64 protein-coding genes and 1 riboswitch (2 of these 65 running past the window's edge) are annotated in these 56,588 nt (G+C 46.7%); of the genes, 50 read left to right on the top strand and 14 right to left on the bottom strand.

The window, feature by feature from the left end; genetic code table 11:
- The 9 genes from NSQ39_RS16405 to NSQ39_RS16365 form a co-directional block, all read left to right on the top strand.
- Window positions 1-504: the 3' portion of a cob(I)yrinic acid a,c-diamide adenosyltransferase gene (locus NSQ39_RS16405; RefSeq protein ID WP_046129246.1), read on the top strand. 75 nt of this gene lie to the left of the window's left edge; the window shows 504 of its 579 coding nt (coding positions 76-579); the start codon falls outside the window, past its left edge; the stop codon is at window positions 502-504.
- A 204-nt stretch (window positions 505-708) separates the two neighbouring features.
- Entirely contained in the window at window positions 709-1,173 is a 465-nt protein-coding gene (locus NSQ39_RS16400; protein WP_175075463.1) for a hypothetical protein, read from the top strand.
- A 289-nt stretch (window positions 1,174-1,462) separates the two neighbouring features.
- Window positions 1,463-2,380, top strand: coding sequence for a pectinesterase family protein (locus tag NSQ39_RS16395; protein ID WP_236809539.1), 918 nt, complete (start codon window positions 1,463-1,465; stop codon window positions 2,378-2,380).
- A gap of 192 nt (window positions 2,381-2,572) precedes the next feature.
- Window positions 2,573-2,962, top strand: a complete 390-nt coding sequence (locus NSQ39_RS16390) for a protein liaI (RefSeq protein ID WP_175075462.1) — start codon at window positions 2,573-2,575, stop codon at window positions 2,960-2,962.
- Window positions 2,963-2,982: 20 nt separating this feature from the next.
- Window positions 2,983-3,666, top strand: a complete 684-nt coding sequence (gene liaH / locus NSQ39_RS16385; RefSeq protein ID WP_046129248.1) for a stress responsive protein LiaH — start codon at window positions 2,983-2,985, stop codon at window positions 3,664-3,666.
- A 144-nt stretch (window positions 3,667-3,810) separates the two neighbouring features.
- The gene (liaG, locus tag NSQ39_RS16380; RefSeq protein WP_046129249.1) at window positions 3,811-4,668 is read left to right on the top strand and encodes a LiaG family protein; all 858 of its coding nucleotides are present in this window, start codon (window positions 3,811-3,813) and stop codon (window positions 4,666-4,668) included.
- A 27-nt stretch (window positions 4,669-4,695) separates the two neighbouring features.
- A complete protein-coding gene (gene liaF / locus NSQ39_RS16375) occupies window positions 4,696-5,427 on the top strand; it encodes a cell wall-active antibiotics response protein LiaF (protein ID WP_046129250.1) in 732 nt (243 codons plus the stop codon).
- The gene (gene liaS, locus NSQ39_RS16370) at window positions 5,424-6,512 is read left to right on the top strand and encodes a two-component system sensor histidine kinase LiaS (protein ID WP_046129251.1); all 1,089 of its coding nucleotides are present in this window, start codon (window positions 5,424-5,426) and stop codon (window positions 6,510-6,512) included. Before liaF ends, liaS begins: the two co-directional genes overlap by 4 nt.
- Window positions 6,490-7,125 carry a response regulator gene (locus tag NSQ39_RS16365; protein WP_046129252.1) on the top strand — a complete coding sequence of 212 codons (636 nt, stop codon included), beginning with the start codon at window positions 6,490-6,492 and terminating at the stop codon, window positions 7,123-7,125. Before liaS ends, NSQ39_RS16365 begins: the two co-directional genes overlap by 23 nt.
- Before the next feature lie 38 nt (window positions 7,126-7,163).
- Here the strand turns inward: NSQ39_RS16365 and NSQ39_RS16360 are convergent, their stop codons facing one another.
- From NSQ39_RS16360 to NSQ39_RS16345, 4 genes are read right to left on the bottom strand one after another with little or no spacing between them, the layout of a single operon-like run.
- Window positions 7,164-7,562 (bottom strand): hypothetical protein, encoded by a 399-nt coding sequence (locus NSQ39_RS16360; protein ID WP_231947391.1) that lies wholly within the window; start codon window positions 7,560-7,562, stop codon window positions 7,164-7,166.
- 37 nt (window positions 7,563-7,599) lie between these two features.
- Complete coding sequence (locus NSQ39_RS16355) at window positions 7,600-8,721, bottom strand: Ger(x)C family spore germination protein (RefSeq protein WP_175075461.1); 1,122 nt, start codon at window positions 8,719-8,721, stop codon at window positions 7,600-7,602.
- Entirely contained in the window at window positions 8,718-9,818 is a 1,101-nt protein-coding gene (locus NSQ39_RS16350; RefSeq protein WP_046129255.1) for an endospore germination permease, read from the bottom strand. The genes NSQ39_RS16355 and NSQ39_RS16350 overlap by 4 nt, the downstream gene beginning before the upstream one ends.
- On the bottom strand, window positions 9,778-11,229 hold the full coding sequence (locus NSQ39_RS16345; protein ID WP_046129256.1) for a spore germination protein: 1,452 nt from the start codon (window positions 11,227-11,229) through the stop codon (window positions 9,778-9,780). The genes NSQ39_RS16350 and NSQ39_RS16345 overlap by 41 nt, the downstream gene beginning before the upstream one ends.
- A gap of 127 nt (window positions 11,230-11,356) precedes the next feature.
- Between NSQ39_RS16345 and NSQ39_RS16340 the strand changes: the two genes are divergently transcribed.
- Window positions 11,357-11,524, top strand: a complete 168-nt coding sequence (locus tag NSQ39_RS16340; protein ID WP_082094023.1) for a YvzF family protein — start codon at window positions 11,357-11,359, stop codon at window positions 11,522-11,524.
- 77 nt (window positions 11,525-11,601) lie between these two features.
- A complete protein-coding gene (gene fumC, locus NSQ39_RS16335) occupies window positions 11,602-12,990 on the top strand; it encodes a class II fumarate hydratase (RefSeq protein ID WP_046129257.1) in 1,389 nt (462 codons plus the stop codon).
- A gap of 57 nt (window positions 12,991-13,047) precedes the next feature.
- Here fumC and NSQ39_RS16330 read toward each other — a convergent pair whose 3' ends face one another.
- On the bottom strand, window positions 13,048-13,917 hold the full coding sequence (locus tag NSQ39_RS16330; protein WP_046129270.1) for a TetR/AcrR family transcriptional regulator: 870 nt from the start codon (window positions 13,915-13,917) through the stop codon (window positions 13,048-13,050).
- A gap of 187 nt (window positions 13,918-14,104) precedes the next feature.
- Between NSQ39_RS16330 and spxO the strand changes: the two genes are divergently transcribed.
- Window positions 14,105-14,269, top strand: coding sequence for an anti-adapter protein SpxO (spxO, locus tag NSQ39_RS16325; protein ID WP_099047121.1), 165 nt, complete (start codon window positions 14,105-14,107; stop codon window positions 14,267-14,269).
- Between the two features lie 27 nt (window positions 14,270-14,296).
- Here the strand turns inward: spxO and NSQ39_RS16320 are convergent, their stop codons facing one another.
- Together NSQ39_RS16320 and NSQ39_RS16315 are read right to left on the bottom strand one after the other, a co-directional pair.
- Window positions 14,297-15,637: a sensor histidine kinase gene (locus NSQ39_RS16320; RefSeq protein ID WP_046129258.1), complete on the bottom strand. Its 1,341-nt coding sequence runs from the start codon at window positions 15,635-15,637 to the stop codon at window positions 14,297-14,299.
- Complete coding sequence (locus tag NSQ39_RS16315) at window positions 15,634-16,308, bottom strand: response regulator transcription factor (protein WP_046129259.1); 675 nt, start codon at window positions 16,306-16,308, stop codon at window positions 15,634-15,636. Before NSQ39_RS16315 ends, NSQ39_RS16320 begins: the two co-directional genes overlap by 4 nt.
- Before the next feature lie 239 nt (window positions 16,309-16,547).
- On the opposite strand from NSQ39_RS16315, the gene NSQ39_RS16310 reads away from it, so the two are divergent.
- Window positions 16,548-17,918: a S1C family serine protease gene (locus NSQ39_RS16310; RefSeq protein ID WP_175075460.1), complete on the top strand. Its 1,371-nt coding sequence runs from the start codon at window positions 16,548-16,550 to the stop codon at window positions 17,916-17,918.
- A 39-nt stretch (window positions 17,919-17,957) separates the two neighbouring features.
- Here NSQ39_RS16310 and NSQ39_RS16305 read toward each other — a convergent pair whose 3' ends face one another.
- Window positions 17,958-18,422 carry a Dps family protein gene (locus NSQ39_RS16305; protein ID WP_046130222.1) on the bottom strand — a complete coding sequence of 155 codons (465 nt, stop codon included), beginning with the start codon at window positions 18,420-18,422 and terminating at the stop codon, window positions 17,958-17,960.
- 77 nt (window positions 18,423-18,499) lie between these two features.
- The gene (locus NSQ39_RS16300) at window positions 18,500-19,357 is read right to left on the bottom strand and encodes an SDR family oxidoreductase (RefSeq protein WP_175075459.1); all 858 of its coding nucleotides are present in this window, start codon (window positions 19,355-19,357) and stop codon (window positions 18,500-18,502) included.
- A 111-nt stretch (window positions 19,358-19,468) separates the two neighbouring features.
- On the opposite strand from NSQ39_RS16300, the gene NSQ39_RS16295 reads away from it, so the two are divergent.
- The 3 genes from NSQ39_RS16295 to NSQ39_RS16285 all read left to right on the top strand — a co-directional run bounded on the left by NSQ39_RS16295 (window position 19,469) and on the right by NSQ39_RS16285 (window position 23,006).
- Window positions 19,469-20,617, top strand: coding sequence for a D-alanyl-D-alanine carboxypeptidase family protein (locus NSQ39_RS16295; RefSeq protein WP_175075458.1), 1,149 nt, complete (start codon window positions 19,469-19,471; stop codon window positions 20,615-20,617).
- A gap of 79 nt (window positions 20,618-20,696) precedes the next feature.
- Window positions 20,697-22,475: a M3 family oligoendopeptidase gene (locus NSQ39_RS16290; RefSeq protein ID WP_175075457.1), complete on the top strand. Its 1,779-nt coding sequence runs from the start codon at window positions 20,697-20,699 to the stop codon at window positions 22,473-22,475.
- An 81-nt stretch (window positions 22,476-22,556) separates the two neighbouring features.
- Window positions 22,557-23,006, top strand: a complete 450-nt coding sequence (locus tag NSQ39_RS16285) for a YusW family protein (RefSeq protein WP_046130218.1) — start codon at window positions 22,557-22,559, stop codon at window positions 23,004-23,006.
- Window positions 23,007-23,072: 66 nt separating this feature from the next.
- On the opposite strand, the gene NSQ39_RS16280 is transcribed toward NSQ39_RS16285, so the two are convergent.
- A complete protein-coding gene (locus NSQ39_RS16280) occupies window positions 23,073-24,050 on the bottom strand; it encodes an ABC transporter substrate-binding protein (protein ID WP_175075456.1) in 978 nt (325 codons plus the stop codon).
- Window positions 24,051-24,201: 151 nt separating this feature from the next.
- On the opposite strand from NSQ39_RS16280, the gene NSQ39_RS16275 reads away from it, so the two are divergent.
- The 5 genes from NSQ39_RS16275 to NSQ39_RS16255 are packed head-to-tail and all read left to right on the top strand — an operon-like array spanning window position 24,202 to window position 28,081.
- Window positions 24,202-25,203 (top strand): FecCD family ABC transporter permease, encoded by a 1,002-nt coding sequence (locus NSQ39_RS16275; protein ID WP_046130216.1) that lies wholly within the window; start codon window positions 24,202-24,204, stop codon window positions 25,201-25,203.
- A complete protein-coding gene (locus NSQ39_RS16270) occupies window positions 25,200-26,255 on the top strand; it encodes a FecCD family ABC transporter permease (RefSeq protein WP_175075455.1) in 1,056 nt (351 codons plus the stop codon). The genes NSQ39_RS16275 and NSQ39_RS16270 overlap by 4 nt, the downstream gene beginning before the upstream one ends.
- 17 nt (window positions 26,256-26,272) lie before the next feature.
- Window positions 26,273-27,091 (top strand): ABC transporter ATP-binding protein, encoded by an 819-nt coding sequence (locus NSQ39_RS16265; RefSeq protein WP_046130214.1) that lies wholly within the window; start codon window positions 26,273-26,275, stop codon window positions 27,089-27,091.
- Entirely contained in the window at window positions 27,084-27,830 is a 747-nt protein-coding gene (locus NSQ39_RS16260; protein WP_175075454.1) for an IucA/IucC family C-terminal-domain containing protein, read from the top strand. The genes NSQ39_RS16265 and NSQ39_RS16260 overlap by 8 nt, the downstream gene beginning before the upstream one ends.
- Window positions 27,830-28,081, top strand: coding sequence for a YusU family protein (locus NSQ39_RS16255; protein ID WP_175075453.1), 252 nt, complete (start codon window positions 27,830-27,832; stop codon window positions 28,079-28,081). Before NSQ39_RS16260 ends, NSQ39_RS16255 begins: the two co-directional genes overlap by 1 nt.
- Window positions 28,082-28,109: 28 nt before the next feature.
- Here the strand turns inward: NSQ39_RS16255 and NSQ39_RS16250 are convergent, their stop codons facing one another.
- The 3 genes from NSQ39_RS16250 to NSQ39_RS16240 are packed head-to-tail and all read right to left on the bottom strand — an operon-like array spanning window position 28,110 to window position 28,906.
- The gene (locus NSQ39_RS16250; protein WP_046130211.1) at window positions 28,110-28,451 is read right to left on the bottom strand and encodes a spore coat protein; all 342 of its coding nucleotides are present in this window, start codon (window positions 28,449-28,451) and stop codon (window positions 28,110-28,112) included.
- Between the two features lie 13 nt (window positions 28,452-28,464).
- Window positions 28,465-28,716 (bottom strand): hypothetical protein, encoded by a 252-nt coding sequence (locus NSQ39_RS16245; RefSeq protein ID WP_175075452.1) that lies wholly within the window; start codon window positions 28,714-28,716, stop codon window positions 28,465-28,467.
- Window positions 28,717-28,744: 28 nt separating this feature from the next.
- The gene (locus NSQ39_RS16240; RefSeq protein ID WP_082094071.1) at window positions 28,745-28,906 is read right to left on the bottom strand and encodes a YuzL family protein; all 162 of its coding nucleotides are present in this window, start codon (window positions 28,904-28,906) and stop codon (window positions 28,745-28,747) included.
- A gap of 212 nt (window positions 28,907-29,118) precedes the next feature.
- Here NSQ39_RS16240 and NSQ39_RS16235 point away from each other — a divergent pair, with 212 nt between their 5' ends.
- From NSQ39_RS16235 to NSQ39_RS16125, 23 genes are all read left to right on the top strand, one after another.
- A complete protein-coding gene (locus tag NSQ39_RS16235; protein ID WP_341015962.1) occupies window positions 29,119-31,509 on the top strand; it encodes a 3-hydroxyacyl-CoA dehydrogenase/enoyl-CoA hydratase family protein in 2,391 nt (796 codons plus the stop codon).
- Between the two features lie 12 nt (window positions 31,510-31,521).
- Window positions 31,522-32,697: an acetyl-CoA C-acetyltransferase gene (locus NSQ39_RS16230; RefSeq protein ID WP_175075450.1), complete on the top strand. Its 1,176-nt coding sequence runs from the start codon at window positions 31,522-31,524 to the stop codon at window positions 32,695-32,697.
- Between the two features lie 16 nt (window positions 32,698-32,713).
- Window positions 32,714-34,498 (top strand): acyl-CoA dehydrogenase family protein, encoded by a 1,785-nt coding sequence (locus NSQ39_RS16225; RefSeq protein WP_175075449.1) that lies wholly within the window; start codon window positions 32,714-32,716, stop codon window positions 34,496-34,498.
- 115 nt (window positions 34,499-34,613) lie between these two features.
- A complete protein-coding gene (locus NSQ39_RS16220) occupies window positions 34,614-34,970 on the top strand; it encodes an arsenate reductase family protein (RefSeq protein WP_046130206.1) in 357 nt (118 codons plus the stop codon).
- A 60-nt stretch (window positions 34,971-35,030) separates the two neighbouring features.
- Window positions 35,031-35,414, top strand: coding sequence for a glycine cleavage system protein GcvH (gcvH, locus tag NSQ39_RS16215; RefSeq protein ID WP_046130205.1), 384 nt, complete (start codon window positions 35,031-35,033; stop codon window positions 35,412-35,414).
- Between the two features lie 54 nt (window positions 35,415-35,468).
- Window positions 35,469-35,705, top strand: coding sequence for a YusG family protein (locus tag NSQ39_RS16210; protein ID WP_175075448.1), 237 nt, complete (start codon window positions 35,469-35,471; stop codon window positions 35,703-35,705).
- Between the two features lie 71 nt (window positions 35,706-35,776).
- Window positions 35,777-36,118, top strand: a complete 342-nt coding sequence (locus NSQ39_RS16205; protein WP_175075447.1) for a toprim domain-containing protein — start codon at window positions 35,777-35,779, stop codon at window positions 36,116-36,118.
- A 30-nt stretch (window positions 36,119-36,148) separates the two neighbouring features.
- On the top strand, window positions 36,149-36,457 hold the full coding sequence (locus tag NSQ39_RS16200; RefSeq protein ID WP_046130202.1) for a thioredoxin family protein: 309 nt from the start codon (window positions 36,149-36,151) through the stop codon (window positions 36,455-36,457).
- Window positions 36,458-36,577: 120 nt separating this feature from the next.
- Window positions 36,578-36,925 (top strand): SCP2 sterol-binding domain-containing protein, encoded by a 348-nt coding sequence (locus NSQ39_RS16195; RefSeq protein ID WP_046130201.1) that lies wholly within the window; start codon window positions 36,578-36,580, stop codon window positions 36,923-36,925.
- A gap of 194 nt (window positions 36,926-37,119) precedes the next feature.
- Window positions 37,120-37,227, top strand: a riboswitch (SAM riboswitch).
- 105 nt (window positions 37,228-37,332) lie between these two features.
- Window positions 37,333-38,358 carry a methionine ABC transporter ATP-binding protein MetN gene (metN, locus tag NSQ39_RS16190; RefSeq protein ID WP_175075446.1) on the top strand — a complete coding sequence of 342 codons (1,026 nt, stop codon included), beginning with the start codon at window positions 37,333-37,335 and terminating at the stop codon, window positions 38,356-38,358.
- Entirely contained in the window at window positions 38,351-39,019 is a 669-nt protein-coding gene (locus NSQ39_RS16185; RefSeq protein WP_046130199.1) for a methionine ABC transporter permease, read from the top strand. Before metN ends, NSQ39_RS16185 begins: the two co-directional genes overlap by 8 nt.
- 13 nt (window positions 39,020-39,032) lie before the next feature.
- Window positions 39,033-39,866, top strand: coding sequence for a methionine ABC transporter substrate-binding lipoprotein MetQ (gene metQ / locus NSQ39_RS16180; RefSeq protein WP_175075445.1), 834 nt, complete (start codon window positions 39,033-39,035; stop codon window positions 39,864-39,866).
- Window positions 39,867-39,952: 86 nt separating this feature from the next.
- Window positions 39,953-40,336, top strand: coding sequence for a carboxymuconolactone decarboxylase family protein (locus NSQ39_RS16175; RefSeq protein WP_175075444.1), 384 nt, complete (start codon window positions 39,953-39,955; stop codon window positions 40,334-40,336).
- Window positions 40,337-40,477: 141 nt separating this feature from the next.
- A complete protein-coding gene (locus NSQ39_RS16170; RefSeq protein ID WP_164918177.1) occupies window positions 40,478-40,624 on the top strand; it encodes a hypothetical protein in 147 nt (48 codons plus the stop codon).
- Window positions 40,625-40,751: 127 nt separating this feature from the next.
- Window positions 40,752-41,663 (top strand): cation diffusion facilitator family transporter, encoded by a 912-nt coding sequence (locus NSQ39_RS16165; protein WP_175075443.1) that lies wholly within the window; start codon window positions 40,752-40,754, stop codon window positions 41,661-41,663.
- Between the two features lie 266 nt (window positions 41,664-41,929).
- Entirely contained in the window at window positions 41,930-42,715 is a 786-nt protein-coding gene (gene sufC / locus NSQ39_RS16160; RefSeq protein WP_175075442.1) for a Fe-S cluster assembly ATPase SufC, read from the top strand.
- A gap of 17 nt (window positions 42,716-42,732) precedes the next feature.
- Window positions 42,733-44,046, top strand: coding sequence for a Fe-S cluster assembly protein SufD (gene sufD / locus NSQ39_RS16155; protein WP_175075441.1), 1,314 nt, complete (start codon window positions 42,733-42,735; stop codon window positions 44,044-44,046).
- Window positions 44,046-45,266 carry a cysteine desulfurase SufS gene (gene sufS / locus NSQ39_RS16150; RefSeq protein WP_175075440.1) on the top strand — a complete coding sequence of 407 codons (1,221 nt, stop codon included), beginning with the start codon at window positions 44,046-44,048 and terminating at the stop codon, window positions 45,264-45,266. The genes sufD and sufS overlap by 1 nt, the downstream gene beginning before the upstream one ends.
- On the top strand, window positions 45,256-45,702 hold the full coding sequence (gene sufU / locus NSQ39_RS16145) for a Fe-S cluster assembly sulfur transfer protein SufU (RefSeq protein WP_175075439.1): 447 nt from the start codon (window positions 45,256-45,258) through the stop codon (window positions 45,700-45,702). Before sufS ends, sufU begins: the two co-directional genes overlap by 11 nt.
- Window positions 45,703-45,719: 17 nt before the next feature.
- Window positions 45,720-47,117, top strand: a complete 1,398-nt coding sequence (sufB, locus tag NSQ39_RS16140) for a Fe-S cluster assembly protein SufB (RefSeq protein ID WP_046130191.1) — start codon at window positions 45,720-45,722, stop codon at window positions 47,115-47,117.
- Window positions 47,118-47,309: 192 nt separating this feature from the next.
- Window positions 47,310-47,606, top strand: coding sequence for an AAA family ATPase (locus NSQ39_RS16135; protein WP_341015935.1), 297 nt, complete (start codon window positions 47,310-47,312; stop codon window positions 47,604-47,606).
- The gene (locus tag NSQ39_RS16130) at window positions 47,578-48,873 is read left to right on the top strand and encodes an ATP-dependent nuclease (RefSeq protein ID WP_341015932.1); all 1,296 of its coding nucleotides are present in this window, start codon (window positions 47,578-47,580) and stop codon (window positions 48,871-48,873) included. Before NSQ39_RS16135 ends, NSQ39_RS16130 begins: the two co-directional genes overlap by 29 nt.
- The gene (locus NSQ39_RS16125; protein WP_175075405.1) at window positions 48,858-49,856 is read left to right on the top strand and encodes an RNA helicase; all 999 of its coding nucleotides are present in this window, start codon (window positions 48,858-48,860) and stop codon (window positions 49,854-49,856) included. Before NSQ39_RS16130 ends, NSQ39_RS16125 begins: the two co-directional genes overlap by 16 nt.
- 267 nt (window positions 49,857-50,123) lie before the next feature.
- On the opposite strand, the gene NSQ39_RS16120 is transcribed toward NSQ39_RS16125, so the two are convergent.
- A complete protein-coding gene (locus tag NSQ39_RS16120; RefSeq protein WP_175075404.1) occupies window positions 50,124-50,579 on the bottom strand; it encodes a GNAT family N-acetyltransferase in 456 nt (151 codons plus the stop codon).
- A gap of 117 nt (window positions 50,580-50,696) precedes the next feature.
- Between NSQ39_RS16120 and NSQ39_RS16115 the strand changes: the two genes are divergently transcribed.
- From NSQ39_RS16115 to NSQ39_RS16090, 6 genes are all read left to right on the top strand, one after another.
- Window positions 50,697-51,197 carry a GNAT family N-acetyltransferase gene (locus NSQ39_RS16115; protein ID WP_175075403.1) on the top strand — a complete coding sequence of 167 codons (501 nt, stop codon included), beginning with the start codon at window positions 50,697-50,699 and terminating at the stop codon, window positions 51,195-51,197.
- A 23-nt stretch (window positions 51,198-51,220) separates the two neighbouring features.
- On the top strand, window positions 51,221-52,081 hold the full coding sequence (locus NSQ39_RS16110; RefSeq protein WP_175075402.1) for a DMT family transporter: 861 nt from the start codon (window positions 51,221-51,223) through the stop codon (window positions 52,079-52,081).
- Window positions 52,082-52,155: 74 nt separating this feature from the next.
- Window positions 52,156-53,274, top strand: coding sequence for an NAD(P)/FAD-dependent oxidoreductase (locus NSQ39_RS16105; protein WP_175075401.1), 1,119 nt, complete (start codon window positions 52,156-52,158; stop codon window positions 53,272-53,274).
- A gap of 128 nt (window positions 53,275-53,402) precedes the next feature.
- The gene (locus NSQ39_RS16100) at window positions 53,403-54,401 is read left to right on the top strand and encodes an XdhC family protein (RefSeq protein WP_175075400.1); all 999 of its coding nucleotides are present in this window, start codon (window positions 53,403-53,405) and stop codon (window positions 54,399-54,401) included.
- Entirely contained in the window at window positions 54,398-55,048 is a 651-nt protein-coding gene (locus NSQ39_RS16095; protein WP_175075399.1) for an NTP transferase domain-containing protein, read from the top strand. The genes NSQ39_RS16100 and NSQ39_RS16095 overlap by 4 nt, the downstream gene beginning before the upstream one ends.
- Window positions 55,048-56,588 carry the 5' portion of a xanthine dehydrogenase family protein molybdopterin-binding subunit gene (locus tag NSQ39_RS16090; RefSeq protein WP_175075398.1) on the top strand. The gene runs 787 nt beyond the window's last position, so 1,541 of the gene's 2,328 nt are visible here — the first part of the coding sequence; its start codon is at window positions 55,048-55,050; its stop codon lies off the right edge, out of view. Before NSQ39_RS16095 ends, NSQ39_RS16090 begins: the two co-directional genes overlap by 1 nt.

Below are 56,588 nucleotides of genomic sequence, written 5' to 3'. Positions count from 1 at the left end.
CGTGTGCAATGCTACGGGACTGTTGATGAACTGAACAGCTTTATCGGCCTCGCGCTTGCTGAGCTAGGCGATGAACGCTTCAGCGATATCAAAAGCGAGCTTTTAAAGATTCAGCATGAACTGTTTGACTGCGGCGGCGATTTGGCTTACGTTTCGCCGAATGGGGAAAAGAAGCTAAAGGAAGAAGCGATTGCGTTTTTAGAGGAACGGATTGATGCCTACTGCGATGAAGCGCCTGAGCTGGAAAAGTTCATCCTTCCCGGCGGCTCAAAAGCGGCGGCATATTTGCATGTCGCGAGAACCGTTGCACGACGGGCCGAGCGGCTGGCTGTCACGCTGATGAAAACGGCTGACATGCGCGAAACGCCGCTCCGCTATTTAAACAGATTATCGGATTATTTGTTTGCCGCAGCAAGAGTCGTCAATTTCAGGCTGGACATCAAAGATGTCGAATATGAAAGAAGCGCGACCGTTTTCAAAGGGTCCGGGAAACGAAAGCAATAAAGAGCCGGTGTTCCAGCTTTTTAGCGGAATCACCGGCTTTCTCTTTTTTTCATGGCTCTGCCAAAGGTAAATGTTAATATTTATAATAGGGTGGGAGTAAACATTCAGCATGTCACTATATGTATTTGAGAGTTTTAATAGTTTGCGTTTTATCAAGATTCAGTATTTAATGGTTCTTTAGGTAGCTTTGTCAGGAGGTATATATTGAAAAAACTTCGTGGAAAGAAAAGATACTTCCGCAATCTGTGGGAAGAAGTTAATAGTTATGACTTAAAACTCGATCATGAATCGTGGTTCGATTTTTGGCATATCCACCTTGATTTTTTTGGATTTGGAAATAATAGTAAGAAAATAAGAAGAGAGCATATTAAAGCTCATGTAGCTTTATACAATAGGTTACTACAGCAACTTGAAGCATTTGATATGCCTTATCAAACATGGATTTGTATTCACGAAAAAGACTCTTTTTCAGACGCCGTATATGTCCACACACCAAATCCAAACGATGACTACTTTCCTCATCAGATTGAAGAATTAGAGTGGAATTGTAAACTGCCAAATGCTTTTAAGGATTTAATTGACCTTGATCAATTTGATGTTGCTTATTATAAGTCAAAGTATGAAGAAGTCTATTTTATCCAGTCAAAAGAACAAGGTATTAAATTGTAAAGTTCAACTAATGAAAGTGATACAGGGAACCCTTTAAAATGACGGGCTCCTCATAATTTTCCATGTCAATGGCTGAAAAATCAGCTGATTGAAATCGGTGTATCACCTTCAATGACCCGCCTCAATTGATTCGGCATTGGAATCTGCCCATTTCTTCGTCAGAAGATAGATTGGGAAAATACTGCTGAATGGTATGAAACAAGGATGATCAGCCGTTTTCGGCAGGGGAAAACGGCTTTTTGTCGTAAACCTTTAAGTAAGCGTTTACATTAAAGGGGGAATGCAAAAAATGGACAACGGGGAAACAGCCGCCGTCCGTCTGACGGTTTCCAAAGATGGCGACGGGGCGTTCAAAACCGTGCAGGAAGCGGTTGATGCTTTACCGGAGTACAGCCGTGACCGAAAAGAAATCTTTATTAAAAAAGGCATTTATAAAGAGGTGGTCCACATTCCGGCGACAAAGCCGTTTGTCACTCTGATAGGCGAAAGCAAAACCGAAACCGTAATCACATATGACAATTACGCCGGAAAGGAGAAGGAGGGAGGCGGAAGGTACGGAACGAGCGGAAGCGCCACAGTCTTTATCTATGCTGATTGCGTCCAAGCCGAAAATATCACATTTGAAAACTCGTTCGATCGAACGAAAGTCGACACGGACGGTACGCAGGCGGTGGCCGTTTATGCCAAAGGCAACCGAATCGTTTTCAAGGATGCGAGATTTTTAGGGAGGCAGGATACGTTATTCGCAAATGACGGGACACAGTATTTTGACCGATGCTATATTGAAGGCGATGTCGATTTTATTTTCGGCGGAGCAAGAGCGGTCTTCGAGCATTGTCATATTCATAGCGCCGACCGCGGATCTTCCTCCAATAACGGCTATATCACCGCTGCAAGCACACACATCACAAAACCGTTCGGCTTTTTGTTCGCTGGCTGCACGCTCACAAGCGATGCGGCGGACGGAACGGTTTATCTCGGCCGCCCGTGGCACCCCGGAGGAGACCCTGACGCCATTGCGAGCGTTTTATATCAAAACTGCTCTTTAGGTGCTCATATTAAGCCGGAGGGCTGGACAGATATGTCCGGATTTTCGGCTGCTGATGCAAGGCTTTATGAATATCGGAACACAGGTCCCGGAGCCGTGCCTCATCAGGAGAGAAGCAGCTGTCCGATGAGGAGGCGTGGCGGAAAGCTGGACGATTGAAAACGTATTAGATGGCTGGAATCCGAAAATAGAATCATAGCCTGCCAAAGAGGAGCGGAGTTTTCGCTCCTCTTTGTTCGGTCTTACAGGAAATACGACTCTGGTCTGACGATAAAATCAATCTGTGACTCGTTTTGTCGAAGCCGGAATTTGACTATAGTGAATATATGATCTCGGAAAGGAGGAGCAGACATGAATGTAACAGGGAAATCAGTCATCGGCTTTTTATTGATCCTGTTTGGCATCTCGCTGTTTTTCGGAGGCGGCCAAATCGGAGGATTAATTGCAGGGGCAATCGGAGCTGTGCTTTTATTCTACGGAATCAAAAAATGGAATGACGACAGCCGGTTTGCCAGCATCATTTTGCTTATCATCGGCTTCATGTTTCTCGGAGGGGCGCTGCCGTTTTTGATAGGCGTCGCAGTCTCTGCTGCGCTGATTTATTTTGGCTGGAGCATGATGAAGCAGGGAGGCAAAAAAGAAGAGAGCGGATTTTATTCAGAAAACAGCAAGCCTTCCGCAGCTTCATACGACACCGGCTTTGATGCGGAATGGGAAGACTTTTTAAAAAAGAAACAATAACGATAAGGAGGAATCATGTAATGGCATTTAAAAGAATCAGAGACATGTTTGTCGCATCGATCAATGAAGGATTGGATAAAATCGAAAACCCGCGGGTGATGCTCAATCAATACGTTCGCGACATGGAAAACGACATTTCAAAGGCAAAACATACGATTGTCAAACAGCAAACGATCGCACAAAGCTTTAAAGGAAAATATGAAGAAGCCGACAAACTGGCAGCCAAGCGGAAAAATCAGGCGCAGCTTGCATTTGATGCAGGGGAAGAAGAACTTAGCAAAAAAGCTCTTTCAGAAATGAAGTATTTCGAACAAAAAGCGAAGGAATACAAAGAAGCATACGAGCATGCGCACAAGCAGCTCGCTGAATTGAAAGAACAGCTGCAGACGCTTGAGGTCAAGCTCCGCGATGTAAAGGACCGCAAACATGCTTTAATCGCGCGGGCAAACGCGGTGAAAGCAAAAGAGCATATGAACGCTTCCTTCAATAAAATCGACAGCGAAAGCGCGTACCGCGAATTTATGAGAATGGAAAACCGCATAGAAGAAATGGAGGCAAGGGTGAACAGCTATGCTGAGCTGTCTGCGTCTTCAGGCAGTCCGTACAGCCGCGTTGAATATGCAAAAGAGGTTGAAGAAGAGTTTGAAAAAATGCGCGCAAAAAAGGCCGGCCTCGAAAAACAGCCCGCAGCCGGAAATGAATAACCCGGGGCTTTAACAGCACCCTTTTAGCTTGGTGGAAGAGCGGTGCCCCCTGCCGTCTTCCCTTTTCACAATTTTTGATTTCTTTCAAGGACAACTTTCCTTATAATAAGGAGCATACACTTACTGCCGAAAGGATTTATACGAATGAAAAAAACGGTTGGCAAACTGATGATCATAGCCGGCATCCTGATTCTCGCCGCCTTGGCGTTTAACGGCGGCCGCGGCCTTTTCTTCAGCCCGGAGAAAACGCTTGATTCAGCCAGCGCTTCGCCAAAGAAAATCAAAAGCATCGACATCCGTTCGAACAGCGTCACGGTGACGGTTAAAGCGGAAAACCGCGCTGACATTGACGCTGAACTGTCGGGGGCAAACGCGCGGCTGAAATCGTCCGAGCGGGGAGATACGCTTGAGCTTTCCGTTCAGCAGGAGGGTTTCCGCTTCTTTTTCTTCCAAAAAAACGAACTGATTGTTAAAATCCCCAATGAATATCAGGATAATCTGTCCATTACATCCGGAAGCGGAAACGTAAAAATAAGCGGTGACGGTTTATCATTGCAAAAGGTATCCCTGAGCTCGGGAAGCGGCAGCCAGAGGATCGGCGATTTAGCAGCGAAGGAGCTTTCGGTAAGAGGAACATCGGGAAACATTCAGCTCGAAAACGTTGAAACGGAGAAAGCCGATGTTCGCTCAACATCCGGGAATACAACGCTTGATCGTGTCAAAGGAGAGTTCGCCGTCAAGCAGACGTCGGGCAGTTTGGAGGCTGATTTCTCAGCGGTTGATGCCCCTTTACGCATCAATCAGACCTCCGGAAATGTCAAGCTTGAGCTTCCTGATGACGCAGACATCAGACTGAAAGCAACACTGACGAGCGGTAACATCAAACATTCGTATCCGTTTGATCATACAGAAGGCGACAAACGGACGCTGATTGGAACAAAAGGAAATGGCAAGAATAACATTGAGATTTCGTCCACAAGCGGGAATGTATCGATTGATTAATTGGAAAGAGAGGGGGCCGGAGTCAGCATGCGTCTTACAAAAAAACAACTGATCGGATTGTTCATCGTTCTGTTCGGGATCAGCGTATTTTTACAAAACAGCGGGCTCGGCGACGCGTTGTTCTGGCCGCTCGCTTTTCTTCTTGCCGGATATTTTTTTCATAAAAGTTCACGCCGTTGGCTCGGCTCTGTCATGTATATTTTTGCGGGCTTTTTGCTTCTGAAAGAAATTTTCAGCATCACATTCAGCCTGTTCGGCTTCTTTTTTGCCGCCTTTTTAATTTATGCGGGCTACAGGCTTGTCACAAACCAGCCCGTTTTTGACCGCGATAAGCCTAAAGCGCATGAGAAAGAAAAGCTGGACGCCGAACCGCTGCGGCAAAAAAAGAGCGCCGGCCAGCGCAGCTTTTTCTTCGGTGATGTCAAATACATGAAAAAGCCTTTTGATTTAAACGATTTGAATATTTCCGGCTTTATCGGGGACGTCAAAATCGATTTGTCCAAAGCGATCATTTCAGAGGGCGAAAATACGATCGCCATCACGGGGCTGATCGGCGATGTCGACATCTACATCCCGTCGGATCTTGACGTCTCTATCAGTTCTTCGGCGTTTATCGGTGACATCGATATCATCGGGGAGAAAAAAAGCGGCTTCGGCAACCAAATTTACACCGAGTCTAAATATTACGAGCAGTCGGCAAGACGGGTAAAGATCTCGATTTCCCTGTTTATCGGCGATGTGGATGTGCGGTTCATATGAAAACGAACAGGCTTGCAAATATTCAATGGCGTTCCGTCCGTTTGTCCATGGGTGTCAGCTTCACGATCTTTCTTGCGGTATTGGGATTCATGCTCTTTTATTATCAGCTCGACCCGCGGGTGCTCATCGCTTCGAGATGGTTCGGCATCCCGTTTATCATTTTGCTTTTGTTGATCAGCGCCGCCGTCGGGTTTGGCGCAGGGTATGTGTTTGGCAACAGGCTGAAAAAGCGCCTCGAAAAGTTGATCGAATCGATTTTAAAGTATGAAAACGGCAATTTCGCATACCGCATTCCATCAATGGGCGAGGATGAAATCGGGCTCGCCGCCGATCAGCTCAATGAAATGGCCGAACGAATCGAACGGCAGGTCGCTTCACTGCAAAAGCTGTCAAACGAAAGGGCCGAATGGCAGGACCAGATGAAAAAATCCGTTGTGTCAGAAGAGCGGCAGCGTCTTGCGCGGGAACTGCACGATGCCGTGAGCCAGCAGCTTTTTGCGATTTCGATGATGACCTCCGCCATACTGGAAGGAATCGCCGCTTCGGCTGATGAAAAACTCGCGCAAAGGCTGAAAATGGTCGAAAAAATGGCGGCCGACGCTCAGAGCGAAATGAGAGCCCTGCTTCTGCACCTCAGGCCCGTTACGCTTGAAGGTAAAGGCTTGAGGGAGGGGCTCAGCGACCTTTTGAACGAATTCAAAGCAAAGCAGTCGATGGATATCGACTGGGAAATCGAGGATACAGGAAAGCTTCCAAAAGGTGTAGAAGATCATTTGTTCAGAATCGTTCAAGAAGCGCTGTCAAACGTTTTCAGGCATTCGAAGGCGACGAAAGTCTCCGTCAGGCTGCTCCTGAGAAACCGGCAGCTTCAGCTGAAGGTCATTGATAATGGGGAAGGGTTTCAAATGGACTCCATTAAAACGTCTTCGTACGGATTAAATTCGATAAAAGAGAGGGCCAGCGAGGTCGGCGGGGTGGCGGAAATTATATCTTTTGCGGGAAAAGGGACGCAAGTTGATGTGAAAGTTCCGATTTTTGATCAAGGAAAAGGAGAGAATCAAGGTGATTCGAGTACTGCTGATTGACGATCATGAAATGGTAAGAATGGGGCTTGCAGCTTTTTTGGAATCCCAGCCGGATATCGAGGTGATCGGAGAAGCTTCGGACGGCAGGCGCGGTGTTGAGCTGGCGGTTGAGATGAAGCCCGACGTCATTTTGATGGATCTTGTGATGGAGGGAATGGACGGGATTGAAGCGACAAAGGAAATCTGCAGACAGCTTTCCGCCCCGAAAATCATCGTGCTGACAAGCTTTATCGATGATGATAAAGTTTATCCGGTCATCGAAGCCGGTGCCTTCAGCTATTTGCTGAAAACGTCGAAAGCCGGCGAAATCGCAGATGCGATCAGGGCGGCCAACAATGGAGAACCGATGCTTGAAGCCAAGGTGGCGGGAAAAGTGTTATCAAAGCTGAGGCATTCTTCGAACGAGACACCGCCGCATGAATCATTGACGGCAAGAGAAATGGAAATCCTCAAACTTGTGGCAGAGGGGAAAACAAACAAGGATATTGCAGACGAATTGTTTATCACCATTAAAACGGTGAAAACCCATGTGACAAACATCCTGTCCAAGCTTGAGGTCGATGACCGGACGCAGGCCGCCGTTTACGCCCACCGAAACAAGCTTGTTCAGTAGCAAAAACGAGAAAAACAGCTTTCGTGTGAAAGCCGTTTTCAGCCGTTCCAATATTTGCGGTCATCAGTCTTGTGAAGTGCGAAAGAATCCGATCCGAAATGTTCGCCGGTTTGTTTCGCCGGCCGGCTCAATTCAGCTTGATTCTCTTCCTCCGGCGCGGTGCCGCCTTTTTGGAAAATGGAATCGAGTTTTTCGGCCAGGACCGCATTGTTCTTTTCCTGCAATTCGATCAGCTTGCTGATGCCGAGCAAAATAAATCCGCCGATGACGCAAAAAGCCGGAGTTGAGAGGTACGAGCCGACCGTAAAGAACAGCATCGACCGGGAATCCTCCATAAATGGATCATATGCGATATCATTGATTATCAAGCCGGACAGAATGATTGCCGCCGCAATCAGGACAATGCCTGTCACCTGCAATATCCGCTTCAAGCTCATCACCCTTTCAAAAACATTTTAACAGAAAAGCGAGCGCCTATCTTTTTTTCGTCGCTCCTTTCGTGCCAAAGTCCTGGATGATTGCTTTAATATGATAGTCGATGTCGGCTTCCGAGAATTTCTCGTCCCAGCGGTATTTATCTTTTTGCCATTCCTTCGGATAGTTGATGCGGGCGTATTCGGCAAGCTTGGTGACATCCGTTTTTAAATCATCCTGCAAACGATGGAGCAGCCTGCTGACCCGCTGGTGGATGTCTTTTTCAATCGCTTTTTCAATGGCATTGATATAGGATTCATTGAAAGAATCCTCGCTTCTGTACCAATCTTCTGACAGCCTTCCTTTGATCTCCGAGTGAATGTCAAATTTGTATTTTCCGTTTTTCCTCGTTGTATGAATCCGGTGATTCATCGAAAATATTTCATACGAAAAAAGATGCCCTTTGTGCCTGGAGTCGATGACTCCGCCGTTTACTCTGCCGATCAGCAAATTCAGCGCTTCAATATCAGAGGATGATATATCGGCGTAATACCGGTTTTTTTTAATGACCGATCCGCCGTCAACCTGGATCTGACCGCCTTTTTCGACGACTCTAGGCATGATGAAAGACAGGCCCATCTGCATTCTGATTGAAATATCCCCCAATGTAACCGGCTCGAGCAGCTTGATGGTCGACGCCCTGTTTTCTGAGACATTATGGATGATTTCAGAAGCGGGGTCTCCCGAATCATCAATGTTCAAAAGCTTGCTCGGCGATCCTGGCGTAATATAGACCTCGCTGCTTCTCCGTAGGCTGTTGTCCCTGATGAACTGATTGATTAAGGCGTCAAGGGCAATATCCGACACGAGTTTTTCCGAAAAAATGATGACCTGGAGGTGCTGCGAGAAAACAGGGAAAACTTTTAAGGCTGTTGACCGGATCGTTTGATGAATCGTAGTCCCGGAAGTTGACACGACTTTGGTCGGGTCCTCGCTGCCCGCATTTTGGCCGATCTTTTTCGGAACGAGGATCTGGTACGATAACTTTACCTTTTTATCTCCCTCGCCTTTATCAACGCCAAGGCCGATGGCGATGCTAAACTTTTCGATCTGCCGGCTGTCCCAGCAGCCCGTCAGCAAGAGCAGCAGGGACAGCACCGCCAATATCCCCTTTTTTTTCACGATGCTTTAAACCTCCTTTTAGCGGCGACGAGCAAAAAGATCAGGATCGGAAGCACGCAAAACACGATGAGAAAGATGTATCCCAAATAATCGCTGAACACGATAACGTAATTGCCGTCTTTCAGCAAAATCGATATAAGGAACGTAATCGCCCCGACGAATAAAACGTTTTTCTTAATGGACCATCCGAATATATTTTTAAAGCCTGACGCCGCAAAATAGGTATAGACGACATATGTTGTGTAAAATTGAATCGTCCATATGACGAGCAAAAAGGATTCGAACCTTTCGATGAAAATGCCCTGGATTTCAAACGACTGGAACAAGGAGATCGTCGGCCAGATCATCGTCATGACCTCAGACGCGGTCATCGCTCCTACGACCACACAGAACGTTAAAATATACAATATAACCGGAATGCTGAATCCGATGACAGAAGCTTTGAACAGTTTTTTCTTATTTCTGAGGTATTTGGGCAAAAACATCATTAATTCGACACCCAAAAAGGAAACAGAGACAACCGTCAAACCGTTTTTGACCGGACCGAGCCCAAGTCCGAGGACAGGTCTTAAATTATTGATTTGAAACATCTTTAAACTCAAGCCATAAACGGTAAGAAGAATGACGAGGGTGATAATGAGAAAAAACGGGAAAATTTTCGCCATGTCGCTGATCCCGCCGATGATCAAATAGATCGCGCAAATGATAAAAGCAAAAATCGTCACGCCCATCGGGGTTAACTCGAGAAGAAAAAATTTCACCATCTCGGCCATCGCTCTTGCTTCAAAGCTGGCCACCCCTATGAAATAGAACACGATCAGGAGGTTGAGAATATTTCCGATCAGCGCGCCGCAGCCCTCTTTTGTGTAATCAAAAAAAGAATCGACATTGTGCGTTTTGACGATTTTGGCGTTGATGTAGATGATAAGAAGAAAAACAAGGCCTTCAAAAATGATGACAATCCAGCCGTCGGGGGAGAGCATTTCCCGCGTCAGCGCTCTCGGGAGCGTCAGCAGGCCGGCGCCCAGCATCGTATTTGTAATAATGGCAGCGCCTTCATACCCGCTTATCCGTTGCTGTTGATTTTTTTGAGCCATGATTGTCATTCACCTCGCGATTCTTTATTGGTAGCCGGATGATGGCTTCATCCGAACGCTTTAAGCTGAAAAAGTTATTCGGGTTAAAATACGGCATGCCGAAGCTTCTCTGCCTGACCAAATGGGTGAAAATGACGAGCATGACCAGGATGATCCCGAAGAGTCCAAGTACTGCTGCGACCAGCATGGACAAAAAGCGCAATACCCGAAACGACAGACCCATGCCGTATTGCGGAACCGTAAACGATGCAAGGGCGATGATGCTGACGATGATGACCATGACAGAGCTGACGATGTTGGCTTCGACCGCAGCCTGGCCGATGACCACACCTCCCACCAAACCGATCGTCTGCCCCAGCGGACTTGGAAGACGCAAGCCTGCTTCACGCAAAAGTTCAATCGTTACTTCCATGATCAGCGCTTCAAGGAGCGGCGGAAATGGCACGTTTTCCCGGGTGCTGGCGATGGTAACAGCCAAAGCCGTCGGCAGCATGCCCTGGTGAAACGAGACAAGAGAAATGTAAAACGCCGACAAAAACAGCGTGATAAAAATCGAACTGAAGCGCAAAAGTCTGATCAGGGACGTGGCGATCCATCTCTCATAATAATCGTCCGGAGACTGCATCACCATGCCGAAGGATGCCGGAACGATCAAGGCATATGGCGAATGGTCGATAAAGACGGCGATCCTTCCGTTTAACAGGGCGGACGACACTTTGTCCGGCCGTTCGGTGTTTTGGATCTGAGGAAAAGGCGAATATTTGTTATCTTCGATCAATTCCTCAAGGGCTCCTGAGTCTTGAATGTCATCAGGCCTCACTTTTTTCAGACGCTTTTTCAGCTCCGATAAAATCGACTCATCCGCTTTGTTGTTGAGGTATAAAATCGTTGCTTTTTTATACTTGCTTTTTCCGATCGGAAGCTTTTCAACGGTCAGATCGTGATCGGGGACGCGCTGTCTGATCAGCGCCACATTTGTATCTGTATCCTCGATAAAACCGACTTTCGGACCTCTTACGACATTTTCGGTTTTCGCCTCTGATAAGCTTCGTTTCTTTTTTTCTGCGGTCGGGAGCATAAAAACGGTATTGATCCCGTTCACGAGGAGGATGCATTGGCCGTGAAAAAGCTTATTAAGCGCAGACTCAACCTTGTAGACCGGTTCGGCATTCAGCTTGTTCAGCTCTGCGGTAACGTCTTCCAATGATAGGGATTTTTCATCTTTGCAAAGCATCTTGGCGGCTTTTTGCAATTTCGCTTCGTCGCTCAATTCCTTGAAATATAAAAAATAAAAAATGACTCCGTTTTTCAGCATTTTTTTATTTTGAACGAGGTCGTCGTTATGTTCGACGTGTGGAAGAAGCAATGCGAGATTTTCATGGATGTGATCCTTGAATTCCGACTGGTTCACGCTGACCACCTGCCCTGTAAGTTTCTGAATTTGGATATAGGTTATCTTTTCCTGTAAAAAAAACAATATACTGTGTTACAGTAGTGTTTGGCGAAATTTTCATTACAACAGAGACGGAGTGAGGCAGTTGGCGCAAATCAGATTAACGGGGAAGCAGGATGAAATCGAAAGCATCATCCGCTCTTTTTCCAAACATTATGACGTGTCATATGTATCAAAGGAGTACGGAAAGACAAACCCTAAATATAAATACAAAAAAGATTCGCGTGTTTATATTGAGCTAAAATTAAAATAAAGCTAAAATTTAAATAAGAGGGTTTTTTTAAGTTTTATCGAAAGTAAGAGGTAGACTAGAGAAGGAAGGGATACATAGTGGATTACAGAATTGAAAAAGATACGATGGGTGAAGTCAAGGTACCTGCCGACAAGTTTTGGGGAGCCCAAACGCAGAGAAGCAAGGAGAACTTCAAAATCGGATCTGAGAAAATGCCGCAGGAAATTGTGTATGCGTTTGCAATTTTGAAAAGGAGCGCTGCTCTTGCGAATGAAAAGCTAGGAAATCTCGAAAAGGAAAAGGCAGAAGCGATCGTTTCCGTCTGCGATGATATTTTAGAAGGAAAATACGACAGCCACTTTCCTCTTGTCGTGTGGCAGACGGGAAGCGGAACGCAGAGCAACATGAACATGAACGAAGTGGTGGCGAACAGGGGAACTGCATATTTGCAGGAAAAAGGCTCAAGCTTGAAAATTCATCCGAACGATGATGTCAACCGCAGCCAAAGCTCCAACGATACGTTCCCGACGGCGATGCACGTCGCAGCCGTTTTAGCTGTTTACGACAAGCTGGTACCGGCGATCGACCGCCTGAGAAACACGCTGAATGAAAAAGCGGAAGCGTTTCAGGATATCGTGAAAATCGGCCGCACCCACTTGCAGGATGCGACACCGCTCACGCTCGGACAGGAGATCAGCGGCTGGGTCTACATGCTTGACCGCTCAAAAGAAATGATTCTAGAAGCCACGGAAAAAATCCGCGAACTCGCTATCGGAGGAACCGCAGTCGGAACAGGAATCAACGCCCATCCAAAATTCGGGGCCGCTGTGGCCGAAGAAATCAGCAGCCTGACAGGTCAGACGTTCAGAAGCTCGCCTAATAAATTTCATGCGCTGACAAGCCATGATGAACTGACACACGTTCACGGCGCACTAAAAGCGCTTGCGGCGGATCTGATGAAAATCGCCAATGATGTCAGATGGCTTGCAAGCGGGCCGCGCTGCGGAATCGGCGAGCTGACGATTCCTGAAAATGAGCCGGGAAGCTCCATTATGCCGGGTAAGGTTAACCCTACACAAAGCGAAGCGCTGACAATGGTGGCATCACAGATCATGGGGAATGACGCGACGATCGGATTCGCGGCAAGTCAGGGCAACTTTGAATTAAACGTATTCAAGCCAGTGATCATTTACAATTTCCTTCAATCGGTCCAGCTTCTCGCTGACGGCATGAACTCTTTCCACGATAAATGTGCAGTGGGCATTGAGCCTCATCGTGAGACGATTCAAAAGAACCTGACCAATTCGCTGATGTTAGTTACGGCTTTAAACCCGCACATCGGCTACGAAAATGCAGCAAAAATCGCGAAGCTTGCCCATAAAGAAGGGCTGACGCTGAAAGAAGCCGCCCTTAAGCTCAATCTGTTGACAGAAGAGCAGTTTGACGAAGTAGTCAAACCGGAAGAAATGGTCAAGCCTAAAGCATAAACGAAAACGGCCGCACAATTGCGGCCGTTTTTCCTGTTCCTGCCGGCCGCACGGAATTCAGGAAGACCTTTTGACAAGGCGGTCGAGCTTGTCCGCTTCTTTACGAAGCGCTTCACATTCCTTTATATTCAGCAGCATTCCTTTGATGATCGCATTTTTCGGCTGCCGTTTCTTCAGCTCGTCCTCCAGTATGTCAAGGCTTTCCGTCAGATCGCCCGGGGGAGAGCCGTTAAAGTGTTTGTCCGCTTTGATCCGCATTTCTTTAATGAGCGCTTCTTTCAGGGGATCGAACGTATAAAACGGGCCGAACCACTCGTCCGCTTTTTCGATGGAAATCAGGGATTTTTCTTTCCGCTTCATCATCCCATTCGCAAGATCATCGAGGCGGTTCAATATATGTCCGGCAAGCGTATGCAGATCAAAAGAGTGATGCAGCAAAATCATCAATTCAAGATAGACTTCGCTCATTCCGCTGATCATAAAGCACAGCTCGGCGCTGTACGGATCGATGTCCTTTCCGTATATGTTCCGGATGTTTTCGATATGGAGCCTGAGGGTGGCCGAGCGCATTTTTTTGGCAAACGCTTCAATTTCTCCATTCACAGGAAGCGGCCGTTCCACGAATTGCATCTGAATAAACTCTTTATGTTCGAGAATATTTTCAAAAAAAACGATGAGCTGCTTTCGGTAAGCATCGCGAGGGTTGTCATTTTCCGTCTGAATTTTATGGATGCGCGTAAACACTTTGTCATAGTAATAGTGAAGCACCGAAAGGAGAAGCGCTTCCTTCGATTTGAAATAGATGTAAAAAGCGCCTTTTGAGATTTGGCATTCCTTCGCAATTTCTTGAACTGAAGTTGAATTATAGCCTTTTTTGGCAAAAAGTTTAATCGCTGTTTCAATAATGGCTTTCTCTTTTTGTTTCACGTCTTTCACCTTCCCGAAAGGTTGCCGCCTCCGTTTTTTGCGGGCGCACGGTCTGACTGGCGGGTCAATTCTTTTGTCCCGTTAAATTTTTAACTAGATTGTAACTTGTTTTTTTGTTTGATATTATTTATATTATAAAGTAAGGTGACCGAGTGGTCAAAAATATGCTGAGAAAGGGTGAAGTTTGTTGAAAGAAATCGATGAAATGATCAGCCGACTGCGCAGCCGGGGCATTAAAGTGGACAAGGTCAAATACCCTAAACACATACTGACGGAAAAGAAATGGCTAAAGCAGCCGAAGAAAGCGGTTAAACCGAATTACCGCGATTTTAACGGCTATTCGTTTATATAGAAAAAAGACTGCAGCTGAAACTACAGTCTAATTTCTTGGAACGGATATTGAGTAACATACGCCTGTTTGATCATTCCGAATGGTCATATCGGCATGATGGAGCGTCAAAATTCGTTTAACGATGCTGAGTCCGATGCCGAATTCGCCTTTCTTCCCTTTATTAAAAGGCTCGTACAGGCTCGAAAGCATCTCTTCTTCGATGTGTGGTCCATCATTTCTAATCGTGATCATGATCTGTTTTTTCGTCGATTTGACGGTGATTTCGATGAACGTTTCCGCATAGCGGATTTGGTTTTCAAGGACGTTTTCCAACAGCTTGCTCCATTGTTCCTGATCACCAGTCATTACTGTTTCCTCTTCAAGATCAATCTTCCAGTCAAGCTCTTTTTTAGACCATCTTAAACGTTCGACCACTTCTTCAATGACCTCTCGAATATTAAACGTTCCGTAATGTCTTTCCTGTTTTAATAAATAATCCAGCTTCGTCAGGTAAAGCAGATCTTTAATCTTCTTTTCAAGCTTTTCAGCTTCGCCTTCGATGACTTGAATCGTATTTTCAAGGTCTCCTTTAGGATAAATGCCGTCTTTGATCGACTGTGTATAGCCGCGGATGACCATGACGGGCGTTTTCAAGTCATGTGAGATGTTTTGCAGAAGCGTGCGCTCTGTTTCATCTTTTTGAATCAGCTTTTGGCGCATGTCCTCAATGGTATGGGCGAGCTTTCCGATTTCGTCTTCCCTGTCGACGATGACCGGATCATCCCAGTCCTGTTTGGAAATCCGCTTGACGTGTTTTTCCAGTGTGACCAGCGGCCTTGACAAATATTTCGCCAGCCATATGGACGGAATCCAGCTCAGCAGAATGACGACGGCAAGAATGAAAAAAAGCTGTTTAAACAGCGTGTATGATAAGTCGTCCCGATAGGAATCAAGCGCATAGGACAATAAAAGAAACGTCTCGTCCTGGGTGCTGATTTTTTTCAGGACAAAGAAGATGTGCTGGCCGTTGACGGTCTCCGAATACCTTTTGGATGATGAGGGCTGTTTTTTCGCCAGTTTCTGCACTTTTGAGATAAAGGAGTCCGGCAGAATTTGCGGATTTTGATAGACGGCTCCCTTTTCAGGCAGCAGGACGTGCTGGACATAGCGGTTTGCGCTTCGCGAGTTTCCACCAAAGCCTCTGTCGGGCGAGTCGGAAAATCCGTATTGTGTCAGGACGTGCTGTTCGTTTTCAATGTTTGTGTAGATCTCATTCGTAAAAAAGTTGCGTAATGTGTTAGAAAAAAGAAACATCAGCAAAATCGAAACGGTTAATAGAATTCCGCAGATGACCGTCCAGATTTGGAAGGCGAGCGATTTATTTTTCATGATTTCAACATCCTGTATCCAAATCCGTAAATGGTTTCTACTTTCAGATCAGGCATTTTTTTGCGCAGCCTTCTGACCAGATCGTCAACGACGCGGTCTGTTCCGAAGTAATCCTCTCCCCAGACATGTGTCAGAATATCTTCCCTTGAGAAGGCCCGGCCCTGATTGTTCATGAAAAGGAGCAGCAGATCGAATTCCTTTGACGTCAGACTAATCTTCCTGTCATCTTCATACACTTCCCTCAAGCTTTCGAACACCTGGTACTTGGCAACGGACAACCCTTTTTTATGATCCGGCGCGTCTTCTTTATAGATCAGCTTAAGAAGCTTTTGAACGCGGATGATCAGCTCCCGCGGAAGAAAAGGCTTTGATATATAATCGCTGCTGCCCAGTTCAAGACCGAGCACTCTGTCGATGTCCGCATCACGGGCTGAAATGAAGATGACCGGGACGTCGGGATCTGCATTTTTTATTTCTTTTATTAGCGCATAGCCGTCGATATCTGGTAACATAATATCGAGAATCCATAAATGAGGTGACTGGCCGATGTGCTGTCTGGCGCTTTCACCGTTTAGAAAAGACGTGACATGCCAGCCTTCACTCTCTAAATACTTCGTCAGCAGTTCATTTAAATTCTCTTCATCTTCAACTAGATAAATGGTGTATGACAAGGGGTTCACATCCTTTCTACGTCATTATACTAGTTTTAACATAAGTCTGGTCGATTTTCATAATTTCACATATTCTTTTCATTTTTATCCCACAATGTTTGGCTAGGATGCTGATAAGGGAAGAAAGGAAAATTGTAATTGTGAAAATATAAGGCCGGGTGTCTCTTTTTTGCGCGTGTTAAAGCTTTCTGCCATTTTCGGGTAGTTGAAGATAAGAAAAACAAAGGAAGTGTACGCTTATGGATGTTAGACGCGATGACGAACGCAAAAGAGAAAATGAACAGCCATTGCAAGAAGAGGCGAAAATACCGCAAACGGCAAGTTCCGAAGCGCAAGAACCGGAGCAGCCGATAAAGAAGCCCGAGCTGATTATGAAACAGGATACAGATGAACAGTCAGATAATATGTATAAAGAAACGGCGGCAGCATTGGAAAACGCAAAGGAAACAAGAACGGCAAAAGAAAAGCGGCGCAAGGCTTCATGGCTGAGCCCGATTTTGGGAGGCATCATCGGGGGCGGCCTCGTCCTCGGCATTTCGCCGTATCTGCCGGTCGATAAACATAACGATGCCGTCAACGAAAGCCAGACGGAACCGAAACAATCGCAAAATTTTTCGACAAAGCCCGTGACAGATGCCGATAATGTTCCGGATATGGTTGAGGATTTGGAGTCGACGATCGTCGGGGTTTCCAATATTCAAACGAGCTTCGGTTTTTCAGATGATGACGTGGAAGAAAGCGGAACAGGATCAGGCGTCATCTTTAAAAAAGACGGAAAAAAAGCTTACATCATCACGAACAACCATGTTGTTGAAGGGGCCACAAAGGTGACCATCTCTTTATACAACGGGAAAACGACGGATGCGAAAATCATCGGCAGCGATGCCTTAACAGACTTGGCTGTTTTGGAGATTAGCAGCAAAGGGATTGATAAGGTTGCAAGTTTCGGAGATTCCTCAAAATTGCGCGCCGGCGAAAAAGTAATCGCGATCGGGAATCCTCTCGGCCTGCAATTTTCGCGAACGGTTACAGAAGGAATCATCAGCGGCGTCAACCGGACGATCGAAGTGTCGACGTCTGAAGGGAAGTGGGATATGAATGTCCTTCAGACAGATGCCGCGATTAATCCGGGGAACAGCGGCGGACCTTTGATCAACAGCAGCGGGCAGGTCATCGGCATCAACAGCTTAAAGATCAGCCAAACCGGCGTTGAATCGCTTGGTTTTGCCATTCCGAGCAATGACGTTGAGCCGATCGTCGATCAGCTGCTGGACAAAGGAAAAGTCGTACGGCCGTTTTTAGGCGTTCAAATGATCGATATGCAGCAGGTTCCTGAGCAATACCAGCAAAATACGCTCGGCCTCTTTGGCGACCAGCTGAATAAAGGCGTGTACGTCGACAAAGTCTCGCCTGGATCGCCGGCTGCTGACGCAGGAATGAAAGCCGGTGACGTCATTGTGAAAATGAACGGTAAAAGCATTGAAGCGACTTCTGATTTGAGGAAGATTTTATACACCGAAGCGAAAGCGGGAGATACGGTCTCGTTTGAGGTTCTGAGAAAAGGAAAAGAAAAAACGCTGAAAGCAAAGCTTACGGAAAGCAAATCATAATATTGAAAGCCATGGCAGCTGTTTGCCATGGCTTTTTTGTTATTCACCCAAAAATGAAGAAAGCATCCAAATTTGTTTATCAATTTCCTCAGTTAAGCCGATATAAAGGTCAGCGGTGGCATTGTCTGATTTTTCTTCCGCAAGCCCGATAATATGTTCGATTTCCTTGCGGATTTGGCGGTAATCGCTGACAAGCGCGGAAACCATGTCAGACGCCGTTTTTTCTGTGCCTGCCTCTGAGATGGTGCCGTGATCAAGGTATTCTTTCATTGATGCGAGCGGCTGTCCGCCGATAGCTAATAATCGTTCAGCGACAACATCGGCCGTTTCTGCAGCATGGTTGTAAAGTTCTTCGAATTTTTCGTGAAGCGTGAAGAACTGCGGTCCTTTTACATACCAGTGAAAGCGGTGAAGCTTCGTATAGAGGATGAACCAGTTTGACAAATTCGTGTTTATTGAGTTTTCAAGTACCGGATTTTGCTGTTTTAATTGTTGAGAGATCATGTAATTTCCTCCTCGTGTTTTTCATTTGTTAATTACATTATAACGAATATAAAATTAAAATCAATACTAAATTATAATTATTTTAAATAACATTTTTGATCGAGCTTTTTGCTGACGGCCCGCTCCCAAAAACGCCACGGTAGGAAAGAATGCAAAAAGATCAGCAGGCGGACGCCTTTGCCGATCGGATAACGGAGTTTTTTCAGCCGCTTTTTCAAAGCGAGACTGCCGATCAGCCCTGCCACTTCTTCCGGGTTTCCGTAATCGCTCCGGCTGTCGGCGATGTAGGCTGAGATTCGTTCAAAGTATGGGCCGTATTTCGAATCAGGCTTAGGGAAAGCGACGTGCTCCGTCAAGGAGGTATCCCAAATTCCCGTCCGGTATGAGCCCGGCTCAACGACGGCAACGTCAATGCCGAAAGGTCTGAGCTCAAGGCGAAGGCTTTCGGAAAATCCTTCAACCGCGTGTTTTGAAGAAGCGTAAGGCGAGAAAGCCGGAAAAGCGATCCGTCCGCTTATACTGCTGACATTGATGATTTTTGCCCCGGCGTTTTTTTTCATATGAGGGAGGACGGCTTTGGTCACTGCGATGAGGCCGAACACATTTGTTTCATATTGGTTGCGGTAATCGGACAATGACAAATCTTCGGTAAATCCTCCGTAAGCCGTTCCCGCATTGTTGACGAGAAGATCAACTGCTCCGTACTCCTTCAGCTTGTCTGAGAATGATGCGACCGATTGTTCTTTTGTTACATCCAGCTCCATCACCGCAATTGAAGTTTCGGCATTGTGGGCTGTAATCTGTTGTTTTAATGCTTCGGCTTTTTCGGGATGTCTCACCGCCGCAATGACAAAATGCGTGCCGGCGAGCTTCAAAGCGGTCAGCAGTCCGATTCCGCTGCTTGCCCCTGTTACGATTGCAGTTTTATTTTTCAATGAAGTTCCTCCGTTCGAATGCTTATTGACTAATACCCCTTGCAGGGGGAAATAAATCGTTGCTAAAATTTTAAAGACCTATTTTTCAAAAAAGTAAAGCAAGGTGAGACGATGGACGTCAAATTAACCTTCCTGCTTCTTATTGTACTATGCCCGGCACTGTTTTTTCATGGTTCGGCAAAAGCCGCCGAAAAGCACATGAAAAGCGTTTCCGCTATTTTGATCGATGAGAAGTCGGGACAGGCCATTTATGAAAAAAACAGCCGCAAAAAAATGTATCCGGCCAGCATCACAAAAATCGCCACGGCGATTTATGCGATTGAGAAAGGAAATTTGAAGGATAATGTTAAAATCAGCAAAAAAGCTGCTGAAACGGAAGGGACAAGCGTTTATTTGGAGAAAGGGGAAATCGTCCCGCTAAGGACGCTGCTTCAGGGGCTGCTGATGAATTCCGGAAACGATGCCGGAACGGCGATCGCTGAACACATGAGCGGAAGCGTTGAACGGTTTGCCGGCGATTTGAACGCCTTTGTTGCAGAGCGGGCCGGCGCGGTCGATACACATTTCACGAATCCTCACGGGCTGTTTGACAAAAATCATTACACGACAGCCGCAGACATGGCGAAAATCACGGCATATGCCATGAAAAACGAGACGTTTCGGGTGCTTTTTTCAGAAAAGGAGACAGCCTGGCACGGCAAGACGTGGGATACGACGCTGAAAAACCATCACCGGATGCTCACCGGAGAAATTCCGTACAAAGGGATTACAGGGGGAAAAAACGGATTTGTGAATGAATCAAAGCATACGCTTGTGACGACGGCCGCGCGCGGTGAGCTTCACTTGATCGCCGTTGTGATGAAGGCCGATGATCAAAAGACGATGTACGATGACACAAAAACGCTGCTGGATAAAGGATTCAGCGGCTTTGAAACGGTTGCATACGAAAAGGGCAGACAGTTCACAGATCAAGACGGCGTACGGCATAAGCTGACGGAGCCTTTATTTGTTACGAAAAAGAAGGGGGAAGCGCTGAAGGAAAAGCTGGGAAGCGACGGAGCCCTGAAAATTGAAGGGGAAGACGGCAGACTGATTCGCTCCCTGCAAATCGCTGAAAAACCTGAAGGCGATGACCGAACCGGCGGCATTGCAGGCGCACGGGATGAACAGCCGCTAAGCGCCGGATTGTTCCTGTTTTTGCTCGGGCTATTTGGGCTTATCACAACAAGCTATGCGGTGAAACGGCTGCGGCGGCTTTAGAAGCTGGAGCCGTCTTTTTTTACCCGTGCAGGTAAATTTATCTTATAATGGAATCATTACGAAAAAAGGGGGACTGGTCATGGCTTTACAGCATCTTAAGGATACGTGGGATCTCGACGTCTTTTTTAAAGGGGGAAGCGATTCCCCGGCTTTTCAAGCATATTTAAAGGAGATTAAAACCTTGATTTCTTCTTTTAAGGAGAAAGCCACTGCTTTGGACGGAGCGAAAGCGGAGTCCGGCAGAATAAAAGACGCGATCGAACTTTTTGAGACGATCGATGTGAAAATCAGGCAGTCAAACGCATATGTCGGCTGTCTGCAAGCACAGAACATGACAGATTTAAAAGCGAACGCCCTCAATTTTGAAGTAACCCGGCTGAATGCGGATTTCCAAAAGGTTCTGGTCATTTTCGACAACAAGCTTGCCGCTATAAATGAAGCCCTTTGGGAAAAGGTTCTCAATGATTGTTCAGACATCGCTTTTGTTTTAAATGAGAGAAGATCGAGGGTGAAAGAAAAGCTCGGCGCAAATCAGGAATCGCTGATCGAAGGCCTTGCCGTCGACGGATATCATGCGTGGGGAGATTTATACAACAGCATCATCGGCCAAATCCAGATTCCTTATGAAGAGGACGGAGAAACGAAAATCCTCTCGGTCGGGCAGGCGAACAACCTGACATCCAAGCCGGACAGGAAGATCCGCAAATCCGTATCCAAAAATCTTGACCATGCATGGGAGCAGCACGCAGACCTTTTCAGCAGCACGCTCAATCATCTGGCTGGTTTCAGGCTGAATGTGTACGAGGCGAGAGGCTGGGAAGATGTGCTGAAGGAGCCGCTTGAAATCAACCGGATGAAACGGGAAACCCTTGATGCGATGTGGCAGGTCATTATCGACCATAAGCAGCCGTTTGTCGATTATCTCAAGCGGAAGGCTTCCCTTCTCGGTTTGAAGAAGCTGGACTGGTTTGATGTCGATGCACCGCTCGGTTCGGCTGCAAAGGAATATTCATATGACGAGGCGGCCAATTTTATTACCGAGCAGTTTGAAACGTTTGGCAAAACGCTTTCTTCATTTGCAGAAAAAGCGTTCAAAGACAGATGGATTGAGGCGGAAAACAGAGGAGGCAAACGGCCTGGCGGCTTTTGCGCCAACTTTCCGGACAGCCGCCAATCGAGAATTTTTATGACTTATTCCGGAAGCGCCTCTAACGTGTCAACCCTCGCCCATGAGCTAGGCCATGCTTTTCATCAGGAAGTCATAATGGACGTAAGGCCGATGAACAGGGCGTATGCGATGAATGTGGCGGAAACCGCTTCAACCTTTGCGGAGATGATCACAGCCGATGCCGCTTTGCAACAGGCTGATTCAGAGGAAGAAAAACTCGTCCTCCTTGAGGATAAAATTCAGCGCAGCGTCGCCTTTTTCATGAATATACACGCAAGGTTTTTATTTGAAACCCGATTTTATGAAGAGCGCAAAAACGGCGTCGTTTCCGCCGGCAGATTGAACGAGCTCATGGAAGAGGCTCAAAGGGAAGCATTCTGCGGGGCGCTTGGCGAGTACCATCTGTATTTTTGGGCTTCAAAGCTGCATTTTTATATTACGTCCATCCCGTTTTATAATTTTCCGTATACGTTCGGCTATCTGTTCTCGCTCGGCATCTATTCAAGGGCGCTGAAAGAAGGGCAGGCGTTTGAAGAAAAATATATCGCGCTTTTAAAGGATACGGCTTCCATGACGGTAGAAGATCTGGCAATGAAACATCTCGGCGCCGATTTGACAAAGCGCAATTTCTGGGAAGAAGCCATCGCCCTTGCCGTCCGTGATGCAGAACAATTTTTGGCCCTGACGTAAAAAGAGCCGTCCTCTTATTGAATGAGTTACAGCAAACGTGGATATAGCTAAGAATAATGTGCATATAGGAGATGAAACTGTATGAACGTATTTCGGATGGCCACGATTGCTGTGCTCATCGTTTTGCTAACCGGCTGCCAGGCGGCGCCCGGGGCATATCCGGAGGGCCGGAAGGCGGCTATAGAAGATGCGCCCGTTTCAGATGTAAAAAGCGTACCGTTCGATTTGTTTGCGCTGAAGGTAAACTACGGGGACGGAAAACACAATACATTTGAAGCAAGATACCAGAAAAAGGAGCACGAAGAAGCTGAAATCAAAGACAAATTGAATGATGCGGACCGTGAAGGGGAGGAAGCCTTAAATGAAATGAAAATGGTGTTAAGTGAACTCCCGGTGTCCAAATCTGAAAAAGAATCGGCAGTCATTCGCAATGTGCTGGAGGCATTTAACCTTGATGAAGGATATGACCGGTTTCAGCTGAAGGTGACATGGCCCGACGGAACGTCAAAAGTATATATCGGCAAATCGTAAAGGAGCATCCTCTCTTATGAGGGATGCTCCTTTCGGTTTGCATTCGCCGTTCGGCTGTGAATGTCTTTACGATTTGAGAAAATATGTTTCGATGTCATCGAGAAACAGGTTTGCCGCTTTTACGCCGCCGGCCGTCGTCCAGATGGCATCGTCTACTTCGTGCGCATTTCCTGATTTAACGGCATTCAGCTTTTTCCAAAGCGGATCGCTCGTCCAATCGTGTTGCCATGTGAGCGCGTCTTTTTTGCTTTCAGCCGGCTGATATGTGAAATAAAACAGGACATCCCCGTCCATTTCCGGAATCGATTCTTTGCTTTCGGTCATAAAAGCAAATTTGTCTTTTTGCTTTTCAAACAGCATTTTCTGCTTGTCCGGGAAATCGAAGCCAAGCTGTTTCAAAATGATTCCCGGGAATGAGTCTTCATAATAAATCCTCGATTGGCCGGCCATAAATCTGATGACGGAAACCCGTTTCTTTTTCTTGTCGCCGAGCTTTTCGCTTAAGTCGCTGACGCGTTTATCAAAGTCCTTTAACACTTCTTTTCCTTTAGCCTCTTTGTTGACCGCTTTCGCATAGAGCGAGAAGTTGTCTTTCCATTCGCCGCGGAGCGTTTCGGAGAAAACCGTAGGCGCGATTTGGCTCAGCTTGTCATAAATTTTTTCCTGCCTCATTTTATTCCCGATGATTAAATCAGGCTTCAGTTCGGCGATCGCTTCGATATTCGGCTGGCCTTCGAGCCCGACTTCTTTAACGCCTTTCATCTCATCTTTGATGTGGCTGTACCATGGATCGCCCGTCCACGATTTGACCGCGCCGACCGGCTTAATCCCGAGTTCAAGCAGCGCTTCCGTTCCTTCATTTGTCAGTACGACGACCCTTTTGGGATTGGCCGGAACTTTAGTCTCAGTGCCCATCGCGTGTTTTACGGTTATCGTATCCTTGCTTTTACCGCCTGACGAGTCCTTTTGGTTGCCGCCGCTGCATGCAGCAAGGATTGAAAGCGTTAACAGAGAAGTGAATCCAATCATTAACCACTTTTTCATGCGCGTCCTCCTTAGAGTGAAAATCATTTTCATTCTGATCTTAATTTTGACGAAGAATTTTGTCAATTGTTAATTGAAAATGATTTTCAAGATCAGTGTAATCTGATACAATAATGAGTAGATTGTGGAGTTAAAGTAGGAGAATTGAAATATGCTCTTTACGACAAATAGATATAGAACGATCGCACTACTGGCTTTCATTTTGATTTTAATCGCCGCTGTTTGCTCAAGCATCGTCTATGGCTATACCAATACGTCCTGGACGACGGCCTATAAAGCGTTTACCGATTTTAACGGTTCAAACGAGCACCTCGTCATACAAAACGTGCGTTTGCCGCGCGCCCTGATCGCCGCAGTTGTAGGCGCTTCACTCGGCGTTGCCGGGGCTTTGATGCAGGCGATGACGAAAAATCCCCTCGCATCACCCGGGATATTCGGCATAAACGGCGGAGCCGGCTTTTTCGTGGTCGGCGCTCTGTTTTTCTTTCATGTCGGTTCGCTTCAGGCGATAGCGTGGATTTCGTTTTTGGGCGCAGCATTTGCTGCTTCAGCCGTCTATTTTATCGGCTCACTCGGAAGGGAAGGCTTGACTCCTGTGAAGCTGACTCTTGCCGGAGCGGCAATGACGGCATTGTTTTCTTCATTGACGCAGGGAATGCTGTCAGTCAATGAAGCGGCTTTAGAGCAGGCGATCTTTTGGCTCGCCGGATCTGTGCAAGGACGCGACCTCAGTCTGCTGACCTCTGTCCTGCCGTACATCGTGCCGGCGTTCATGATCAGCTTTTTGCTGGGTTCCAAGATTAATATTTTGACAATGGGAGAGGACGTGGCCAAAAGCCTCGGGCAAAAGACGTGGCTGATCAAAGCGCTGATGGCGCTGTCGATCATTCTGCTTGCCGGCGGATCGGTGGCGGTTGCCGGACCGATCGGTTTTATCGGCATTGTGATTCCTCATTTTGCGAAATACATCGTCGGCCATGACCATCGCTGGGTGCTTCCTTATTGCGCCGTGCTGGGTGCGATTTTGCTCGTCACCGCCGATATCGGCGCGAGGTATCTGATCATGCCTGAAGAGGTGCCGGTCGGTGTCATGACTTCAATCATTGGAATCCCCATTTTTGTGTACATAGCGAGAAGGGGGTTCCAAAATTGAAAAATTACCGTACACTTCGGATCGGAAAAGGCGGCGTTTCCTTTTTGATCGGCAAAAAAGCGCTGTTTTCACTTATCGTTTTATTGCTGGTTACCGTGTTTGCCGTCGTAGTCAGCGCAGGTGTCGGCGAACGGTTTATATCACCGGGCACCGTCATGCGGACGTTTTTTGGCGTCGGTGATCCTGCGGATGAGTTGATTATCATGTCATTCAGGATGCCGAGGATTTTGGTCGCCTTGTTTGCGGGAATCTGTCTGGCTGCGTCCGGTGCCGTTCTTCAAGGACTGATCCGCAACCCGCTTGCATCGCCCGACGTCATCGGCGTTACGGGCGGAGCAGCTGTACCCGTTGTCTTGTTTCTCATGCTGTTTTCCGACGGCACTGGCGCGCTGACCGTCAGCATCGGCTGGCTCCCTGTCGCCGCGTTTATCGGTGCGGCTTTGGCTGGAATGCTCGTTTATTCTCTGTCTTATAAAAACGGCGCCTCGACTTTTCGGCTTATATTGATCGGCATCGGTTTTTCGATGCTGGCCCAGTCTTTGACGACGCTGTTTATGATGAAAGGTCCAATATACAGAATGTCGCAGGCAAATGTTTGGATTACCGGATCAGTATATGGATCGAACTGGCAGGATGTGCACTTTTTAATCCCGGCGGCGCTCATTCTTTTGCTGGTATGCGCTGCAGCTGCCAGAAGCGTCAACATTCAGACGCTCGGGGAAGAATTGGCGACGGGTGCGGGGAGCTCCGTTCAGCGGAACCGCTTCCTGCTCCTTCTGCTCAGCACTGCTCTTGCCGGAATTGCTGTCGCTTTTGCCGGAACCGTCGGATTTGTCGGCCTGATGGCGCCTCATATCGCAAGACGGCTTGTCGGCTCTTCATTTGGCGCCCTCTTGCCGGTCGCATCGCTGATCGGCGGATTGCTTGTGCTGACGGCTGATCTCATCGGCAGAACGCTGTTTTCTCCCGTTGAAGTCCCAGCCGGCGTATTCACAGCCGCGATCGGCGCCCCTTACTTTATCTACTTGCTGTATAAAAGCAGAAACCAATAAAAGGAGAGATTTCATTCATGAGTGCCATTTCAACAGAAACGTTAAGCTTAGGTTATGGAGAAACGATCATTATTGATGAGTTAAACTTAACGATACCAAAAGGTGAAATCACTGTATTTATCGGCAGCAACGGCTGCGGTAAATCAACTCTCCTTCGGTCTCTCGCACGTTTGATGAAGCCAAAGGGCGGTTCCGTGCTGCTGGAGGGAAAATCGATCGCCAAGCTTCCGACAAAAGAGGTTGCGAAAGAGCTGGCCATTCTACCTCAAGGACCCGCAGCCCCGGAAGGCTTGACGGTTCTCCAGCTCGTCAAACAGGGAAGATATCCTTACCAAAACTGGCTGAAGCAATGGTCGGCAGAAGATGAAGAAGCCGTTAATAAAGCATTAAAAGCGACAAGAATGGAAGAGCTCGCAGAGCGCACGGTCGATTCGTTGTCAGGCGGCCAGCGCCAGCGCGCCTGGATCGCGATGACGCTCGCCCAGGAAACGGACATCATTTTGCTGGACGAACCGACGACATATTTGGATATGACCCATCAAATCGAAATTCTTGACCTGCTTTTTGAATTAAATGAAACCGAAAAGCGTACAATTGTGATGGTGCTCCACGATTTGAACCTCGCCTGCCGCTATGCTCATCATTTGGTGGCCATCAAGAATAAGCAGATCTACGCGGAAGGCAGGCCTGAATCGATCATCAACTGCCAGCTTGTGCAGGATGTATTTGAAATGGACTGCGAAGTGACGAGAGACCCGCTTTTCGGCACGCCGCACTGTATTCCGTACGGCAGGGGAAGATGCATCGTTCAGCAGGTGGTTGAGTCCCATGCTTAATTTAACAGAAAAGGAGCTTGAGTCTTTGCTTCGTTTCGGCCTGGGAACGAAGCGGACCGGCTCCTTATTGTCTGTAAAAGGTGACCGGCTTTTACATGCCGGTTTTTTAAAGCGGTATCTGGGGAAGATGAAAGGCGGGCTCAACGCCCCGAATGAGAAAGTCGCCGCTTCTTTAATGATGAAACGCTGCGGGATGATGACGGCGCTTCATTTTTACCTTTTTACCGTTTGCGGAAAACGTTTGCCGGCTGATCCTTCCTTGATGTCATGGGAAATTGACGACGGAGGCCAAGGGTGGGCGCCGTCGTTTTACTTTGAACATGAAGCGGAAATCGTTCAAGAAAACCGCAGGCAGGAGCTTGAAAAACTGACGGAAGGCGTTTTTAAACATCATGTGGATAAGCTGATAACCGCCTGTTTTCAGGCATGCTCGATTTCAAAAAAGATTCTCTGGGAAAATATTGCGGTTTATCTGTTTTGGATGTATGAAACACTGCAGACGGAAATTTCCGATCAGGAACTGAAAAAACGGGCGGAACAGGATTTTTACTACATATTGTATGAAGCAGAGCCGGACCTTTTTGGAACAGACGTATGTGAAAATCCGCTAGCAAAGTTTTATCAAGGGCAAGACGCGGAACAGACCCGCTCAACCTTCTGCTTGTATTATGCAACGGACAAAAGCGGCGCAACCTGCAGTACATGCCCGAGAAAAAAGCAAAAAGAAAGGGTGTCATGATGGAGCAGAAGCTTCGGGAGCAGCTTGACGGATTAGTTGAAAAATATACGGAGCTGCTTTTAGGAGAGACGGATGAAGAGCTTCAGGAGCAGGTGAAGATGTGGATCATTTATACGCATATCGCAAAAAGCATGCCCCCGCTTGCAAAGCATTGGAATCAAGCATATCCGGATGCAAAGCAGGGGATAAAAGAAGTAATCCAAAGCATCAAAAACATGAATGAAGCGCATCGCGCCAATCGGGAAAAATAAGCAGAGAAATCTCCCCGAGGATCTCTGCTTATTGGTTTTGCTGATAAGGCGACTGGCTTTGAAGATCTGCCTGAAACTGCTGGTATGTCTGCTGGATCTTTTGCCCGTCTTCCGCCTCCACTTTGTACCAGCCGTTTTGAAACATCACCTCGTATAATCTCCGCTGCGCGTTTTGCGCTTCATTGAAAAGGGTCTGGATTCCCTTATAAAGCGATTCATGGCTAAGTTCATTCAACGCTGTGGAGTATGCGGAAGTGATATATTTTTCGGTTGTCAACAACTCATTGACAAAATCCCTGTCATTCATTGCACTCGTTTTTGGAACCGGTGTTTCCTGGTTGCCGATTTTCTGCTGGTTTTGCTGGTTCATGTTTTGCCCCCTCCTATTGCATATACCCTGAAGGATTATCGTTCTGCCCTTGACGAAGATGGTTGAGGATCGCGTTGTAGTGGCTGTGGTGCATTTGACCGACACGATCAAGCTCTGCTTTGAGCGACTGATCCTGACACTGCTCCGCCATAAAATGAGCTTTTTTCATCGCAAGCAAGTTCCAGTTCAGCATATCCTGCAAATACAAATGATCCTTCGTCGAAATCACGGGTGGCGGTGCTGCCATTCCCTGCTGCTTCTGCATAGTGATGCCTCCTTTTTAAATATTGTTTTCAATGTTCTTCTGGACCATCCATATTATGTTTTTTATACTGCTGATTCTGGCTTGTCCGTTTGCCGCCCGCATCTTCTTTTTTGTAATCAGGCCCTGCGCTTCCTTTCATGCTTGCGGCGCTGACTGCAGCAGAAGAAGGGTTCTTTCTTTCGCGTACCATGCCTTCACCTCCTCTGTATAAGCGTGTCCTAAAAGCGGTGAAACATGTAAGATGCGGAGTTGCCTGCACCATGAAAAAATTTCTGACATTTTCCATCAAGACTATTGAACTCATTTCCAAAATCTTTTAAGATGGAAGAAGACAGGGGAGTTTATTTTTTTGGAGTAAAAATGAATGAGTGTTCATTCAAAAAAGGTGAGGGAGGATCATTCATGGTCAAGCATATTCGAAAAGCCGCAGTTTTAGGATCAGGGGTCATGGGATCGGGAATCGCGGCTCATTTAGCCAACATCGGCATTCCTGTGTTAATGCTCGATATGGTTCCGCGTAAATTAACCGAAGAAGAAGCGAAAAAAGGCCGCACCCTTCAAGACCCGGACGTTCGCAACCGGCTGGCGAGAACGGCCGCCGAAAGGCTGCTGAAGCAAAAGCCGGCTCCGCTGACTTCCAAAAAAAACATCGGCTATATTCGTACGGGAAACATGGAAGACGATTTTGAAATGATAAAAGAGGCTGACTGGATTATCGAAGTCGTTGTTGAAAACCTGGACATCAAAAAGCAGGTGTTTGCCAAAGTCGATCAGTACAGAAAACAAGGAAGCATTGTCAGCAGCAACACATCGGGAATTTCCGTCAAGCAAATGGCCGAAGGAAAGTCAGACGATTTCAAAAGGCACTTTCTGGGCACCCACTTTTTCAATCCGGCCCGTTATTTAAAGCTGCTTGAGATCATTCCGATAGAAGAAACCGATCCTGACGTTCTTTCGTTTATGAAAACGTTCGGGGAAAATGTGCTTGGCAAAGGGGTCGTTGAAGCGAAAGACACGCCGAATTTTATCGCTAACCGCATCGGAACGTACGGACTTCTCGTGACGGTCCAGGAGATGCTGAAAGGCGGCTATTCTGTAGGCGAAGTGGACTCCATAACAGGCCCTCTCATCGGACGGCCGAAAAGCGCGACATTCAGAACGCTGGATGTCGTCGGTCTTGATACGTTTTCACACGTAGCCAAAAACGTGTACGACCAGGTTGAAGGAGAAGAACAAAAGGTTTTCCGGCTGCCGGAGTTCATTGAAAAAATGCTTGAAAACGGCTGGATCGGCAGCAAAGCAAAACAAGGCTTTTATAAAAAAGAAGGAAAAGACATTTTTGAGCTCGATCCGATGACGATGACATACGGAAAACGCAAAAAATTAAAAACGCCTGGACTTGAAGCGGCAAAGCAGGTCAAAGGATACGGGGCAAGAATGAAAGCGCTTGTTTACTCTGATGACCGGGCCGGGGCCCTGCTGTGGAATATAACGGCGCCCACCCTTGTGTATTCGGCGGCCCTGACAGGCGAAATCGCCGACAGCATAACGGCTGTCGACCAGGCAATGAAATGGGGGTTCGGCTGGTCTGAAGGACCTTTCGAAATGTGGGACAGCATCGGTGTGAAAGCTTCGGTTGAGAAGCTTGAGGCCGGCGGCTGGCAGATTGCGGATTGGGTCAAAGAGATGCTCGATAAAGGGCATGAGTCATTTTACCTTCGGGAAAATGGAAAAACGTTTTTCTATGATATGAAGAGCGGCGAATATCGGGCGCTTCACGAAAATAAGAAAAACATCCATCTGTCTGCCATCAAGGAGACAAAGGGCGTCATCAAGAAAAACAGCGGCGCCAGCTTAATAGATTTGGGCGATGATGTCGCACTGCTGGAATTCCATTCAAAAAGCAATGCGATCGGCTTTGATATTATCCAAATGCTGAATGCTGCGCTCGATGAAGCGGATGCCAATTATAAAGGGCTTGTCATCGGCAATCAGCGCAAAAATTTCTGCGTCGGCGCCAATCTGGCGATGATGCTTATGGAAGCCCAGGACGAAAATTATGTTGAAATTGATATGATCATCCGCAAGTTTCAGGAGACGATGATGAAAGTAAAATACAGTTCCAAGCCGGTTGTCGCCGCTCCGTTCGGCATGACGCTCGGCGGAGGAACGGAGCTGTGCCTTCCGGCTGCACGCGTACAGGCATCGAGCGAAACGTATATGGGCCTTGTAGAAACAGGAGTCGGCCTGATCCCCGGGGGAGGCGGCAACAAAGAGCTTTACTTGAACCATTTCAAAGGGGTTCCTAAAGGAGCCGGGGCTGACATACAGCAAGCGGCAAATCACACGTTCGAAACGATTGCGCTGGCGAAAACGTCGACATCTGCGCAAGAAGCGAAGGAATTAAATATATTGACGGTGCAGGATCAAATCAGCATGAACCAGGATCATCTTTTGTATGATGCAAAATCGCTTGTCCTGACGCTCTATGAAAACGGCTATCGTCCTCCGGTCAAGGAAAACGTCCGGGTCGTCGGAGAAACAGGCTACGCCGCGCTCCTCCTCGGTGCGGAAGCATTGAAGCTGTCCGGGGCGATATCGGATCATGATATGAAAATCGCGAAAAAGCTGGCGTTCGTCATTGCCGGCGGAAGGGTCCCGTTTGGCGCGGAAGTTTCCGAAGAATATTTGCTCGATCTGGAAAGAGAAGCTTTTCTGAGTCTTGTGGGTGAACCGAAGTCCCAGGCGAGAATGCAGCATATGCTTGTAAAAGGCAAACCTTTGCGTAATTAGGAGGGAGAAATTATGAAAGAGGCAGTCATTGTGTCAGGAGCGAGAACCCCGGTCGGAAAAGCAAAAAAAGGTTCATTAAGAACGGTCCGCCCGGATGATTTAGGAGCGCACGCCGTCAAAGAAACATTGAAAAGAGCCGGCGGGTATGATGGGAATATTGACGATTTAATTATCGGCTGCGCCACTCCGGAAGCCGAGCAAGGGTTGAACATGGCCCGCAACATCGGCGCGCTTGCCGGCCTTCCCCATACCGTCCCGGCCGTAACGATCAACAGGTATTGTTCTTCAGGTCTTCAATCGATCGCATACGGAGCCGAAAAGATCATGCTCGGCGGAGCGGACACGGTCATTGCCGGCGGAGCGGAATCGATGAGCATCGTGCCGATGATGGGCCATATCGTCAGACCGAACGCGGCTCTGGCCGAAACGGCTCCCGAGTACTATATGGGGATGGGGCATACAGCAGAGCAGGTTGCCACGAAATACGGCGTGTCCAGGGAGGATCAGGACGCCTTTGCCGTCAGCAGCCACCAAAAAGCGGCAAAAGCGATAGCTGAAGGAAAATTCGCGGAAGAAATCGCCCCGATGGAGATCACCGTCAGAGAAGTGGACGAAAATCATCAATTACAGGAAAGAACGTTTACATTTTCCGTCGATGAGGGCGTACGTCCGCAGACGACGGCTGAAGTCCTTTCTGCATTAAAGCCGGTATTTTCCGCAAAAGGCACCGTCACCGCGGGCAATTCTTCGCAAACGAGCGACGGAGCAGCCGCCGTCATGCTGATGGACAAAGAGAAAGCGGATGCACTCGGCCTTCAGCCGTTTGCCAAATTCCGTTCCTTTGCCGTCGGCGGCGTTCCGCCTGAAGTGATGGGGATCGGCCCTATTGAAGCCGTACCGCGGGCGCTGAAGATGGCGGGGCTTGAACTGAAAGACATCGGCTTATTTGAATTGAATGAAGCCTTTGCCTCACAGGCCATTCAAGTCATCAGAGCGCTTGGAATTGATGAAGAGAAAGTCAACGTAAACGGCGGAGCGATCGCACTCGGACATCCGCTCGGCTGTACCGGTACAAAGCTGACGCTTACGCTCATTCACGAAATGCGCAGAAGAAACGTCCAATTCGGCGTTGTGACGATGTGCATCGGCGGCGGCATGGGAGCTGCGGGCGTATTCGAATTAGTCTAAAAAAGGGGATGGGAACATGGAACAAACAAAGGATCTTATGAAAAAAGGCGGCGCTTTTCTGGTGGAAGACGTAACCGCTGATCAGATGTTCACACCGGAAGATTTCACAGACGAACATAAAATGATCGCCAAAACGACTGAGGATTATATTCTCGGCGATGTACTCCCATATATCGACGACATTGAAAACCACCATTTCGAGCACTCTGTCAGGCTCCTGAAAAAAGCCGGCGGGCTCGGACTGCTCGGCGCCGATGTCCCTGAAGAGTTCGGCGGGCTCGGCCTTGATAAAATCAGCTCAGCTTTGATCACTGAAAAATTTTCGCGGGCCGGAAGCTTTTCGCTGTCCTACGGCGCCCATGTCGGAATCGGGACGCTGCCGATTGTGTTCTTCGGGACGCAGGAGCAAAAAGAAAAGTACCTTCCGTCGCTTGCATCAGGGGAAAAGGTTGCCGCTTATGCATTAACAGAGCCGGGTTCGGGCTCTGATGCGCTCGGGGCGAAAACGACGGCTGTGCTGAATGAAGCGGGGACTCATTATATATTAAACGGCGAAAAGCAATGGATCACCAACTCCGCCTTCGCCGATGTGTTTATCGTGTATGCAAAAATAGACGGGGAGCATTTTTCGGCATTCATCGTCGAAAAAGACTACGAAGGCGTTTCAACTGGCCCGGAAGAGAAAAAAATGGGCATTAAGGGATCTTCGACTCGCACGCTGATTTTAGACCAGGTGCACGTTCCGAAAGAGAACCTATTAGGCGAGCCGGGAAAAGGGCACGTCATCGCGTTCAACATCTTAAATATCGGCCGCTACAAGCTTGCCGTCGGAACAATCGGCGCCTCCAAACGGGTGATCGAGCTGTCGGCCGCTTATGCAAATCAGCGCCGCCAGTTTCAGAAGCCGATCTCAAGCTTCAGTCTGATCGGCGAAAAAATCGCGAACATGTCAACAAGGCTGTATGCAATGGAAAGCTCCGTATACCGGACAGTCGGACTTTTTGAAGACAAAATGGGTACCTTGAGCGAAGAGGATCAAAAAGACGGCCGCCAGGTTGCAAAATCGATTGCCGAATATGCGATCGAGTGCTCGTTAAATAAAGTGTTCGGTTCTGAAACCCTTGACTATATTGTCGACGAAGGCGTACAAATCCACGGCGGATATGGATTTATGCAGGAATACGAAGTCGAGCGGGCATACCGCGATTCCCGGATTAACCGAATTTTTGAAGGAACGAATGAAATCAACCGCCTTATCGTTCCTGGCACATATATGAAAAAAGCGCTGAAAGGCGAGCTCCCGCTTTTCGAAAAAGCTAAAGCGCTTCAAGAGGAACTGATGATGCTCATGCCTGAAGAACCGGGCGGCGGTGTTTTGGAACAGGAAAAATACATCCTGAAAAACGCCAAAAAAATTGCGCTTCTCATCGCAGGGCTTGCCGCGCAGAAATACGGGAAAACCATCGATAATGAGCAGGAAATTCTCGTGAACATCGCCGATATTGCCAGCCAGGTGTACGCCATGGAATCGGCTGTCTTAAGAACAGAAAAAGCGGTTCTTAAAGACGGTGAGGAAAAACATCCGCAGAAAATCCTTTACACGCAAATATTCACGCAGGAAGCGTTCCAGGAAATCGAAAGCCATGCTAAAGAATCGTTAATCGCGATGGAATCCGGAGATTCGCTGCGGATGATGCTTGCCGCTCTCCGCAAGCTGACCCGCTTTACACCTGTCAATGTCATTGAGAAAAAACGCCTGGCAGCCAAGGCAGTCTTTGAAGCGGAGAAATTCATCGTGTAAATCAAAAACGCCCCGTTCATACAGCGGGGCTTTTGCCTTGGCGAAACAATTGTTTTAGGCTTTTAAAACAATCTGTGTTAAAATAGCCTCGGATAAATGAAGAGGGGTGTATAAGATGGCTTTAGACTTTTATTGGTACCCGAAATGCGGAACGTGCCGAAAAGCGAAAAAGTGGCTCGAGGACCACGGCAAAGAGGTAAATGGGATACATATCGCAGAACAGCCGCCGAGTAAGGAGAAGCTGAAAGAGCTTTATGAAAAGAGCGGTCTCGAATTAAAAAAATTCTTCAACACAAGCGGGCAGAAATACCGGGAACTTGGCTTAAAGGACAAGCTTCAAGGCATGTCAGAAGACGAGCAGCTTGAGCTTCTGGCTTCCGACGGAATGCTGATCAAACGCCCGATCACGGCTGACGGAAAAAAGGTAACGGTCGGTTTTAACGAAGATCAGTTTAAGAGATACTGGTTATAGTACGTGAAAATATGATATCTTCAATGTAAGACGATTAAAACAATTCTTGGAGGGATTAGCATGAGCACACCGAAAGAACTGCGCTATTCAGAAGAGCATGAATGGGTCAAAACAGAGGGAGACAAAGTAAGAATCGGTATCACCGATTTCGCGCAATCCGAGCTTGGAGACATCGTCTTCGTCGAGCTGCCTGAAGTAGGAGCCGAAATTAAAGCGGACGAGCCTTTCGGCAGCGTCGAGTCTGTTAAAACCGTTTCTGAATTGTATGCGCCGATCAACGGGAAAGTTGTCGAAGTGAACGGGGAGCTGGAAGACAGCCCGGAATTCGTCAATGAGTCTCCGTATGAGAAAGCATGGATGATTGTCGTTGAACCGGCTGACGCTTCAGAAATCGACAGCCTGATGACAGCAGAACAATACGAAGAGATGACAAAAGAGGACTGATAAAGGATAATACCCTGTCATTTGGATACTCTAAAGCAGGAGGGGGTATCCAAATTGACGCTGGGAAAAGAGAAAATCGATATTACAGAGCATGTTCAAGGCCGTTTTAAAGAGGGCGGCATGCAGCTGTATTATGACAATGAACCGATCGGCCGCATGACCGGCATGGATCAATACGATTTAAAATCCGGATACTCTTTCCAGGATCAGAAATTTTACAAAATGGCTGATACTGTAAAGAAACCGGACGCAAAATATGTGGATTGTGATGATCATCAAGGCTGGTGCTGACCGGCCTAGGCGGTGAGTATTCACTGCCTTTTTTTGGAATGAATCTATTTTTCTATTAAAAGGTGATCCAAATGCCGGAAATTGAAAAAGTCGTAATCGTAGAGGGCAAAACCGATAAGCTTAAAGTGAAGCATGTCAGCGGAGAGCCGCTTGACATCATCTGTACAAACGGTACGATCAGTCTCTCCAGACTCGATGAGTTTGCCGAAACGCTGTATGACAAAGACGTATATATACTGGTCGATGCCGACGACTCCGGAGAAAAGCTGCGCCGGCAGCTGAAAAGGGAATTGCCGGAAGCTTCCCATCTTTACATTGACAAGGTCTACAAGGAAGTTGCTGCAGCTCCGAATCACCACGTCGCAGAGGTTCTTTTCAGGGCGAATATCCAGGTGGATACGAAATATTTATGATTAAAAAAGTATTGAGGTGCGGTTCAACTTATGCAGGAACTCCAGGAAAGAGATTTAAAACAGCTTGGCAAAGAAACCTGTCTTTTGTATTTATATACCCCGTTCTGCGGAACATGTCAGCTTGCCGGCAGAATGCTGGAAGTCGTTGATGAAATGCTAGCAGATGTTCCATTCTACAAAAATAATCTCAACTATTCCCCGACGTTTGCCAAAGAAAATGAAATCGAAAGTGTGCCATGCTTCATTCTTTATAAAAACGGCCAAATCGTCAAAAAAGAATACGCTTTTCACTCCGTTTCCTATTTATATGATACGATCAAACAAAATGCTGTTGATTAAGGCGCTTTTTGACATATTTCTCGGGAAATATTCCTCAAAAACTTGTCGAGCAAATCATAAAGGACTCCCGCTGTATACAGAGAATCTGTAAGTATGACCAATTGACAGGAGGTTATACAGTTGGAGAAAATAGGATTGGTAGAAAGAGAGGAACGGGCTCCTTTTTTAAAACCTCTATTATCAACAACAGCTTTGCTGATCACCTTTAAGGGAGAAAAAGAAGCTTTTACGTTAATGATCAATGAACGGGGAGAAATGGAAAAATCTACTCCTGTTGAAAAAGCTCATTTGACTTTTTTTGGAGAGCAAAGCGAAATTATTGACCTTCTTCATGGAGACATCTCACTGCAGAATCTTGTTCAGCGCGGCAAGATCAAAGTAAAGGGATCTTTCAGGGCTTTATTGAAGCTTGAAGCGATATTGTGGCTGACTGACGGATTCTTCAAAAACAGCGACCTTTATCCATAGACATTTGTTGAAAAATTGACACATGATACAACATATGACCGGGACGGCGGGCTGTCGGTATGCCCGTCTTTTTGCTTTTTGCCGGGCGATCGGATAGGACATTCGTCTTACGAAAAATAGTTGACAACTATTTTTCTGCATGATATTCTACTTGAAGAATTCCGATCATAATTATCAAAAATAAATATATGATTCTCTTATCAAGAGAGGTGGAGGGAAGTGCCCTATGAAACCCGGCAACCATCAACAACCGTTGAAATGGTGCCAATTCACGCGAAGCGTCATGCTTTGAAAGATGAGAGAAAGGCCGCGACTTTTAATAGCCTTTCTGCTCATGTGTGCAGAAAGGCTTTTTTCATAAACATGATTGGACCTCGAAGAATAGAGCAAGAAAGCAGGTGATGGCTTTGATAAATCTTCAAAACGTTTCAAAGGTTTATCGGTCAAAACATGGAGATGTCAACGCTGTCCAAGATGTCACCCTCAGAATAGGAAAAGGTGAAATCTTCGGAATTATTGGATATAGCGGAGCCGGAAAAAGCTCCTTGATCCGTCTGTTGAACGGGCTTGAAAAGCCGACTTCAGGCACTGTTGAAGTAGCGGGCAGGGTAATCAGCCAAATCAAAGGGAAAAGCTTGAGGGAAGCGCGGCAGGAAATCAGCATGATCTTCCAGCATTTCAACCTTTTATGGTCGAGGACGGTCCGCGACAATATCGCGTTTCCGCTCGAAATCGCCGGCGTTGGCAAAGAGCAGCGCTTAAAAAGAGTCGCTGAACTAATCAAGCTCGTCGGTCTTGAAGGAAAGGAGAACGCCTATCCTTCCCAGCTGAGCGGAGGACAGAAGCAGCGGGTGGGCATCGCAAGGGCGCTCGCCAACAATCCGAAAGTTCTCCTTTGCGATGAAGCGACATCAGCGCTTGATCCGCAGACGACTGACTCGATCCTGGGCCTTCTGTCTGATATCAACGAAAGGCTGGGGCTGACCATCGTCCTGATCACCCATGAGATGCACGTCATCAGGAAAATCTGTCACAGAGTAGCCGTTATGGAAAACGGCAGGGTTGTGGAAGAAGGCGACGTGCTGAACGTCTTCAGAAAGCCGAAGGAAGACATAACAAAGCGCTTTGTCCAGCAGGTGACAGAACCGGAAGAAACAAAGGAAACGTTGCAGCATTTCCTTGAGGAAACGAAAACCGGTCAGACGATCCAGCTTACATTTGTCGGCGAAGCGGCCGAAACGCCGCTCATCACGCAGATCATCCGGAAATTTGACGTTGAAGTCAACATCCTTCAAGGGAAAATTTCGCAAACACAAGACGGCGCTTACGGATCTTTATTCATTCATGTGGACGGGGATGACAGCGAAGTCAGCCGGGTGGTCGATTTCATTAAGAGCCGCCAGGTAGAAGCAGAGGTGATTACAAATGTTTGAGAAACTGTTTCCTAATGTGAATCTGGATAACCTGTGGAATGCGACATACGAAACGGTTTATATGACGGGCATATCGCTTTTGTTTGCGTTTATCATCGGAATCATTCTCGGATTGCTGCTGTATTTGACATCGAAAGGCAACATTTGGGAAAACAAGGTGATTAATGCTGTGATCTCAGCTATTGTCAACGTTTTCCGGTCGATTCCGTTTATTATATTAATTATTATTTTGCTAAGTTTCACAAAATTTATCATGGGAACGATTTTGGGGCCGAATGCGGCTTTGCCGGCGCTGATTGTCGCATCCGCACCGTTTTATGCCCGCCTTGTTGAAATCGCGCTGCGCGAAGTCGATAAAGGCGTGATCGAAGCGGCGAAATCGATGGGTGCAAAAACGTCGACGATCATTTTCAAGGTTCTCCTGCCGGAATCAATGCCTGCACTCATTTCAGGTATTACGGTTACGGCGATCGCGCTCATCGGCTCAACGGCCATGGCCGGTGCGATCGGCTCCGGAGGGCTCGGAAACCTCGCATATGTCGACGGTTTTCAGATGAATTGCAACGATATTATTGTCATTGCAACGATTTTTATTTTGGCTATCGTATTTATCATCCAGTTAATTGGGGATTTTATAACAAATAAACTAGACAAACGTTAGGGAGGCTATTCAAATGAAAAAGAGTTTATTGATTGCTGCTTTGCTCATCGTTTTTGCCGGCATTTTGTCAGCATGCGGTTCTTCCAGCAGCGAAGGCGATAAAGACAGCAAAGTCATCGTCATCGGAGCGACGCCGACACCGCATGCGGAAATTCTAGAAGAAGCTAAACCGCTTTTGAAGGAAAAAGGCTATGATCTTCAAATCAAGAAGTTCACTGACTACAAACTGATTAACAAGGCGCTTGCATCAAAGGATCTTGACGCAAACTACTTCCAGCACGTTCCTTATCTTGAACAAGAAATGAAAGAAAATAAAGACTATGACTTAGTAAATGTCGGCGCGGTTCACCTTGAGCCATTCGGCATCTATTCCAAAAAGTACAAATCTCTAAAAGATCTTCCTGACGGTGCGACGATCATCATGAGCAATAACGCCGCAGAGCAGGGCCGTATGCTGTCAATGCTTGAAAAAGCCGGTTTGATCAAATTAAAATCCGGTGTCAAAAAAATCGATGCTACGGTTAAAGACATTACAGAAAACAAGAAGAACCTGAAAATCAAAAACAATGTCGCGCCTGAAATGACGGCAAAAGCTTATGAAACCAATGAAGCAGACGCTGTATTCATCAATGTGAACTACGCGATCCAAAACAAGCTGAACCCGAAAAAAGACTCCATCATGCTTGAGTCACCAAAAGACAACCCTTATGCAAACATCATCGCAGTGCGCAAAGGCGACGAAGACTCAGCGAAAATCAAAGCGCTGATGGAAGTGTTGCATTCAGACAAAATCAAAGATTTCATCAACAAAAAATATGAAGGTTCAGTGCTTCCTGTATCTGAATAAAAGCGAGCCCCGGTTACAGCCAAACCGGGGTTTTTTCGCGTATTTTCCGAAAAGTTGTCCATAATAAAGAAAAAATCTAAACACAAATGGAGGAAGTACGCGTGAATCAGCAACAACCAGACAATATCATCGAAACGGCACTGCACGAATATAAGGCGGGAATCGGCATCTTTTCCGAGAAAATGCCCGGAATCGCTTCAAAGTACAATGAATTTACACAAGAATGCTTTAAAAAAGGCGTGCTCGGCGAAAAGGAGAAACAGCTGATTGCACTGGGCATCAGCATCAGCTCTCAAGACGAATATTGCATCATCTATCATATAAAGGGGTGTCTCGACAGCGGAGCGACAGAGGAAGAAATTCTTGAAGCCGTCGGCGTTACCGCCGCATTTGGCGGAGGAGCAACGATGAGTCAGTCCGTCACCCTCGTCTTGCAGGCGATAGAAGAATTCAAGCAAATGAAGCACTGACTAAAGCCTCCGGGCATATGCGCAGCGCATTCATCTTTGTCTATTGCGTGCATCAGCTGGTACCATGTAGAAAAGTAGCTGAAAGGATGATTCATTATTTGCTCAGTCAGGGAGCAGCTTGATCTTGAATTTACGGCGGACATGGAAAAAGCGATGCACACGTCGCACGGCCTCGGCTACGGGGAATATGCGAGAAGCCGGGCAGTGCGTTTGGAAGTAGAGAAAAAGCGTGAAGCAGAGTACGAAAAAAGCAAGCAAATCGTCTTGCAAATAAATGTGACAGGGTAACGGGAGGACGGATATCATTCCGTCCTTTCGCATGCCCGGCTCATGAAAAAACCTGGTTGACGAATACAAGAGACAAAGATAAAATTAATATATGAACATATGATCATATATAAAGGAGGAGTTTATAATGAGTCATTCCCACGACCATGGAAGCCACAGCCATCACCATGCCCACAACGCAAACAGAAAGGCGCTGCTTATCAGCTTCGGCCTGATTTTCACCTTTATGGTGGTCGAATTCATCGGCGGAATGCTGACAAACAGCCTTGCCCTTTTGTCCGATGCCGGACATATGCTCAGTGATGCAGCAGCGCTTGGATTGAGCCTCTTTGCCCTGACGTTTGGAAAAAAAGCGGCAAATGCCAGCAAAACATACGGGTACAAGCGATTTGAGATATTGGCCGCCTTTATAAACGGCATCGCATTGCTTGCGATCTCATTTTATATTTTTTGGGAAGCGTACCATCGCTTTTTCAGCCCGCCTGAAGTTGCAAGCGCAGGCATGCTTGGGATTGCGGCCATTGGCTTGCTCATCAATATAGCGGCTGCCTGGATGTTAATGAAAGGCGATACGAGCGGAAACTTAAACTTGCGCAGCGCCTTCCTGCATGTACTCGGGGATCTGCTCGGCTCTGTCGGCGCGATCATTGCCGGCCTGTTGATGCTGTTCTTCAATTGGAATATCGCCGATCCGATTGCAAGCGTCATTGCGGCTCTCCTTGTACTTGGAAGCGGCTGGCGTGTTACGAAAGATTCGGTTCATGTATTAATGGAAGGAAAGACGGAGCATATCGACATCGAACGGCTTAAAAACGGCCTTTTGTCAATCCCGTCGGTAAAAGGCGTACATGACCTTCATATTTGGTCGATTACGTCGGATTTTCCGTCTTTAAGCTGCCATGTGGTCGTCAGCGAGGACGGTGACAGGGATAGAATCTTGCATCAAGTATCAGACTATCTAAAGAAAGAATTTAAACTCGAACATGTGACACTGCAGATTGAAGGAGAAAACCATTCCCATTATCATCCGTGCAATTGAGAACGCACCGCCCCCATCAAGGGGGCGGCTTTAAAGACTTCGCCCCGCATTTCTCCTTTTCTAAAACGATCCCATTATTGGATGAATCTGTATTCGTAAAGTTTCTTTCCGTAATCTCTTTAAGAAAAAAGCAATTTTTGTTACACTTTAGAACATGTACACGAAAAAGGTCAAAAAGACTTTTGTTGTATTCACTTTTCATTTGTTATAAAATTAGAATGAGAATAAATTGAGAATGATGATTATTTATATTGGAGGTATATTTCATGGCTGCTTCGACTTTAACAATCAAAGATCTTCACGTTGAGATTGAAGGGAAAGAGATTTTAAAAGGTGTAAACCTTGAAATAAAAGGCGGGGAGTTCCATGCTGTCATGGGACCGAACGGTACAGGTAAATCGACTTTATCTGCGGCGATTATGGGACACCCGAAATATGAAGTAACGAAAGGCAGCATCCTGCTTGACGGTGAGGATGTACTTGAGATGGAAGTGGACGAGCGCGCCCGCGCCGGCCTGTTTTTGGCAATGCAGTATCCGAGCGAAATCAGCGGTGTAACGAACGCCGACTTTCTTCGATCTGCCATCAATGCACGCAGAGAAGAAGGCGATGAAATTTCATTAATGAAATTTATCCGCAAAATGGATGAGAACATGGAGTTTCTTGAAATGGACCCCGACATGGCGCAGCGCTATCTGAACGAAGGATTTTCAGGCGGGGAGAAAAAACGCAACGAAATTCTTCAGCTGATGATGATTGAGCCTAAAATCGCGATCCTTGACGAGATCGACTCCGGATTGGACATCGACGCTCTTAAAGTCGTTTCAAAAGGCATCAACAAAATGCGCGGCGAAGACTTCGGCTGCCTGATCATCACGCACTATCAGCGTCTCTTGAACTACATCACGCCTGATTACGTGCACGTCATGATGCAAGGCCGCGTCGTTAAATCAGGCGGACCTGAGCTTGCACAGCGTTTGGAAGCTGAAGGATACGACTGGATTAAGCATGAGCTTGGAATCGAAGACGAAACTGTCGGTCAAGAAGCGTAAGCGTTAGGGGGATAAACATGACACTCGAAACAAAACTATCTGTAGACCGGGAATATGTCAAAAGCTTCTCTGAGAAGCATCAGGAACCGGCTTGGCTGCAGGACCTGCGCTTAGAAGCGCTTGAAAAAGCCGAAGAGCTGCCGCTGCCTAAGCCTGACAAAACCAAAATTACAAATTGGAATTTCACGCAGTTTAACAAGCATATTGTAGAAAATAAACCGCTTGATTCCTTGGATGATCTTTCAGATGAAGTGAAATCGCTGATCGATCTTGACAACGAAGACAAGACGCTTTACATTCAGCGGGATCAAACGCCGGCGTATTTGTCGCTCTCCAAAGAGCTGAAGGACAAAGGCGTGATCTTCACAGATATTCATACAGCATTCCGTGAACAAAGCGACCTTGTCAAAAAGTATTTTATGAAAGACGGCGTAAAAGTCGATGAACATAAATTAACAGCGCTGCACGCGGCTCTTGTGAACGGCGGAGCGTTCCTTTATGTTCCGAAAAACGTTGAGCTCGAAGCTCCCGTTCAAGCCGTTTATGTCCATGAAAGCAATGACACGGCCCTTTTCAACCATGTGCTTGTCGTAGCTGAAGACAACAGCTCTGTGACATATGTAGAAAACTACATCAGTACGGTCAACCCTAAAAAAGCGGTGTTTAACATCGTCTCAGAAGTGATCACCGGCGCAAACGCCCGCGTGCAATACGGCGCGGTAGACAATCTGTCTTCAGGCGTGACGGCGTATGTAAGCCGCCGCGGCGCAGCCCTCGGACGCGACAGCAAAATCGAGTGGGCGCTCGGTCTGATGAATGATGGAGACACCGTTTCGGAAAACACGACAAATCTGCATGGAGACGGCACGTTCGGCGACACGAAAACGGTTGTCGTCGGCAGAGGAGAGCAGACTCAAAACTTTACGACGCAAATCATTCACCACGGAAAGCATTCAGAAGGCTATATCTTAAAGCACGGCGTCATGAAGGATTCCGCATCTTCGATCTTCAACGGCATCGGAAAAATCGAACACGGCGCGTCTAAATCAAATGCGGAGCAGGAATCACGCGTCCTTATGCTGAGCGAAAAAGCGCGCGGCGACGCGAACCCGATTCTTTTAATCGATGAAGATGACGTTACCGCCGGCCATGCTGCATCTGTCGGCCGCGTCGACCCGGTTCAGCTCTACTATTTAATGAGCCGAGGGATTCCGAAAGAAGAAGCAGAGCGTCTCGTCATCTACGGATTCCTTGCACCGGTCGTCAACGAACTTCCGATCGAAGGCGTGAAGAAACAGCTCGTCTCCGTGATTGAAAGGAAAGTAAAATAATGAATGTCAAAGATATTCGCGAACAGTTTCCGATTCTCCACCAACAAGTCAATGGGCACGACCTCGTCTATCTGGACAGCGCGGCTACATCGCAAAAGCCGCGTGCCGTCATAGACGCGCTCGATCAGTATTACAAATCTTATAATTCTAATGTCCATCGCGGCGTTCATACACTGGGTACGAGAGCTACCGATGGATATGAAGGAGCACGTGAGAAGGTCAGGAAGTTTATCAACGCGAAATCGATGCAGGAAATTATTTTTACGCGGGGCACGACAACAGGCCTGAACACAATTGCGCTAAGCTATGCCCGCGCCAATCTCAAGCCGGGCGACGAGATCGTGATTACGCCGATGGAGCATCATGCCAACATCATTCCTTGGCAGCAGGCGGCGAAAGCGACCGGCGCAGAACTGAAGTACATTCCGCTTCAGGAAGACGGCACCATTTCATTGGACGATGTCAGAAAAACGGTGACCGCCAACACGAAAATCGTATCTTGCGCACACGTGTCAAACGTTCTCGGGACGATTAACCCGATTAAAGAAATCGCAAAGATCGCCCATGAAAACGGTGCAGTAATGGTCGTTGACGGCGCGCAGAGCACGCCGCATCTGAAAATCGACGTACAGGATCTGGACTGCGATTTCTTCACCTTTTCCGCCCACAAAATGTGTGGTCCGACCGGAATTGGGGTACTGTATGGAAAGAAAGCTTTGCTCGAAAACATGGAACCGGCGGAATTCGGCGGAGAGATGATCGATTTTGTCGATCTTTACGAATCAACCTGGAAGGAGCTCCCTTGGAAATTCGAAGCGGGCACCCCGATTATCGCGGGTGCGATCGGATTGGGAGCGGCGATTGACTTCCTGGAAGAAATCGGGCTTGACGCCATTTCAGAACACGAACACCGCCTGGCTTCATATGCGCTCGATCGTTTTAAAGAGCTGGAAGGCGCGACTGTCTACGGACCCGAACACCGCGCAGGCCTTGTGACATTCAACATCGAAGACGTCCATCCGCACGATGTCGCAACCGTGCTGGATGCGGAAGGAGTCGCAGTCAGAGCCGGCCACCATTGCGCACAGCCTTTGATGAAATGGCTGAATGTTTCCGCTACTGCAAGAGCAAGCTTTTATCTGTATAATACAGAAGAAGATATCGACAAACTGATTGCAGCTCTTCAGAAGACAAAGGAGTATTTCACAAATGTCTTTTAATGTGAACTTGGATACACTGTACCGGCAGGTGATTATGGATCACTACAAAAACCCGAGAAATAAAGGGGTTTTAAACGACAGCATCGTCGTTGACATGAACAATCCGACATGCGGTGACCGAATCAGGCTGACGATGAAGATTACGGACGATAAAGTAGAAGATGCAAAATTTGAAGGTGAAGGCTGCTCCATTTCCATGGCGTCCGCTTCAATGATGACGCAGGCGATCAAAGGAAAAGACGTGGAGACAGCCCTTCAGATGTCACATATCTTTTCAGACATGATGCAGGGCAAGGACTATGACGATACGATCGATCTGGGCGACATCGAAGCCCTTCAAGGCGTATCAAAGTTTCCAGCCCGAATCAAATGTGCAACCCTTTCATGGAAAGCCCTCGAAAAAGGCGTTGCCAAAGATGAAAGCGATAATGAATAAGATTGGAGTGAAAATGGATGGCTAAAAAAATGCCGGATATCGGCGAATATAAATACGGCTTTGCCGACAAAGACGTTTCCATTTTCCGTTCAGAGCGGGGACTGACAAAAGAAATCGTTGAAGAAATTTCACGCATGAAAGAAGAGCCGGAGTGGATGCTCGATTTCCGCCTGAAATCTCTTGAACATTTCTATAACATGCCAATGCCTCAATGGGGCGGAGATTTAAACTCTTTGAACTTTGACGAAATTACGTACTATGTAAAACCTTCCGAGCGTTCAGAAAGATCATGGGACGAAGTGCCGGCAGAAATCAAAGAAACGTTTGACAAGCTGGGCATCCCTGAAGCTGAACAAAAGTATTTGGCCGGGGTTTCCGCGCAATATGAATCAGAAGTCGTGTACCACAACATGAAAGAAGACCTTGAGTCTCAAGGAATCATCTTTAAAGATACGGACAGCGCCCTTAAGGAGAACGAGGACATTTTCCGCGAACACTGGGCAAAAGTCATTCCGCCGACAGACAACAAATTTGCGGCGCTTAACTCAGCGGTTTGGTCAGGAGGATCATTCATTTACGTGCCGAAGGGCGTAAAAGTGGATACCCCGCTGCAAGCATATTTCCGGATCAACTCTGAAAACATGGGGCAGTTCGAACGGACGCTGATCATCGTCGATGAAGGCGCGCACGTTCATTATGTCGAAGGATGTACTGCACCTGTCTACACGACGAACTCGCTTCACAGCGCGGTCGTTGAAATTATCGTCAAAGAAGGCGGCTACTGCCGCTATACGACGATCCAAAACTGGGCGAACAACGTCTTTAACCTCGTTACAAAACGCGCTGTTTGTGAAGCAAACGCGACGATGGAATGGATCGACGGAAACATCGGTTCCAAGCTGACGATGAAATACCCTGCCGTCATCCTGAAAGGCGAAGGCGCGCGCGGCATGACGCTTTCTATCGCTCTTGCAGGCAAAGGCCAGCATCAGGACGCGGGTGCGAAAATGATCCACCTTGCGCCGAATACGTCATCAACGATCGTGTCAAAATCGATCTCAAAACAAGGCGGAAAAGTCACATACCGCGGAATCGTCCACTTCGGACGCAAAGCGGAAGGCGCCCGCTCAAACATCGAATGCGACACGCTGATCATGGACAACAAATCAACTTCAGATACGATTCCTTACAATGAAATCTTAAACGACAACATTTCATTGGAGCACGAAGCGAAAGTTTCAAAAGTATCTGAAGAGCAGCTCTTCTACTTGATGAGCCGCGGCATTTCCGAAGAAGAAGCGACGGAAATGATCGTCATGGGCTTTATCGAGCCATTCACAAAAGAACTGCCGATGGAATACGCGGTTGAGATGAACCGGTTGATTAAGTTTGAGATGGAAGGGTCTATTGGTTAATAGAGTAAAAAACCCGTCACATAATTGTTTGTGACGGGTTTTTCTTATGCACTTTTTATATCCCTTTTACCACTATTGCGGTGCTTTTGAACTGAGATTTTCTGATATCAAATTGTGTTTAACATATCATAGATTATTAGGGGATATATGGTATCATATTATATAAATTATTTATTTAAGGAGAGGGAGAATTTGTACATAGAAAAAATAAAAATTAAGAACTATAAACAATTTAAAAATCTCGAAGTAAAATTTAATCCATTAATAAATATTTTAATCGGTGAAAACGGAGCAGGTAAGACGTCTATTTTAGAAGCTATCAGTTATGTGTTAGGAGCTAATGATCGTGGTGTTGAAAGTGAAGGAATTCAGTCCTTGTTTAATGTAGAGGTAATTAAAGAGTACTTAGATGGAGAAAAGAATTACGAGAATTTACCTGTTTTAGAAGTCGAATTGTTTATTGCTGAGAACGAGCGAGCATCAGTTTAAATTAGTAGGTAAACACAATTCGGAAAAAGATGAGCTAAGTGGACTTAAAATGAGAATCTCGCCTAATGATGATTACGCGAGTGAGATTGCAGAAACGCTAAGTCATAGTGAAGTTTTTCCATTTGACTATTATAAAGTTGAGTTTAAAACTTTTGATGGGGGATCTTATACTAGCTACAATCGTTATTTACGCTATGCCACAATCGACTCTGCTAAAGTTAATTCAAAGCATGCTACACAAAAGTTTATTGAGGATTATTATAAAAGAGTAAAGAAGTCGGAAGAAAGAGCAAAATTGCAACATCAGTTTAGGGAGCGTAGCCATCAGTTTTCTAAAGAATTATTGAGGTCAGAGGAAAATTCAGAGTATCAGTTAAAATTAAATGCTCATAAAGGGAAAGCGTTAGAAGAGAGTCTGACAATTCAAAAAAAAGATATAGATATTGCAAATTTGGGTCGTGGTGACAGTATGTTTTTTAATATTGACTTTGCGTTATCACGTACAAAACAAGATACTAATATTATTTTAATTGAGGAACCTGAGAATCATTTAAGCTATTTAAATATGCATCGCTTAATTAAAAAGGTTGATGAAACTGAAGAAAAGCAAATCTTTATAGCCACTCACAGCAATATGATTGCGACCCGATTAGATTTGCAGAATGCTATTTTTCTTGGAGATGGCAAGAGTACCAAATTAAATGATTTAGACGAAGAAACATCTCACTTTTTTCAAAAAAGTCCAGACAATAACGTTTTAAATTTTATTCTATCAAATAAAGTTATTCTTGTTGAAGGAAATACAGAGTATATCTTACTTGATTCTTTTTATAAAAAATATATAGGAAAGGAAATGTATGAAGATGGAATTGCAATGATCTCAGTCGGAGGACTTTCTTTTAAAAGATATCTTAAAATAGCCCAGAAGATAAATAAAAAAGTTGCTGTAATTACAGATAATGATAGAGATTATAGAAAGAATATCGAAGAGTCATATAGAGAATATGTAAGTGACAACATTAAAGTTTTTGCAAATAAAGAATCACAAGAATACACCCTTGAAGTATCGATTTATAAACACAATGAAGCATTTTTAGATAAACATCTTAAAAATGATCAGATGAGGAATGGTGTATTATCATACATGTTATCTAATAAAGCAGAGGCAGCATTTCGAATTTTAAGGTTATTAGAGAAATGTGAATTGGATAAAGAGTTTGAAATACCATCCCATATAAAAGAGGCATATAAATGGATAAGATTATGATTCAGGCAGTGGCTGGAGCTGGAAAGACTACTTTTCTATTAGAACAGTTAAATTTAGAAGAACGAGCTGCATTGATAACATACACTCAAGCAAACCAAGAACAGTTAAGAAGGAACATTATTGGAAAGTTTGGATATTTTCCAAATAATATTCACGTTTTTGGTTTATTTGAGTTTTTATATAGTTTTTGCTACAGACCACTACAAACAAATTATCTAGTGAATGGTATATGCTTTGATCGTCCTTCATCTTATTTAAAGGGATATCACCATAGTGATGGACGAATTTACTCTAATCAGCTATCTAGATTTTTAATAAAAGAAAAAGTTCCCTACTTACAACGAATCAATCGATTCTTTGATCATCTGTATATTGATGAAGCTCAAGATCTAACTGCGGATGATCTTGATTGGATGCTAAGTTTAAGTGATTTGAAGATTCCAGTAACATTAGTAGGTGATTTTCACCAATCAACTTTTGCGTCTAGTCGACGAGGAAAAAAAGGTAAGGGGGTATTCGCAAGTTATGAAAGTTATAAAAAACAGTTTGAAAAACAGGGGTTTTATTTTGATACTGAAAAACTTATTGCAAGTCACCGATGTTCCAAAAGTGTGAGCAAGTTTGTAAAAGAAAAGTTGGGTATAAATATGGAGTCACACCGAGAGGATGAAACAAAAATAGAGTTTTTAACGGATTTGGAAAGTATAAAGTCTATTTTAAAGAATGACAAAGTTATAAAGCTCTTTTACCAAAATTCAAAAAGGTATTCGCTTAAAGCAGATAATTGGGGAAATGTAAAAGGATTAAGTTTTTCAGACGTATGTGTTGTTCTTAATCCAACAACATTAAAAAAATATCCTGATCATTTATCTGATCTAGCGTCTCAAACTTTAAGTAAATTTTATGTAGCGTGTACCCGTACAAAAGGTAATTTGTATTTCATTAATCAGAACTACATACCGGAACAATATCAGAAGCATTAAAAAGAAAATTTAAGAGTAAACAAGAATATAATTGAGATACATAACCTATAAGATATAAAGCGTTAAAATTTTTTCAGTAATAAGGGGTTACTTTATAAGTTTAAAAAATTGGTCGGGGAAAATAATATATAAGATTAAGGGAACCGGGTATACAAAAAGTATAATCAAAAGCTTTGGGTATGGTACAAATATTGAAATCTTGCGCCTTTGCTTTTCCTTTCCTTTTTGTAGATGGCCTTATTGGATCAAAAAAGACGTGACTTCAGTTCACGTCTTTTTTTTTATACAAGCATGTATTTTTAAATATATCGACATCCGCCAAAGACTCAGGCGAAAATCCAGCCCCTCTTTTTGCAATAATCCGATGCATGCTCGGTCTTCAAATACACTTCGGTATAAGCGGGACAGCAGCGCTTCTATTAATGTTTGGCCGATGCCCAGGCTGCGGCAGGCCGGTTCGACAAAAAGCGATGCCAGCCAGGGCTTGTACTCGGGCCGTTCTTTGCAGTCATGTTCAAATGCCGAAACCGTTCCCGCGCATTCGTCATCAATGATCGCAATAAATGTGACCGGGAGCGTTTCTGAATGGGCATTCGAAAAGAAAGAAAATACATCCTCATACGGCATCCCGCTGCCGGAAGCTGCGACAAACTCCTTGTAAACCATATCCGCAACCCTCTTTACCCACTTATCGCTTTCATGCCGCAGTTGAATTTGCTTCATGTTTTCCGCCCTCCGAACTTTTTCTATATTGTGAGTAAAGAATACCAGCAAAATCAAAATGTAAAAATGCTACAATAAATGAAGAGTTTGTTCCATAACATCAAGGAGGTGATTCACATGTTGGACGATTCGAAAATCATCAACTTGCGGTATTCAACAGTAAAAGACTTGGAGTTTGTATGCCGGCTGGAAGCTGATCAGGAAAATGCCCGTTTCATTATTCCCTGGTCTATCGATATACATAAAAAGGCGTTAGAGGACAAAGACATCCTGCACCTTATCATTGAAGAGCGATTGAGTCATGAACCGGTCGGATATATGATCATCGCCGGTCTAAAAAACCCGAATAAGAGCCTTGAATTGCGAAGAATTACGATTGCCAAAAAAGGCATGGGCTATGGAAAAGAAGCATTCAGAATCATCAAGAATTGGGCATTTCATGTGTACAACGCCAATCGTTTATGGCTTGATGTAAAAGAAGACAATGTGCGCGCATTCCATCTTTATCAAAAGCAGGGTTTTGTGCTGGAAGGGACATTGAGAGAATGTATCAAAAATGGAGATGGATACGATTCGCTTCATGTCATGTCTATTTTAAGAAGAGAGTATACCGAATGAAACCGGATTAGGGGGAGTGTCTCATGACGGCAGTTGGGCTATCCTTGTTATTATTATCAGCCTTCATCCACGCTTCTTGGAACTACCTTTCTAAAAAAGCCGATGGCGGGGTTCCGTTTATATGGCTGTTTACTGCCATCGCAGCCGTTTTTTACAGTCCTTTGGCGATAGGGGTCATCTTATATGAAAAACCTGAAATCGGAATGTGGCAAACGGTTTTGATCATGGCGAGCGTGGTTAGTCATCTGGCGTTTTTTCTCGTCCTCCAAAAGGGGTACAGTATCGGCGATCTATCCCTGGTTTACCCGATCGCAAGAGGCACAGGACCGCTTCTTACGTGTGTGCTGGCGGTGATCATCTTTCATGAGAAAATGACACATGTTACGCTCATAGGCATTCTTTTGATTGTGACGAGCATTCTCTTTTTTACGGGAGGAATGAAAAAGTTAAAGGAGGCGGGGGCGCTCATCCCGATCCTTTACGGATTGGCCGTCGGGGCAATCATCGCAGGCTATACGATCCTTGATAAAGCAGCGGTCAGCCATTTTCTCATTCCGCCGCTGCTGTTGGATTATTTTAATACGATCGGCCGGCTGATCATCTTGACGCCTTATGCGGTGAAGAATTGGAATGGCGTCCGGTCTGAATGGAAGAATCATCGGCTGGAAGCGGCCGGGGTGGGAATTTTTAATTCATTGGCGTATATTTTAGCTTTGAGCGTGATGGTTTTTGCTCCTGTCAGTCAAGTCGCCCCGATCCGCGAGATCAGTATTTTAATCGGAACGATTATGGGATCTGTGCTGCTTTCTGAAGGCTTTGGGAGAGTGCGCTTCATCGCCGCGGTTTTAATGGTGCTGGGGGTGATTTCGGTGGCCGCCGGTTGACGTCCGGGTTGTATTCAGCCGCTTTTATCCGGTATATTTGTATAATAATCAGAAATGAAAAAGGTGTTTTAATGATGAAAAAATTGATCGTTGTCGGCGCAGGAATACTCGGTGCATCCGCCGCGTATCACCTCGCAAAAGAGGGTGCCGATGTGACTTTGATTGACCGCCGCGATCAGGGCCGGGCAACGGACGCCGCGGCGGGGATTGTCTGCCCCTGGCTGTCGCAGCGCCGGAATCAGGCGTGGTACAAGCTGGCCAAAGGCGGGGCGAAATACTATGCGGATTTAATTAAACAATTGGAAGAAGATGGCGAAACGGATACGGGATACAAACGAACAGGCGCGATCAGCCTCCATACAGACGAGCGGAAATTGGAGCAGATGGCCGAGCGGGCGCATAAAAGGCGTCAGGATGCGCCGGAAATCGGCGAGGTCACCCGCTTGACGCCTGACGAAACAAAACGCTTATTTCCGCCTTTGGCGGAAGGGTACGGTTCGGTACATATCAGCGGGGCGGCGCGGGTGAATGGAAAAGCGCTGCGGCGTGCGCTTGTGAACGCGGCAAAAAAACACGGAGCCTCCGTGATCGAGGGACATGCCGAACTGCTGTATGAAAGCGGTCGTGTCACAGGGATTAAAGCGGATGAAAGAAAGGTATACGCCGATCAGGTGCTTATCACAGCAGGCGCCTGGGCCAATGAACTGCTGAAACCGCTTGGCGTCAATTTTCTGGTCACGCATCAAAAGGCGCAAATCGTTCATCTCCGTTTGTCCGGCTTTGATACGGGAAGCTGGCCGGTCGTGATGCCGCCGAATGACCAGTATATCCTTTCGTTTGAAGACGGGAGGGTTGTCGCTGGAGCGACCCATGAAAATGATCCTAAACTTGGCGACTGCAGGGTAACAGCCGGAGGGCTCCACGAAATTTTTGCAAAGGCGCTGTCTGTAGCCCCGGGTCTCGAACACGGGGAAATGCTTGAAGCGCGGGTCGGCTTCAGGCCGTTCACCCCTGGATTCCTTCCGGTGATCGGTTCCCTGCCGGGGATGGAAGGCTTACTGGTCGCCAACGGGCTTGGCGCTTCAGGGCTGACGTCAGGACCGTTTTTGGGAGCTGAGCTGGCAAAGCTCGCCCTCGAGGAGCAAGTGGAGATCGATATCAGTTTGTATGACCCGGCCGGCGCGCTCGAATAGCATGATCAAAAGCGTTCACTCATTAAAAGGAGTGAACGTTTTTCTTTTTCTATGAAAATAAAGTTTTAAAACACAGGTTCAGCCAATATAAATGAAAAGTATGCAGTACATACTCGGGAGGTGCCTTCATGGAAAGCATTCACAGCATCCTTAAAGCGATACAGGGATCAGCCCGGAAAAGCGTCCTTGCAACGATCATCCATGTGGAAGGGTCCGCGTATTTAAAAGAAGGAACCGTGATGCTTTTTCAGGAAGACGGCACCCGGATCGGGATGCTGAGTGCCGGATGCCTTGAGGACGACCTTGCGTTGCGGGCGGTCAACGTGCTGAATAAGGGAGAAGCCGATACCTTTACATATGATATGAAAGCTGAAGACGATCTGACATGGGGGCAGGGGGCGGGCTGCCGCGGCGTGCTGTATATTTTGCTGGAACCGGTTGATGAGAAGCTGAAAAAGTACCTTGGAATTGTGAAGGAGTTTCTCGACAGCGGGATACCCGTCCAGCATGTGAAGGAATTAACAAATGATTTCAAACAGACGGGATACGGTTTTTTTACAGCGACTGGTCAGACGTTTGGAAATATTGACGAACATCAGATCAAAATGCCGGAAAATAAAAGGGCAAGCGGAATCCAGCTAGTCGGAGATGCGCCGATGTGCACCTATTTCCATTTATACCGGCCGAAACCGCGCCTCATCGTTTTCGGGGCGGGGCCTGATGCAAGGCCGCTCGTTTCATTTGCTGCGGAAATCGGCTTTTCTGTTACCGTATGCGATTGGAGACCGGCATTTTGCCGGGCGGAGTATTTTCCTTCAGCAGCCGCATTGGCCGTCGGTTTTCCTGAAGACATCGTGCCAAAGCTCGATTTGAACAGCGATGATTATGTCGTTATCATGACTCACCATTTTCAAAGGGATCAAGAGATTCTTTCCCTTTTGAAGAAGCGTCCTTTGCGCTATGCCGGGATTTTAGGACCGCAGAAAAGAACGGCGCGGCTTCTGCAGACAGAGGAAATTCCGGAGTGGCTTCATTCACCGGTCGGGCTGCCCATCGGCGCCCGCGGACCGCAGGAAATCGCGATCAGCATTGCCGGGGAACTCATTCAGGAAGCCGCGAAAGGATGAGAAAAGCGAAAATTGCGGGCGTTTATTTGGCTGCCGGCACAAGCGAACGGATGGACCGCGACAAGCTTTTATTGCCGTTTGGAGGAGAGTGTCTCGGAAGCAAAGCTTTAAAAGCAGCCCTGCATTCAAAATTGGACCACATTTTCGTTGTCACAAAACCGGGCGACCCTTTGGCATGGCTCAGCCCGTCCTTTTTCTTAAGGCCGTATGCCGAAAAGTGGAGCCATGTTCCGTGCCGGCATCATAGTGAGGGGCAAGCCGGCTCTTTGCGGTGCGGTTTGCAAAGGGCCGAAGCTTTTGATGCCGATGGGGCGATGATTCTGCTTGCTGACCAGCCGTTCATTACGGGGGATGTGATCGATGAGCTGCTCTCTTTATTCCGCAAAAAGCCGTTTTTATACTTTGTTGCGTCGTGCTATGAAGATATTCCGAGGCCTCCTGTCATCTTTTCAAAGAAAGCGCTCCCTGCGCTGATGAAGCTCCGCGGTGATGAAGGGGCCCGGCAAATCATCAGGAACAAGGGCCGGAACGCAGGGAAGCTTAAATCATACAGCAATCCCCTGTACTTTATGGATGTCGATACACCTGCGGATTATGATCTTGCTCGCTGCCATGCTGCAAAAATGAATGAGGAGGAGGGGCGTTAGTGACAGTCATAGGCAAAAGTGTTCTGCGCAAAGATGCCTTGCAAAAGGTGAGCGGTAAAGCGAATTATACAGGCGATATTGCGACACCCGGCATGCTTTATGCCCGCACCGTGATCAGCCCGTACGGACATGCCAGGATCAAGGCGATTGACACTTCCGCCGCACGGAGGATGTCCGGAGTGCGCGCCGTTCTGACAGGCGGCCGTTACCCGCTCGTCGGGGAAGAAATCCGTGACCGTCCTCCGATTGCGGCTGATAAGGTCAGGTATCACGGGGAGCCCGTAGCCGTTGTTGTCGCAGATACTCCCGCACAGGCCAAGCGGGCGGCGGACATGATCAAGGTGTCATATCATCCTCTTCCCGTCGTCAACTCTCCTACTCAGGCGCTTTTGAGAAATGCACCGCTCGTTCATGAAAACGTCGAACAATATCAATTGCAGGTCAACGTGTACCCTGAACCCGGCACAAATATCGCCAACCGGACAAAAATCCGAAAAGGGAATATAGAAAAAGGCTGGGCTGAAAGCGATGTGACGGCAGAAGCGTCTTTTTCGTTTTCTCCTTCAGACCATGCGGCGATGGAAACGAGGTGTTCATTATGTGAGATCCGTACGGATGGGACGGTCGTGATTTGGTCGTCTTCCCAGGCGCCGTATATGATAAAAAAATTAATCAGTTTATATTTTGGCGAAGAAGTCGGGAAAGTGATCGTTCACACTCCTCTTGTAGGGGGCGCATACGGCGGAAAGGCATCCGTTCAGCAGGAATTTCTCACCTATTTAGCATCAAAAGCGGTTGGCGGCCGCCTTGTGAAGCTGCTGAACACGAGGGAAGAGGATATTTTGACGTCGCCTTGCCATATCGGACTGGATGCAAAAATCAAGCTTGGCTGCTCAAGGGACGGAATCATAACAGCGGCAGAATTGCTTTATTTATTCGACGGCGGGGCGTATGCCGATAAGTCGCCCGATTTAAGCCGGGCGGCAGCAGTCGATTGTACAGGACCGTACAGGATCGACAATTTGTGGTGCGATTCATTGTGCGTGTATACGAACCATCCGTATGCAGGGCCTTTTAGGGGTTTCAGCCATTCAGAGCTGCTGTTTGCGCTCGAACGGACGATGGATATTTTGGCGCGGAAGCTCGGGATGGACGTTTTGGAGTTTCGCCGAAAAAATGCGATTCTTCCCGGGGATACGACGCCTACCCGCGTGCTGCTGAATCCGAGCAATGTCGGAAATCTGCCGAAATGCCTTGACCGCCTGAAAGAATTGATGAACTGGAATGAAGGCGAGAGAATCGAATTGGAGGGGCACAAGGTCAGGGCAAAAGGAATCAGCTGCGGCTGGAAAACGTCAACGATTGATCTGAATGCCAGTTCAGGCGTTGTCCTGACATTTAATCCTGACGGCAGCGTCAATGTAATGTCGGGAATTGTGGAAATCGGAACGGGAACAAAAACGATATTGACGCAGCTTTTGGCTGAACGCTTAAAAATGGACCCGAGTCGAATTTATGTCCGAATGGAAGTCGATACACA

This window comes from Bacillus sp. FSL W8-0848, from assembly GCF_038007805.1.
Lineage (GTDB): Bacteria > Bacillota > Bacilli > Bacillales > Bacillaceae > Bacillus > Bacillus glycinifermentans.
Note: the sequence above shows the minus strand (reverse complement) of the source record. Positions and strands in the feature narration are given on the sequence as shown.

Coding starts and splice junctions, on each gene's coding strand:
- liaS (WP_046129251.1), top strand. CDS start 5,424: ATGAAAACGAACAGGCTTGCAAATATTCAATGGCGTTCCGTCCGTTTG.
- NSQ39_RS16310 (WP_175075460.1), top strand. CDS start 16,548: ATGGATGTTAGACGCGATGACGAACGCAAAAGAGAAAATGAACAGCCA.
- NSQ39_RS16115 (WP_175075403.1), top strand. CDS start 50,697: ATGTTGGACGATTCGAAAATCATCAACTTGCGGTATTCAACAGTAAAA.
- NSQ39_RS16095 (WP_175075399.1), top strand. CDS start 54,398: ATGAGAAAAGCGAAAATTGCGGGCGTTTATTTGGCTGCCGGCACAAGC.
- NSQ39_RS16395 (WP_236809539.1), top strand. CDS start 1,463: ATGGACAACGGGGAAACAGCCGCCGTCCGTCTGACGGTTTCCAAAGAT.
- sufS (WP_175075440.1), top strand. CDS start 44,046: ATGAATGTCAAAGATATTCGCGAACAGTTTCCGATTCTCCACCAACAA.
- NSQ39_RS16305 (WP_046130222.1), bottom strand. CDS start 18,422: ATGATCTCTCAACAATTAAAACAGCAAAATCCGGTACTTGAAAACTCA.
- NSQ39_RS16280 (WP_175075456.1), bottom strand. CDS start 24,050: ATGAAAAAGTGGTTAATGATTGGATTCACTTCTCTGTTAACGCTTTCA.
- NSQ39_RS16350 (WP_046129255.1), bottom strand. CDS start 9,818: ATGGCTCAAAAAAATCAACAGCAACGGATAAGCGGGTATGAAGGCGCT.
- sufC (WP_175075442.1), top strand. CDS start 41,930: ATGGCTGCTTCGACTTTAACAATCAAAGATCTTCACGTTGAGATTGAA.
- NSQ39_RS16205 (WP_175075447.1), top strand. CDS start 35,777: ATGCCGGAAATTGAAAAAGTCGTAATCGTAGAGGGCAAAACCGATAAG.
- NSQ39_RS16260 (WP_175075454.1), top strand. CDS start 27,084: ATGCTTAATTTAACAGAAAAGGAGCTTGAGTCTTTGCTTCGTTTCGGC.
- NSQ39_RS16240 (WP_082094071.1), bottom strand. CDS start 28,906: ATGGTACGCGAAAGAAAGAACCCTTCTTCTGCTGCAGTCAGCGCCGCA.
- NSQ39_RS16175 (WP_175075444.1), top strand. CDS start 39,953: ATGGAGGAAGTACGCGTGAATCAGCAACAACCAGACAATATCATCGAA.
- NSQ39_RS16170 (WP_164918177.1), top strand. CDS start 40,478: ATGGAAAAAGCGATGCACACGTCGCACGGCCTCGGCTACGGGGAATAT.
- NSQ39_RS16100 (WP_175075400.1), top strand. CDS start 53,403: ATGGAAAGCATTCACAGCATCCTTAAAGCGATACAGGGATCAGCCCGG.
- NSQ39_RS16390 (WP_175075462.1), top strand. CDS start 2,573: ATGAATGTAACAGGGAAATCAGTCATCGGCTTTTTATTGATCCTGTTT.
- NSQ39_RS16255 (WP_175075453.1), top strand. CDS start 27,830: ATGGAGCAGAAGCTTCGGGAGCAGCTTGACGGATTAGTTGAAAAATAT.
- NSQ39_RS16265 (WP_046130214.1), top strand. CDS start 26,273: ATGAGTGCCATTTCAACAGAAACGTTAAGCTTAGGTTATGGAGAAACG.
- gcvH (WP_046130205.1), top strand. CDS start 35,031: ATGAGCACACCGAAAGAACTGCGCTATTCAGAAGAGCATGAATGGGTC.
- NSQ39_RS16360 (WP_231947391.1), bottom strand. CDS start 7,562: ATGAGCTTGAAGCGGATATTGCAGGTGACAGGCATTGTCCTGATTGCG.
- NSQ39_RS16320 (WP_046129258.1), bottom strand. CDS start 15,637: ATGAAAAATAAATCGCTCGCCTTCCAAATCTGGACGGTCATCTGCGGA.
- liaH (WP_046129248.1), top strand. CDS start 2,983: ATGGCATTTAAAAGAATCAGAGACATGTTTGTCGCATCGATCAATGAA.
- NSQ39_RS16285 (WP_046130218.1), top strand. CDS start 22,557: ATGAACGTATTTCGGATGGCCACGATTGCTGTGCTCATCGTTTTGCTA.
- NSQ39_RS16290 (WP_175075457.1), top strand. CDS start 20,697: ATGGCTTTACAGCATCTTAAGGATACGTGGGATCTCGACGTCTTTTTT.
- sufU (WP_175075439.1), top strand. CDS start 45,256: ATGTCTTTTAATGTGAACTTGGATACACTGTACCGGCAGGTGATTATG.
- NSQ39_RS16220 (WP_046130206.1), top strand. CDS start 34,614: ATGGCTTTAGACTTTTATTGGTACCCGAAATGCGGAACGTGCCGAAAA.
- NSQ39_RS16225 (WP_175075449.1), top strand. CDS start 32,714: ATGGAACAAACAAAGGATCTTATGAAAAAAGGCGGCGCTTTTCTGGTG.
- NSQ39_RS16165 (WP_175075443.1), top strand. CDS start 40,752: ATGAGTCATTCCCACGACCATGGAAGCCACAGCCATCACCATGCCCAC.
- NSQ39_RS16250 (WP_046130211.1), bottom strand. CDS start 28,451: ATGAACCAGCAAAACCAGCAGAAAATCGGCAACCAGGAAACACCGGTT.
- NSQ39_RS16230 (WP_175075450.1), top strand. CDS start 31,522: ATGAAAGAGGCAGTCATTGTGTCAGGAGCGAGAACCCCGGTCGGAAAA.
- NSQ39_RS16110 (WP_175075402.1), top strand. CDS start 51,221: ATGACGGCAGTTGGGCTATCCTTGTTATTATTATCAGCCTTCATCCAC.
- NSQ39_RS16275 (WP_046130216.1), top strand. CDS start 24,202: ATGCTCTTTACGACAAATAGATATAGAACGATCGCACTACTGGCTTTC.
- NSQ39_RS16125 (WP_175075405.1), top strand. CDS start 48,858: ATGGATAAGATTATGATTCAGGCAGTGGCTGGAGCTGGAAAGACTACT.
- liaG (WP_046129249.1), top strand. CDS start 3,811: ATGAAAAAAACGGTTGGCAAACTGATGATCATAGCCGGCATCCTGATT.
- NSQ39_RS16235 (WP_341015962.1), top strand. CDS start 29,119: ATGGTCAAGCATATTCGAAAAGCCGCAGTTTTAGGATCAGGGGTCATG.
- NSQ39_RS16295 (WP_175075458.1), top strand. CDS start 19,469: ATGGACGTCAAATTAACCTTCCTGCTTCTTATTGTACTATGCCCGGCA.
- NSQ39_RS16120 (WP_175075404.1), bottom strand. CDS start 50,579: ATGAAGCAAATTCAACTGCGGCATGAAAGCGATAAGTGGGTAAAGAGG.
- NSQ39_RS16105 (WP_175075401.1), top strand. CDS start 52,156: ATGAAAAAATTGATCGTTGTCGGCGCAGGAATACTCGGTGCATCCGCC.
- NSQ39_RS16185 (WP_046130199.1), top strand. CDS start 38,351: ATGTTTGAGAAACTGTTTCCTAATGTGAATCTGGATAACCTGTGGAAT.
- NSQ39_RS16200 (WP_046130202.1), top strand. CDS start 36,149: ATGCAGGAACTCCAGGAAAGAGATTTAAAACAGCTTGGCAAAGAAACC.
- sufD (WP_175075441.1), top strand. CDS start 42,733: ATGACACTCGAAACAAAACTATCTGTAGACCGGGAATATGTCAAAAGC.
- metQ (WP_175075445.1), top strand. CDS start 39,033: ATGAAAAAGAGTTTATTGATTGCTGCTTTGCTCATCGTTTTTGCCGGC.
- sufB (WP_046130191.1), top strand. CDS start 45,720: ATGGCTAAAAAAATGCCGGATATCGGCGAATATAAATACGGCTTTGCC.
- liaF (WP_046129250.1), top strand. CDS start 4,696: ATGCGTCTTACAAAAAAACAACTGATCGGATTGTTCATCGTTCTGTTC.
- NSQ39_RS16245 (WP_175075452.1), bottom strand. CDS start 28,716: ATGCAGAAGCAGCAGGGAATGGCAGCACCGCCACCCGTGATTTCGACG.